This is a genomic window from Polaribacter sp. OB-PA-B3, from assembly GCF_054589375.1.
Map to the genome: position 1 here is coordinate 173,014 of NZ_BAAIIX010000004.1, position 57,671 is coordinate 230,684.

A 57,671-nucleotide genomic window follows, 5' to 3' on the forward strand; every position below is an offset into this window, starting at 1 on the left:
ACGCAATAGTTGTATCTGTAATTTTTTGTAATAAAGAATGTGCTACAACCGGATTTGTAAAACACAATTCTTTGGCTTTATCAAAGTTTTTAGAACCCTGACCTTGTACACAATAGCAAAGAATCGTCCAAGGTGAACCTGCGAAACCAATTAACGGAATTTCGTCATTTAGTTTTTCTTTAGTTGCTTTAATAGCATCCATTACGTAACCCAAAGAATCTTGAATATCTGGAATAATAACAGAGTCTAAATCTTTTTGAGTACGAATAGGATTTGGTAAATAAGGCCCGAAATTTGGTTTCATTTCCACATGAATATTCATTGCCTGCGGAATAACCAAAATATCAGAAAATAAAATAGCAGCGTCCATACCATACCTTCTAATAGGTTGTACAGTAATTTCTGATGCTAATTCTGGAGTTTGACAACGCGTAAAGAAATCGTATTTATGCTTGATTTCCATAAACTCTGGCAAATATCTTCCAGCTTGTCTCATCATCCAAACTGGCGGTCTATCTACAGTTTCTCCTTTTAATGCTCTTAAAAATAAATCGTTTTTTATCATTTTATAGCTTTTGGCTATTAGCTTTTAGCTTTTGGCTTTGGCTTTTAGCTATTCTTTATTTTATTTATTAATCCATTCATCATCTTGCCTTCTTTTTCTATAAGTTCAAAAATGACCTTTAATTCTTCTGATTCTATTAATTCTAATTCTTGAATTATTATAAGTTGAGTTTCAACCTCAAAAAGTGAACCTGTTGCAATTTCTAAAAATCGTTTAAATTCAACTTCACTATTTCTACTAGAACCTTCGGCTATATTTTATGGAATTGAAACGGCAGCTCTAGTAATTTGACTTTTCAATCCAAACTTTTCATCAGAAGGTAATTTTTGAGCTATTTTATAAATTTCTTTGACAATAACAATTCCTTGTTCCCAAATCTTTAATTTTCTAAAATTTCCCATAAATTCTCTACTAAAAGCAAATAGCTAAAAGCTAACGGCTACTTTTTTCATTGCCTTGTCAGTTGCATTTGCTATTATTTTTATATCCTTATCTTTTAATGCTGATGATAAAAACCAAGCTTCAAATTGACTTGGTGGTAAAAACACACCGTTTTTTATCATTTCCCAAAAGAAAACACCAAACTTTTCTGTATCTGAAGTTTGCGCTTCTTCAAAATTTGTAACTTTAGTTTTTGTAAAGAACGGATTTAACATAGAACCAAATCTATTTACTGTTAAATCTACATTGTATTTTTTAGCGGTTTCTAATAAAATTACTTCTATTATTGCACCAACCTCTTCGAATTTTTTATACGGATTTTGTTTTTTTAACTCGGTTAAAGTTGCAATTCCACCAGCCATAGCTATTGGGTTTCCAGACAATGTACCTGCTTGATACATTCCTCCTAATGGCGCAACATTTTCCATAATTTCGTTTCGTGCTCCGTAAGCTCCAACAGGAAAACCTCCACCAATTACTTTACCTAAACACGTAATATCTGCTGTAACACCTAATAATTCTTGTGCTCCACCAAATTTAGAACGAAAACCTGTCATTACTTCATCAGCAATTAATAAGGCTCCTTTAGTTTCTAAAAACTCTTTTAAGTCTTTTAAGAAATTATTTTGCGGAATTACAACACCCATATTACCACCGATTGGCTCTATAATTACACCAGCAATATCATCGTGTTCTTCAAAGTGTTTTTTAACACTTTCTAAATTATTGTATTCTGCAATTAACGTGTTTTTTACTGCGCCTTCTGGCACACCTTTAGAACCAGGTAAACTTAAAGTTGCCAATCCAGAACCTGCTGCAACCAATAACGCATCTTGATGCCCGTGATAACAACCAGAAAACTTAATAATTTTGTCTTTACCTGTAAATGCTCTAGCTAATCTAATTCCGCTTAAAACAGCTTCTGTACCAGAGTTTACAAAACGAACTTTATCCATTTCTGGAAAAGCGTCACAAACAATTTTTGCTAATTTTATTTCTGCTTCTGTAGATGCACCAAAAGAATAACCATTCTTTAAAGCTTTATCAACACCTTTTTGTACTTTTTTATGTCTGTGACCTAATATCATTGGCCCGTAAGAAAGTACTAAATCTACATATTCATTTCCGTCAACATCTGTAATTTTAGTTCCTTTTGCTTTTTTAATAAACAACGGATTTCCGCCAACAGAAGAAAATGCTCTTACCGGAGAATTTACTGCACCTACAAGATTTTTTAATCCTTTTTTGTATAATTTTTGTGATTTTATAAAGCTCATACTTTACTAGTTATTAGTCTTTAGTTGTTAGTCTTTAATACCCTTGCTGCTTCTTTAGCAAAATAAGTAATTATTATATCTGCTCCTGCTCTTTTCATAGATAACAGACTTTCCATCATCACTTTTTCTCCATCAATCCAACCTTTTTCTGCTGCTGCTTTAACCATTGCATATTCTCCGCTTACATTATAGCATGCAATTGGTCTATCGAAATTATTTTTTAAATCTCTAATAATATCTAAATAAGAAAGAGCTGGTTTTACCATTAAAATATCTGCTCCTTCTTGGTCATCAAAAGTAGCTTCACGCATTCCTTCATCTCTATTTGACGGATCCATTTGATAGGTTCTTCTGTCTCCAAATGTTGGTGCAGAATCTGCCGCATCTCTAAAAGGACCGTAAAAAGCGGATGCGTATTTTACAGAATATGCCATTATTGGTAAGTTCGGGAAACCTGTATTATCTAAAGACTGACGAATCATATCTATAGTTCCGTCCATCATGCCAGAGGGTGCAACCATATCTACACCTGCTTTTGCATGAGAAATTACTTGTTTTGCAAGATTTACTAAAGTTGCATCATTATCTACATCATTTTCATGTATAATTCCGCAGTGTCCATGAGATGTATATTCGCAAAAACAAACATCTGTAATTACATATAAACTAGGATAATTTTTCTTGATATAACGAATCGCTTTTTGCATAATTCCATCGTCATTCCACGTCTCTGTGCCTTCATCGTCTTTTTCTGATGGAATACCGAATAAAAGAATCGCAGGAATATTTAAAGAAACTACCTCATCTAATTCTTTCGAAATTCGATCTAAAGAAAAACGCTTAATCCCAGGCATAGAAACAATTTCTGTTTCGATGTTTTCTCCTTCTTCTATAAAAAGCGGATAAATAAGATCGTCTACAGACAGTTTAGTTTCTTTAACTAATCTTCTTATACCTTCTGTTTTTCTTAATCTTCTAGTTCTAAACATGTATGCTAACTTTAGTTATTTCGGAGAAAACTGACGAAATAATTATTTTTAAATACTCTTTGTCATTAATTAATTTGAAGAAAATTCTTCCCCGGAATAATAACTATTTATCAATTCTAAAACACTATCTACACTTGGTAAATTAGCAACTTCTACGTTTGCAAAGTGTTTTCTAGCTTCTACCGCAGTGGTTTCTCCTATACAAAATGCTGTTTTATCTTTAGAATTTACTTCTAAATAACTATTTATTCCAGAAGGACTATAAAACAAAACACCCGAAAATTCATCAGAAATTTTAACCGGACTTAACATTGTCTTGTAAGCTTCTATTTCGTTTACAACAATTTCATGGGCTTGTAAATACGTAGGAAAAACATCTAATCTTACATCGCTACAGAAATAAGTAATTTCTTTTACTTCTGTTTCTTTAGAGATGTACTCTGCAAGTTTTAAAGCATTTTTAGCAACGTAGGTTACTTTTCCTATTCTTTTTTCTATTAATTTCTTAGTTCTTCTACCAACACAATAAATATTTTTAAAATCTAATTCTTCTTTGGTAAAAGAGTTTAAGATAGCTTCTACACCATTTTGACTAGTAATTGCAACGTTTTCATGCGTGTGCTTTACTACTTTTGGCGAAATTCTATTAAATCTTATTTTTATAAAATCACTATCTTCTATACCTATCGCAGAAGAAAGATTTTCTTTTTGTAATTCTGATAACTTTTTAGTTGAATAAACTTTCGCAATCGAATCATCTTTACCTTCATCTTCTTGCATTAATTCTTTACCACCTCTATTTATCACATAATCAGCGCAATCTTTTGCTAAAAATTTATGGCTTCCAATTTTTGCAGTTTTGGTTACTGTAATTTTTTTAGAACCGTCTCTTTTTAATAAAATTCCTTTAAAGTTAATTTCACCTGTTTTATCATCAACATAAGCTAAAGCACCAATTGGGGCTGTACAACCACCTTCTAGCAATTTTAAAAACTCGCGCTCTATACCAACACAAACCTTAGTTTCATGATGATTTAATTGCTCGCAAGCATCAATAACAAACGTATCATTTTCTAATGCAGCAATCATAATTGCGCCTTGTGCTGGTGCAGGAATCATCCAAGTTAAAGGTATTGCACCTTTATCTCTTAACCCTAATCGTTCTAAACCTGCTGCTGCAAATACAGCTCCGTTCCAAGTCTCGCTAGTTCTAAGCTTCTCTAAACGCGTATTTACATTTCCTCTTAAATCTTCTACAGAATGCGTAGGGTAACGGTTTAACCATTGTGCTTTTCTACGTAAACTTCCTGTTGCAATTACTCCGTTTGGTTGACCAAAAAATTCTTCAGTATCTTTTAAAACCAAGATATCTGTATAATTTGCACGCTTTAAAACTGCAGCTTGCACAATACCTTCGGGCAGTGCGGTAGGCACATCTTTTAGAGAGTGTACAGCTATATCAATATCACCGTTTAACATGGCAATATCTAAGTTTTTAGTAAAAATACCTGTGATTCCTAATTCGTACAAAGGTTTGTCTAAAACAATATCACCTGTAGATTTAATTGGAACCAAAACAGCTTCATAACCTAATTCCTCTAATTCTTTGCGTACTTTATTTGCTTGCCAAAGCGCTAATTGGCTATCGCGAGTACCTATTCTTATTATTTTTTGCATGGAGTTTTAATTATGATTGAAACACTTTTTGAATAACTTCTATACTTTCTGAAACAGAAGTCTCTTCATCTTTTAAATGCTTAACAAACTGTGTAGTAATTTTTTGTATAAATCTTGAAGTTAAGATTTCTGCTTGATTTTCATCAAAATTTATTATCTTCTTTTTCTGAAAATTAATTTCATCTTTCTTTATTACTTCTAAAGATTCTTTTAAAGCCGCAATTGCTGGGGTAAATCTTCTATGGTTTAACCAACTATTAAACTCTGCCTTATGAGTCTCTATAATTTCTTTTGCAAACGGAATTTCTTGTTGACGAACAGCTAAAGTTTCATCTGTAATTTTAGAAAGCTCATCTACGTTTACCAAAGAAACACCTTCAACTTCTAAAACATCTTTTGCCACATTTTCTGGCATCGATAAATCTAAAATTAAAGTTTCTTTTTTATTTACAACGTGTTCTTTTGTAATTGTAGGCTTATCTGCACCTGTAGACACAATAATTACATCTGCATTTGCCACCTCTTCTGTTAAATTTTCGATAACAGATTTACGAATAGAAGCATGCTCTTTTACGAAAACATCTGTTTTTTCTTCGGTTCTATTGATTAAACTAACCTGTTTATTCTGCGTATATTCTGCTAAATTTTTACAAGTATGTTTTCCCATTTTACCTAAACCAAAAACTAAAATATTTTTAGAATTGTAATCTGGTAAATTCTTAATGATATATTGCACTGCAGCATAAGAAACTGAAGTTGTACCAGAACTTAATTTAGTATCGTTTTTAACACGTTTACTTGCTTGCAAAACACAGTTTACAAGTCTTTCAATATAAGCATCTGTAGTTCTTAATTGTTTTGCCAATTTAAAAGATTGTCTTAATTGACCAACAATTTCATAATCTCCTAAAATCTGACTTTCTAAACCTGTACCAATTCTAAACAAGTGACTAATTGCATCTTGATCTTTATTAATACTACAAATAGCATTAAATTCTTTAACTGTACCTTCAGAAAAATCACAAAGCAACTCTATAAGTAAACAAGGTCTATTGGCAAAACCAAAAATTTCTGTTCTATTACATGTAGAAATTATAAAGATAGATTTTATACCTCTTTCTTTAGCTGCAGTTAAAAGTGCGGCTTGATTTTCTTTGGATACAGAAAACTTACCACGCATTTCTGCATCTGCCTTTTTATAACTTACACCAATATTGTAAAAATGTTCTTGCCCTTGTTCCTTCATAAATCGTAAAAGATGATGCAAAAATAAAAAGAGGAATCAAAAAAAAGTATCGCTTAAAGAACTTTTAATAACGTTCTGTGTTTTTTAATGCTTTTATTATTAAAAAACATTCAAAAATCCTTATTTTTGTAGTGTTAACAAGTAATTAAACATTTTTTATATAGAATGATTCTAAATAAAAGAAGTTTCAATATTTAAGAAAATTATGTTTAAAAATGTCGGAGAAAGTTCTTTTGATGAAATAAACCTAGAAAAAGGGTTTTATGTTCTTCATTTTCAGAACGAAAGCAAAAAAGCCATCAATTTCGAAAGAGATATTGATAGTACATTTATACAAATGCACTTTTGTTTACGCGGTAATTCTAAATTTTTATTTAATTCTGGCGATTACACTTTTGACGTTTTAGACAACCGATCTATTCTATTGTACAATCCGCAGAGAACATTACCAATTAATCTAGAGATTCAACCAAAAACAACATTGGTTTCGCTTTTAATTTCTATTGAAAAATTCCATTCTTTATTTTCTAAAGAATCGGGTTATATACCTTTTTTAAGTGACGAAAATAGCAATCGAAAATTTTATGACGACACAGAAATCAAACCAACGGTTTCTATTGTTTTGCAACAAATCATCAACTCGAATATAAACAGTTCTATTAGACAGTTGTACGTTAAAGGTAAAATTTATGAGCTACTAAGTCTTCATTTTCAAAAAGAAGAAAGTGCAGATGCAGAATACTGCCCATTTTTAGTTGACGAACAAAATGTTATTAAAATTAGAAAAGCAAAAGATATTATAATTTCTAGAATGGCCGAACCACCAAGTTTGCAAGAATTAGCAACTGAAATAGGTTTGAACTTAAAAAAGCTAAAAGAAGGATTCAAGCAAATTTATGGCGATACAGTATATAGTTTTTTATTCGACTATAAAATGGAACACGCTAGAAAATTATTAGAATCTAATAAATATAATGTAAATGAAGTTGGCACACAAGTTGGCTATAGCACCGCAAGCCATTTTATTGCAGCTTTTAAAAAGAAATTTGGTACAACACCAAAAAAATATGTAATGAGTTTAAATAAATAATTGCAATTTGGAACAACTTACACATTACGACATCGAAAATAAGCAACAACAATTTCCTATAACAATTGTATGCGACGCTATTAGAACCCCAGAAAATATTGGAATGTGTTTTCGTATTTCTGAAAGTTTTGGTGTAGAAAAAATATATTTTCATGAAAACTCACCAACTACAGAAAATAGAATCGTAAAAAAAACTGCTAGAAACACTCTTAATCAAATAAAACACGAAGCCTACTCTAATTTCGATAAATTAATTACCGATTTAAAAGAAGCTGGCAATACAATTATTGGTATAGAAATTACTGATAAAAGTATCGATATTCAAGATTTTGATTTTAAAAATCATGAAAAAATCGTCTTACTTTTGGGAAGCGAAAGAAACGGTATCGAAAATATAAATTTAGTAGACAAAACCGTTGCAATACCAATGTTTGGAAGAAACTCTAGCATGAATGTAATACATAGTTTAGCGATAACTTTATATGAAGTTACCAACCAAATATCAAAAAAATAAGTAAACAACCACTTTTGAAGCATATATAAATGAAAGGTATTTTATTAAACAATTTAGGGTCTCCAGATTCTACAGATACAAAAGATGTAAAAAAATATTTAGGAGAATTTTTAATGGACGAGCGTGTAATTGATATTCCTTTTTGGAAACGCTGGATTCTTATTAAAGGTATCATCTTAAAAATTAGACCTAAAAAATCGGGTGCTGCTTACAAAAAGATTTGGTGGAAAGAAGGCTCTCCGTTAGTTGTAATTTCTGAAAGGTTTACTAAAAAAGTTGCCAAAAAAGTAGATATTCCTGTTGAGTTGGCAATGCGCTATGGTTCTATGTCTATGGAAAAAGGAATTAAAAATTTGGTTGACAAAGGCGTTACAGAAATTATGTTAGTTCCTTTATACCCACATTACGCAATGTCTTCTTATGAAACCGTTGTTGTTCTAGCAGAAGAAATTATTGCAGAAAAATATCCGCAGGTAAAATTAGATACTTTACCACCGTTTTATAACAAACCAGATTATATTAAAGTAATGAGCAACAACATTGCTAATCATTTAAAAGGTTTTGATTACGATCATGTTCTATTTTCTTATCACGGAATTCCAGAGCGTCACATCAAAAAATCTGACCCAACAAACAGTCATTGTAAAATAGATGGTTCTTGTTGCGATCGAAATTCCGTAGCACATCATACTTGTTATAGACATCAATGTTTTGAAACTACCAAAGCAATTGCTAAAGAATTAGGTTTCGATGAAACAAATCATAGCAATTCATTTCAATCTCGATTGTTAAAAGATCCTTGGTTAAAACCTTATACAGATTTTGAACTAGAAAAATTTCCAACAATTGGTAAAAAGAAGCTTGCTGTAATAACACCTGCGTTTGTTGCTGATTGTTTAGAAACTTTAGAAGAAATTGCCATGGAAGGTAAAGAAGAATTCTTAGAAGCAGGCGGAACAGATTACAAACATATACCATGTATGAATGATAATGATGATTGGGTAGATGTTATGGTTTCTTGGATAAATGATTGGAAAAACAAATAATTAATATGGATTTTCTTTACGTTAAAGCATTACACATTATTTTTGTAGTAACTTGGTTTGCAGGTTTATTTTATATTCCGAGATTGTTTATTTACCAAACTGAAGCTGAAAATAAATTAGAACCTGCAAAATCTATTTTGCAAACACAGTACAAATTAATGACAAAAAGGTTATGGTATATAATTACCTGGCCTTCTGCTATTTTAGCAAGTACTTTTGCTTTTTGGATGCTTATCGAAAATCCTACTTATTTATCAGAACCTTGGATGTTAGTAAAACTAGCATTTGTTTTAGCTTTGTATTTCTACCACGGATTTTGTCATTCAATATTTAAAAAACTTCAAAAAGATATTGTAAAATATTCTGCCTTTAGATTGCGAATATTTAACGAAATATCGACTATAATTCTATTTGCAGTTGTCTTTTTAGTAACTGTAAAAAGCGCAATAAATTGGATTTGGGGCGTTGTAGGAATTATACTTTTCGGAATTTTAATGATGCTTGGTATTAAACTCTACAAAAAAATTAGAGAAAAAAAATCTTGGGAAAAAGCAGAAAAAGAGGTTTTAGACAAAGACTAATTTAACCTCTTATGCTTTGTTCAAAAGGTATTCTATTTAAAATAGATCTTCCTAATGTAACTTCATCTGCGTATTCTAATTCGTCGCCTACAGAAATTCCTCGTGCAATAGTACTTGTTGTAATTTCAAATTTTTCTATTTGCTTAAAAATATAAAAGTTGGTTGTATCACCTTCCATAGTAGAACTTAAAGCAAAAATTAATTCTTTAATTTCACCACTACTTACTTTATTAATTAAAGACTCTATTTTTAAATTCTGAGGCCCAATACCTTCGATAGGAGATATTTTTCCACCTAAAACATGGTACAATCCTTTAAACTGAGCTGTACTTTCTATTGCCATTACATCTCTTATATCTTCTACAACACAAACAATTTCTGGGTTTCTCTTCGGATTTTGGCAAATATCACACAAAATAGTATCAGAAATATTATGACATTTTTCGCAAGTTTTTACATCATTTCTTAAATGCAAAAGAGCTTCAGATAAATATTTTGTATTTTCTGATGGTTGTTTTAATAAATGTAACACTAAACGCAATGCAGTTCTTTTACCAATACCCGGTAATCTAGAAACTTCATTCACCGCATTTTCTAGTAATTTTGAAGAAAAATCCATAACTGCAAATTTAACTCTTTCAAGAGAAAAGAATCAATAAAAAAGAAAAAAGACTCTTAAAAAACATATATTCGTAACCAAATAAAAACTAAAATGAAACCCGAATATATCATCTTATTAATAGTTGCATATTTTACTGTTTTGATACTTATTTCTTATATCACAGGTAAATCTGCAGACAATAAAACGTTTTTTAAAGCAAATAATTCGTCGCCTTGGTATTTAGTAGCTTTTGGTATGATTGGTGCATCACTTTCTGGTGTAACATTTATTTCTGTACCAGGTTGGGTAGAAGGTCAAAACATGAGTTATTTTCAAATGGTTTTGGGTTATATTGTTGGTTACACAGTTATTGGTTTGGTTTTATTACCGCTGTATTACAAATTGAATCTAACATCAATTTACACCTATTTAGAAGATAGATTTGGTAAAAATTCTTACAAAACCGGAGCTAGTTTTTTCTTATTATCTAGAACCATTGGTGCCGCTTTTAGACTCTTTTTAGTTGCCAATGTATTGCAATTATTATTATTTGATAGTTATGGTGTTCCGTTTTGGGTAACTGTTTCAATTACAATACTTTTAATATGGTTATATACTTTTAAAGGAGGTATAAAAACCATTGTTTGGACAGATACTTTGCAAACTTTATTTATGCTGATTGCAGTTGGCGTTTGTATTTATACGATTTCTGATGAAATGGGAATAAGTAATCTTTTTACATATGTTGCAGACAACGAACTATCTAAAACATTCTTTTTTGAAGATGTAAATGCTGGTAACTATTTCTGGAAACGATTTCTTGCGGGTGCTTTCATCTCTATAGTTATGACTGGTTTAGACCAAGATATGATGCAGAAAAACTTAACCTGCAGAAACCTAAAAGATGCTCAGAAAAACATGTTTTGGTTTACAATTGTACTTGTTATTGTTAACTTTTTCTTTTTAGCATTGGGTGTTTTACTTACAGATTATGCCAAATCTAACGGAATAGACGCACACAAAGACGAACTTTTTCCTATAATTGCAACAAAAGGCACTTTAGGTTTGGCAACTGCCATCTTTTTCCTATTAGGATTAATTGCTGCGGCATACTCTAGTGCAGATTCTGCACTAACATCTTTAACAACTTCTTTTAGCATTGATATTTTAGAGATTGACAAACAAAAAGACAAAGCAAAACAAGAGAAAACGAGAAAAAAAATACACGTTCTTTTTTCTTTAATTTTAATAGCAACCATTTTAGTATTTAAATATTTTATTGCTGATGCAAGTGTTATTGCTAAAATATTTACGTTTGCAAACTATACTTATGGTCCATTATTAGGTTTATATGCCTTTGGTCTTTTTACAAACATTAAAGTAAAAGACAAAATGGTACCGCTTATTTGTTTAGCCTCTCCCTTTCTAACCTATTTAGTAAATTTTTTGTCTTTAGAGTATTTTAATTTTGATTTTGATTTTTCTCTATTAATCTTAAACGGATTTATTACTTTCTTAGGATTGTATTTTTTTAAGAAAAAATAACATGAAAAAGGAGATTTCTATAATTGGTAGCGGACCATCAGCTTTATTTTTAGCTGCTTTTTTAGATCTTGAAAAATACAACGTTACTATTTTCGAAAAAAATAAAACTGCTGGTAGAAAGTTTTTAGTTGCTGGTAAGGGCGGTTTCAATTTAACACATTCAGAATCTATAGCCGAACTTATAGATAAATATACACCAACAACTTTTTTAAAAAAATCAATTACAAGTTTTACAAACCAAAACTTTAGAGATTGGTTATTAAAAATAGGAATTCCAACTTATATCGGAAGTAGCAAAAGAGTCTATCCAAAAGAAGGAATTAAACCGATAGAAGTACTAAACACTATTTTGAAATATCTAGAAGATAAAGGAGTTCAATTTAAGTTTAACCATCTCTTTTCGACTTGGGACAATGAAAACAACATCATAATTAATGATAAAATAATAAAATCTGATTTTACGGTTTTTGCCTTAGGAGGCGCAAGTTGGAAGGTTACAGGCTCTGATGGAAATTGGCTTGATACTTTTACATCCAAAGGGATAAAAACAACACCTTTTGAAGCCTCTAATTGTGCTTTTAAAATTAATTGGAAATCAGATTTTTTGAAAAAAAACGAAGGAAAACCGCTTAAAAATATTGCAATTTATTGCGACTCAAAACAACAAAAAGGAGAAGTAGTAATTACAAAATTTGGCTTAGAAGGAAACGGTATTTATGGCTTAAGTCCGCAAATTAGACATCAATTAAACTTAGCAAATAAAGCCAAAATTTATATTGATTTTAAACCCGCTTTTAATTTAGAAAAAGTAACGCTTAAAATTAAGAATGCATATTCTAAAAACACTACCCAAATCTTAAAAAAAGAATTAAAATTGAGCAGTTCTGTAATTGATTTATTAAAAGATTATTTAATTAAAGAGGAGTATTTAAATCTAGATATCCTTTCAAAAAAAATTAAAAAATTTCCATTAGAGATAATAGCTGTAAATTCTTTAGACAAAGCTATTTCTTCTGTTGGCGGTGTAAGTTTAACCGCTGTTGACAATCACGGACAATTAAATGTCTTAAAAAATCAATTTTGTATTGGCGAAATGTTAAATTGGGATGCACCAACCGGAGGTTATTTAATTCAAGGTTGTGTTAGCTCTGGATTTTCTTTGGCAAATTACCTCAACAAATTGAGCTAATAATTTAAGATTGTACTTAAATTATTCAGTATTTTTACATAATTAAACTTTTTTAAATGTCTAAAGACTTATCAAATTACCGAAAATCATACGAAAAGGAAGAGTTATTAGAAAGTAATTGTCCTGAAAATCCAATGGAATTATTTCAAACTTGGTTTAAAAATGCAGATGAATCTAATACTGTAGAAGAAACAAATGCTATGAATGTTTCTACGATTGGTAAAGATGGTTTTCCTAAAAACAGAATTGTTTTATTAAAGAAATTTACTTGGGAAGGTTTTGTTTTTTATACAAATTATACATCAGAAAAAGGAAAAGCAATAGAAGCTAACAATAACATTTGTTTGTCTTTTTTTTGGCCAGCATTAGAGCAACAAATTATAATTAAAGGGATTGCAGAAAAACAAATCGAAAACTTGTCTGATGGTTATTTCGAGTCGAGACCAGAGGGCAGTAAACTTGGTGCTTGGGCATCTAACCAAAGTAGCGTTGTTGCTTCAAGAAAAACTTTAGAAGACAATTTAAAATCTTTCGAAAAGAAATTTGAAGGTAAAGAAATAAATAGACCAAAACATTGGGGCGGATTTTTGGTAAAACCCATCTCTATAGAATTTTGGCAAGGTAGACCAAATAGGCTCCATGACAGAATAAGATATAGTCTAGAAAAAGATTTTTCTTGGAAAATTGAACGATTAGCTCCATAAATTTTTATATTTACCCTTATCAATTAAAATTTAGATGAAAACACTTTATATAGTAAGACACGCAAAATCTTCTTGGGAATACTCTGGTATTGAAGATATTGACAGACCCTTAAAAAAGCGTGGTATTAAAGACGCTCATTTAATGTCTAAGTTTTTAACAAAAAAAATAGAAAAACCAGATGCTTTTATTACGAGTAGTGCCAACAGAGCATTGCATACAGCTGTAATATTTTGCGAAAATTTTGGCTTTCCTCATGCCAATCTTCAAATAAAAAGACAACTTTATAGTTTTAGCGATGGCTATCTAGTAAAAACCGTTAATGCATTAGATGATGGTTTCAACTCGGCAATAATATTTAGTCACGATCATGGTATAAATACTTTTGTTAATGAATTTGGAAATAAGCCAATTGCACATGTTACAACTTGTGGTGTAATAGGCATTCAATTTGAAGAAAAACACTGGAAAAATATTAGAAGAGGTAAAACAATTTTAGTAGAGTTTCCTAAAAATCTTAAATAAAGTACTTTGTTAGAAATAAAAAAATTCGCAGCAATAGACATTGGTTCAAATGCCATTAGATTATTAATTTCAAACGTAATAATCTCTGATGATAGAGAACCTCAATTTAAAAAATCATCTTTAGTACGTGTGCCTATTAGATTAGGTGCAGATGTATTTGTTAATGAAGGCATTATTAGTGATGCAAACATTAGCAGAATGATTAATGCTATGGAGGCTTTTAAATTACTAATGAATATACATGGCGTAGAAAAATATAAAGCGTGTGCAACTTCTGCTATGAGAGAAGCTTCTAACGGAGAAGTTGTAGTAGAAGAGATTTTTAATAAAACCGGAGTAAAAATTGACATTATTGGTGGTAAAGAAGAAGCAGCAATTATATCGTCTACAGATTTAAATGAATTAATAGAAGGAGACAATTCTTATTTATATGTAGATGTTGGTGGAGGAAGTACAGAATTTACTGTTTTCTCTAAAGGAAAAATTGTTAATTCTAAATCATTTAAAATGGGTACAGTTCGTTTATTAAATAATAAAAAATCTGTAAACAAAGAAATGTTTGCCAACGTAGAAAAATGGATTAAGAAAAATACAAAAGATTTAAAAAGAATTTCTTTAATAGGTTCTGGTGGAAACATCAACAAACTATTTAAAATGTCTGGTAGAACAGAAGGAAAACCAATCTCTTTTATCTACTTAAATGCTCAATATCAGTTCTTAAAAAACATGAGCTATGATGAAAGAATTTCTGAACTTAGTTTGAATCCTGATAGAGCAGATGTTATTATTCCTGCAACAAAAATATACTTATCTGCCATGAAATGGAGTGGCGCTAGAAAAATTTATGTGCCAAAAATCGGTTTATCAGACGGTATAATTAAAAGCCTGCATAACAACACCTTAACCTAAAAATAACATTAACTTTTCTTTCACCTTTCTTTAACTTTTCATTAACATTTAATAATATTTTGTATCTTTATAGTGACTTTTATACAACAATAGAGTCTTAATAGTGAACATTAATATTAAAACAATTACAATGAAAAAAGTATTACTTAGTGGTTTTTTCTTAATGATTGGAGCTGTAGCTTTCGGTCAAGATTTACCAACAAACCCAGAACCTGGAAAATGTTATGTACGTTGTAAAACTCCAGAAGTATGGAAAAATGAAGACGTAACAATTGAAGTAGCACCAGCTTACAAAAAAATAGTTACGTATCCTGCAACTTATAAAACTGTTACAGAAAGAGTATTAATTAAAGAAGCAGACCAACGTTTAGTTGTTGTACCAAGTGTTTGGGAAACTAAAACAGTAACGTATACAGGTAAAGAAGATGCAAATAGCTTAAGAGTTATTAATGCTACTTTTAGTCCAGATTCTCAAGTAATAGAAACTAAAGCTGCATCTGCAGTTTGGGAAATGAGCGAAAAAGCACCTGATTGTGAGTCTAGTGACCCTAACGATTGTAGATACTGGTGTTATAAACCAATTCCTGCAAAGTTTGTTACTGTATCTCAAACTGTATTAAAATCAGATGCTTCTACAACTAAAACTGTTGTACCTGGTTACGAAAAAACGTACACTAAAAAAGTTATGGTTTCTGGTCCTACAACTAAAACTATCGATATACCTGCTGTTTATGGTTCTATCAAGAAAATTGTTTTAGTAAAAGACGCTTACCAAGAAGAAGTAACTGTTCCTGCTAAATACAAGACTGTAACTAAAGAAGTTTTAGTTAACAAAGGTGGTTTAACTACTTGGAAAGAAGTTGAATGTGAATTAGTAAACAACACTCCATTACCAATTAACTGGAACTTAGGAAGTGCTACTTTAACTAGTGCTGCTAAAAGAATTATTGATGCAAGATTATTACCAATCTTAAAAGACGGTGTAGCTGTAGCAATTGAGTCTCATACAGATTCTAGAGGAACTAAAGCTAACAACCAAAATTTATCTGAAAGAAGAGCGCAAGCAGTAACAAACTACTTAATCTCTAAAGGAGTTAATCCTAGCCAATTAACTGGTAACGGTCTTGGTGAATCTAAATTAACTAACAGGTGTGCTGATGGAGTTTCTTGCACAGAAGCAGAACACAGAGCAAACAGAAGAACAACTTTTAGAGTTGTAAATCAAAAATAATTAATAGTAATTAATACTATATTAAAACCGAAGCAATATGCTTCGGTTTTTTTGTTTTTGTAAGTTTTTTAGTCACTTAATTTATAGACCACAAAGAACTCTAAGCGTATTAAAAATAATAAAACCATTATCTCTAGTCCAAAATAGAGCAATCCTAATTTTGTAATTAAATTGTAATTACAAAGAACTATTGCAATTGATAAGAAGCAATAAAATAAATTTAAAACCGCTATTATCCTTAAAAAAGCAAGAACTTTAATAGGGGTTCTAAAATAACAGTATACGTTATAAACAAAAAAAATAGATGGAAAAACAGCTAAAAAAACTAAAGTAGTTTTAGATAAACCTATAAAAGGTTGAAACTTTACCAATACAAAACCTATAAAAAATGCAGAAAACAAAGCACCTAAGCCGTCAATGACAAAAAGCACCCTTGGTTTACTTTTTATGTTCTTAAAAATAGAAATTAACATAAATTAAAAGTCGCAAAATTCACCAGAATTTACTTAAGATAATTTAGTAATTCTCAATCACAGAATTGATAAAAGGATAATAATATTCAGTTAGAATCAACCCCTTTTTGTAACCAATTATTTTACCTTTATGATTCACAAAAACCAATGTTGGGTAAGATTTAACGTGATATTTACGAATTAAATTATACGTTTCTTCCAATCTTTTTGCTTCAACTAAATCTTTATTTCTAGGATTATCCGCCTCGTATAATATCAACTCTTTATCTGCGATATTTACAAACTTTTCTGAATGAAATAATTTTTTATCTAAAACCTTACACGGTCCACACCAATCTGATCCCGTAAAGTAAATTAAAACAGGTTTTTTTTCTTTTTTAGATTTATTTAAAGCATTTTTATACGAAGATTCCCAGGTTGCAGTGGGTAAAGCTTGTTCGATTTTGTTTACTACAACATCTTCTAAAGGTAAATCATCTATATCTTCTTGAGCAACGAACATCGTTGTAAATAAAAATGCAAACGATAATAAAAATATTTTTTTCATTCTAAGGTTTTAATTTAAAATATCAATTATAATACCAAATTTATACTTTTTCTTTTAAATGACTGTTTATTAAGACATCAAACTTATTTTTAGATTCATTTAAAAACAATGTTTCTATTGGTAAATAACTTAAATCACTTAATTTATTATGCAATCTCACGTAGTCTTTTTCGGTAGTTAAAAGAAGTTTATTACTTGGTAAGTCATCAAAATTAGTCTTAATATCATTAATTTCTTTATTACTAAAATGATGATGATCTGCAAACTCTAAGTGTTTAAAATTTACATTAAAGTTTAATAAAAAATCTAAAAGCGGTTTCGGGTTTGCAATACCGGTAATCAACAAAACTTCATAATTCACAATATCTTTAGTAAAGATTTCTTTAGAACCCAAAACTTTATTTCCGTAAGAAATTGTAGTAAAAAAAACTTCTTTATCAAACTTTTTAAGTTTTTCTAAAACTTTGGTTTTTGTATCTTGATCTAAATCGTATGGGCATTTTGTAACCAATATTACATCTGCTCTGTTTGCACCTGTTTTACTTTCGCGTAAGTTTCCTGTTGGCAGCAAAAAATCATCTACAAACAAATCGTTAAATTTTGTAAGCAAAATATTAAAACTTCCTTTAACTTTTCTATGCTGAAAAGCGTCATCTAACAACACAACTTCAGCATTATGTTCGTTTATCAATTTTGTAACTCCCGCTACTCTATTTGCATCAACAGCTATAACAACATCTTTAAACTTTTTAAAATATTGTAAGGGTTCATCCCCAACATCAATTGCTTTATGATTGTCTTTTACCAACACAAAACCTTTTGTTTCTCTTTTATAACCTCTACTTAAAACTGCTGTCTTATATTGATTTTGAAGTAATCTAATAAGATATTCTATCTGCGGAGTTTTACCTGTACCGCCAACACTTAAATTGCCAACAACTATTACTGGCGTCTTAAAACTTGTTTCCTTAAAAACCCCAACATCAAAAAATAAATTCCTAATTTTTGTTACAAAATCGTACAAAATAGCAAACGGAAATAGAAAAAATCTAAGTACTTTCATTGTGGTAAAAATACATTAAAAATGTTAACTTTGGTTTTAGAAAAAAACACCCAATGAAGATAAAAGAAGTAACAAATTATTTAGAAGAATTGGCGCCTTTAAATTATGCTGAAGATTTTGATAATGTTGGCTTACTTGTAGGCAACTATAATACAGAAGTAAACGGTGTTTTAGTTACATTAGACACTTTAGAAGAAACTGTAGACGAAGCAATTGCTAAAAACTGTAATTTGATTCTTAGTTTTCATCCTATAATTTTTGGTGGATTAAAAAAGCTTAACGGAAATTCTTACGTAGAAAAGGTTGTTTTAAAAGCAATAAAAAATGATATCGCAATTTATGCTACTCATACAGCTTTAGACAATTCTAATAATGGTGTATCTGCAAAAATGTGTGAAATTTTAGGATTAGAAAATCAGAAAATATTAATTCCTAAAAAAGGAATTATAAAAAAACTAACAACTTTTGTACCTGTTAAAGATGCAAAAGAATTGCAAAAACACCTTTTTGATGCAGGTGCAGGAAACATTGGTAATTATAGCGAATGTTCTTTTAGTGTAAATGGTACCGGAACTTTTATGGGCAATGAAAATTCGAATCCGGTTATTGGAGAAAAAGGTAAAAGACATTCAGAAAACGAAACTCAAATAAGTATTCTTTTTGAAAGTAAGAATGAAAATGCCATTCTAAATACTTTAAAAAATAAACATCCGTACGAAGAAGTTGCTTATGAAATAATTACTTTAGAGAACACACATCAAAACATAGGAATGGGAATGATTGGTGAATTACCAACTGCTATGGATGAAAAAGATTTTTTAGTATATTTAAAGAATAAAATGAAAACAGCATGTGTTAGACATTCTGAATTGATTCATAAAAAAATAAAAACAGTTGCAGTATTAGGCGGATCGGGTAGTTTTGCTATTTCTAATGCTAAAAGAGCTGGTGCAGATGCTTATGTGAGTGCAGATTTTAAATATCATGAGTTTTTTAAAGCTGAAAAAAGCATTTTATTGGCAGATATTGGTCATTATGAGAGCGAACAGTTTACAAAAAACCTTTTGGTTGACTATCTTACGAAAAAATTTAGTAATTTTGCAATCGTTTTATCAGAAAAAAGTACAAATCCAATTTATTACATATAAACATGGCAAAGAAGAAAGAAATTTCAGTAGAGCAAAAATTAAGAGCATTGTATGACTTACAATTAATAGACTCTAGAATTGACGAAATTAGAAACGTAAGAGGTGAATTGCCTTTAGAAGTTGAAGATTTAGAAGATGAAGTTGCCGGATTGAATAAGCGTATTTCTAACTTAGCAGAAGATGCATCTAACTTAGAAACAGAAATCAACAATAAGAAACAAGCTATAGAAGATTCTAAAGCGTTGATGGCTAAATATGAAGAGCAACAAAAAAATGTTAGAAATAACAGAGAGTTTGATTCTTTATCAAAAGAAATTGAGTATCAGGATTTAGAAATTCAATTAGCAGAAAAAAGAATTAACGAATACAAAGCTAAAATTGCTCAAAAAAATGAAGTAATTGATGCTACTAAAGAAAAGTTAGCGAAACAAGAAAAGCACTTAAGCCACAAAAAGGCAGAATTAGACGCAATCTTAAAAGAAACAGAAAAAGAAGAAAAACTTTTAGGAGAAAAATCTGAAGAGTTTTCTAAATCTTTAGATGCTCACTTATTTTCTGCTTACACAAGAATTAGAAATAAAGTAAAAAATGGTTTAGCTGTTGTTGCTATTGAAAGAGGAGCTTCTGGAGGTTCTTACTTTACAATACCACCACAAGTGCAATTAGAAATTGCCAACAGAAAGAAAATTACAATTGATGAGCATAGTGGACGTATCTTAGTAGATGCTGCATTAGCAAACGAAGAGAAAGAGAAAATGGATAAGTTATTTTCTTAATCATCAAATTAATATCATAAAAAAAACTCGAAGCTTAGCTTCGAGTTTTTTTATTTTATAGATACATTAAATTAATAATCTAAACTTTTAATGTAATTTAACTTTTCTTTCCAAATAGCTAAGTCTTCTTTAAACTCTCCTATCCTATTCTTTACATTTATAACTAAAGGATTATCATCTTTCGCATTCGAAAAGAATCCTAAATTATTTTCTAATTGCTGCATTTCTCTTACTACTTCATCAATCTTTTTTCTTACAAACAATTGTTCAGAATCTAATTTTCTAAAGTCATTATTAGCCATAAAACCATCTACAACATTTGTAAATTTTAACATAGCCACTTCTTTTTTATCTAAAGATAAACTTTCTAATAATTTATCTATTTGCTTGTTAAATTTACCCTCTAGATGTCTTACATTTCTTGGTAAAGCACCTAAATCTTTCCAAGCTTGTATTGCCTCTAAAACACTTTCTTTAGTTTGTTCTTTGTCTTCTTTTAAAGATTCTAAAAATACTTTTTTGGCATTTACAACTTCTTGTTGCTCTTCACTCACAGAATTTTTATGCTTATGAAATCTATCAAAATACGTATTACAAGCTGTTTTAAACTTATTCCAGATATCATCAGAAAACTTTCTAGGTACGTGACCTATTTTTTTCCAATCAGACTGAATTTTCTTTAAAGTATCTGTTGCTGCTGCCCAATCTTCGCTATCTTTTAAAGATTCTGCAACTTCAATTAAAGCTAACTTCTTTTTTAAATTATCTTGTTGTTCTTTCTTTTCCTCTTTATAGAATTGATTTTTAGAGCTATTAAACTTTTTTGTAGCAGCTTTAAACTTTTGCCAAACTTCTTCACTTTTAGCATACGGTAATTTACCAGCGTTAAAATACTCTTGCCTTAATTTCTCTATATCGTTAATGCTATTTTGCCAATCTTTATGAGTTTTATTACCAGAAGTTTCATAAGCATCTAACTTTTCTATTACTAATAATTTCTGATTAATAATTTCTTGATATTTAGATTTCATATCACGAAAATATTCATGACGCTTATCGTGAATTTTTTTAGTAGCAGCACTAAACTTTTGCCAAACCTCTTCTCTTACTTCTTTTGCTACTGGCCCAATATCTTCTTTCCATATTTTATGAAGCTCTTGCAACTCTTTAAAAGCTGTATTAACGTCGTTAGAGTTTGCTAGTTCTTCTGCCTTAGCTACTATTTTTAATTTTTCTTCTAAATTATTTTTAAAGTCTAAATCTCTAAAATCGTTACTTAAATGTAATAAATCATAAAAACGCTCTACATGATGATGATAGGTTTTCCAAGTATCGTTGTATCTATTTTTAGAAACAGGCCCAATAGAACGCCAAGTATCTTGCAAAGCTCTAAACTCGTTATACATAGTTTTAGAGTCGGCATTTTCTATCAGATTTTTTAACCCCTCAATAACCTCTTCTCTTTTAGCTAAGTTAGCATTCATTTGCTTTTCTAAAGCATTATAGTGTGCGTCTCTTTGCTTTTTATATTCAGACAATAAGCTATTATACTCTCCTTTTACAGGACTCGAAAATTGAAAATCAATAGAATTACCGCCTTCATCTAAAAAAGCTTTCTTCTTATTAGCTAGTAACTCACCAAACTTTGCATTAAAAGCTGTTTTAATACTTTCAACTTCGTTTTTAATTTTATTTACAGCATTGTTAGATAATGTATCTTGTAACTCTTTAACAAGTTCTTCTAAAGAAAGAATACTATAGTCTTTTTCTTCTTTAACTACAGATTCTTCAGAATCTTCTGCTTTTTCTGCTACAGAATTCTCTACTTCTTCTACAGCTTTTAGAATCGCATCATCTTCTGCTGACGAAGCTTCTGTATTTTTTTGTTCTAGATTAGAAGTCTCATTAACCACTTCTACTTTTTTATCCTCGTTATCATTATTGTTATCTAACATATCTACAATGTTTAAGTTCGTTTAATAATACATTAGTATTATAGTTTATAAATATAAGTACAACTTACTAGTTATACAAAATGTTCGGTTAAAATATACTATTTGTTTTCATTCCAGATGCGCCAAGACTCTTCTGCTTGTAATTCTAGCATTTCATAACCATTTTTAATAGCCGCACCTTTCTCTTTTCCATTAGCTAAAAAACTAGATATTTCTGGATTGTAAATTAAATCGAATAATAAGTGCTTTTCAGTTAAATATTGATACGGAATATTTGGGCATAAATGCGTGTTTGGCGAAGTACCAAGCGGAGTACAATTAATTATCACCGTAAAATCTTTTATTATTTCTTCGGATAAATCATTGTAAGAGACTTCTTTTTTTCCTGAAGGATTTCTAGAAACGAATTTAAATTTGATATTATTTTTCTTTAAAGCATAGGCAATTGCTTTTGATGCCCCACCAGTACCTAAAATTAAAGCTTTGGTATGATGCTTTTTTAGAAAGGGTTTAATTGATTTTTCAAAACCAACAACATCTGTGTTATAACCTTTTAAATTTCCTCTTTTGGTAAATTTAATTGTATTAACTGCACCAATTTCTTCCGCAGTTTTATCTAACTTGTCTAAATATTTAATTACGTCTTCTTTATACGGAATTGTAATATTTATGCCGCTCACAAATTCTTCACTATCAATAACTGCAGGCAATTCTTTTATATCTTGTAGATCAAAATTTTTGTAATTATAATTAGATAAACCCAATTTTTTAAATTTATCTGCAAAATATCCTCTAGAAAAAGAGTAAGAAATATCTTTACCTAAAAGACCAAAAACTTTATTTTTTTGTTTTTCCATAAAAATCAATTATTAAAATTAATGCAATACCTAAAATAATATAAAATATAGCGAACCATGTTTCTGATGATAAAAAATCTGGCATAAATCTACTATAATTTTCTACGATTCTATTTCCTTTTTTATCAAGTAAAAACTCGTTATTTACCGATAAATAAACAGCTTTTTTAAACGGCCAAACAATACCTAAAGATCCCGTTATAAAACCTATTATAACCGCAGTAACTATTGCATTGTATCTTTTTAAAACATACCCTAAAACATGACTTATAGAAACTAAACCAAAAGCAGAACCTGCCGTAAAAACTGTTATAATTTTTAAATATCTTATTTTTTCTGGATCAGATAACACATCAAAATTACCAATTAGTAGATTGGTTACTACAAAGAATAATTCGTTTACCGCATCTACTAAAAGTAAAACGTAATTCCCCATCAAAATTAAGATGAAGGAACCCGAAAGTCCGGGTAAAGTCATACCAGAAACACCAACAATTCCGCAGAAAAAAACAAACCATAAATTGTCATTTTCTCCAGCAGGTTTTAAAAAACTAATTCCTAAACCAATAGTAGCTCCAATTATTAATGAAATTACATTTTTACGATTCCATTCTCCGAAATCTTTACCAATATAATAGACAGAGCCAATTATCATTCCAAAAAACCAACTCCAAACATAAAGCTCGTAATGCTCTAAAAAGTAATCTAAAACTAAAGAAATACTGAAGTAACTAAAAATACTTCCGCCCATTATCAGTAATAAAAACTGACCATTCACATATGTATAAAAACTCGAAAATCTACCGCGTATTAACAATTTAAATGCGGTAATATTAACTTTTTTAAAAGACTGAATTAACTCTTCATAAAAACCAAATACAAAAGAAACTGTTCCGCCAGAAACACCAGGCACTTTGTTAGCAGCACCCATTGCTAAACCTTTTAAAAAAAGATATAATTTTTGTAAGAAAGTTCTTTCGACTTGCATTATGCTTTTTTAACCGCCAATTTTTCCATTAATAAAATAAGCGCAAAACCTAATACAGCTAAAACAACTGCCATTAATAACTTCGGATCACCATCAAAAGAATTCGGAGAAATACTAACTTGTTTTAACGGCACCTCGATTCCGTGAGAATTTATACGTGTAGTAATTGTTTCTTTCCAAGGCCAAATTTTGTTTAAAGAACCAATTATAAAACCTGTTAAGACTGCTAGAGTATAATTTTTATAATTTGCAAACATCCATTTTAAAATCTTAGAAAAAGATAACAAACCTACAATTGCCCCCAAACCAACCGCTGCTATTGTTTTGATATCTCTATCATTTACAGCAGATAAAATTGGTTTATACGCACCTAATAGAACTAAAATAAATGCTCCTGAAACACCTGGCAAAATCATAGCACAAATTGCAATTGCGCCTGCTAAAAACATAAATAATAAAGAAGAACTTTCTGTAACTAACGGATTAAGTGTTGTGATAAAATATGCTACAAAAGCACCTACTATTAAAATTGCATAAGTAATAAAATTCCATTTTGTAATTTGTTTACCAATGTAAATAATACTTGCTAAAACTAATCCGAAGAAAAAAGACCATAATAAAACTGGCTCATTTTCTAACAACCACTTAATCGTTTTGGCTAAAGAAATTATACTTATAAAAATTCCGATAAAAAGAGCCAATAAAAAAGAGCCGTTTACTTGTTTCCAAGCAGCTTTAATTCCGTCTGACTTTAAAGTTTTTAACAAGCCTAAATTCACATTAGCAATAGAACCTAGAAGCTCTTCGTAAATACCAGAAATAAACGCAATTGTTCCTCCAGAAACACCAGGCACAACATCAGCAGCGCCCATCGCCATTCCTTTTAAACCTATAACCAAATAGTCTTTTATACCTCTTACCATTTTATTTTGTTATTTTTGTAAAAAACGAAGATAATAGAATTTAAAGAGAAAATAGAACCTTTATTTTATTTGTAACTTTTTATTGACATAGAAAAATGCCCAAAAAAGGAAAAGAAAAAAACACGGCTAATAAAGCAAAACATACTAAGTTAATGAATAGAAAAATTAACAAAGTAAAGTTAGAAAAACAGTTACATAAAGAACGTTTAAAAGCAATTATTAAAAAAGCCAACGAAGCCAAAAATAATGAAGCATAGTTTAAAATACAATTTAGGCATATTTACCTCTTTACCCCTTTTACCTTTGTTATACTTTCAAGGAAAAAATATTAGAAAAAATGTACCAACATTGCCAGAAGCTAAAGAAACTACAGGTTTTGTAAATAATAATTTTTCTTCGGATTTACACATTCTTACCATTGGAGAAAGTACAATTGCAGGCGTTGGTGTAGATTACCATAAAAACGGTTTTACTGGTGCTTTAGCAAAAAAGCTTTCTACTAAATTACAAAAAAACATACATTGGCGTGTTTATGCAAGAAGCGGATATACAGTAGCAAAAGTTACTACGAAAATAATACCTAAAATTAAAGAAACTAAAATTGATTTAATTGTAATTGGAATGGGAGGAAACGATGCTTTTACTTTAAATTCTCCAAAAAAATGGTTGAGAGATATCGAAAATTTAATTGTATCTATTCAAGACAAATTTCCTGAAGCACCTATTTATTTTACAAACATGCCACCTATTAAAGAGTTTCCGGCATTTACTAAAACAATAAAATTTGTAATCGGAAATTTAGTTGAAATCTTTGGTTCGGAACTTAAAAATAAACTTCAATCTAAAAAAAATGTTTTTTATTATGATGAAATTATCACGCTAAAAAACTGGAGCGAAAGAAATAATTTATCTCATGAAAACTCGAGTATTTATTTTAGTGATGGTGTTCATCCTTCAGAATTAACTTACAAAATATGGGCTAACGAAATGGCTACATTTATAAGTTCTAAATTTAAGGCATAAAAAAACCTCAAGCTTCTACTTAAGGTCTAATTTTATAAATAGATTATTTATCTATTGAGCCTAATACTCGTTTCATAAAAGTGTTTAAGGCCTCTTTTTTAGGAGCACCCTCTTTTACCATTTTATCAACTTCAATTGCTCCGTACATATTAGAAATCAATTCACCAATTACATCTAATTCTTCATCTTTTAAAGAAGGAACTTCTGTTAAAGCTTCTAGAGTTTCTATGGTTTCTAAAACATAATCTTGATCGTTTTCTTCGATAAAATTTGTTAGGTGTTTAATTACTGGTAACTTCATAATTAAATAATTTCGCTTGCTAAGTCTTTTAAAACATCAAACTTATTTGTTTGTGCTTGATTTTTAAAACTTCCGCTTTCAAAAGTTGCAAAAGTTGGTAAATTACTAACATCTGCTAATTTTCTACTTTCTGGAAATTTTTCTGCATCTGCAATAACAAAAGCAATATTTTCATTTTCTAAAGCCAATTTTTTAAACTTTGGCTTCATTATTCTACAATTACCACACCAAGTAGCAGAATATTGTACAATTACTTTATCATTACTATTTACAATTTCTTGTAAATTATCTTCTGTTAATTCTTGTAACATAGTTGTAGTTTTTTAAATATTGGTGTTTAGTAAATTTCTAAACACCAATATTATCAATAATTTATTAGTGAGAAGCTAAATATTCTGCAGTTCCTTTTGCATTAGGTGACATTGCGTCTTTACCTTCTTCCCAGTTTGCTGGACAAACTTCTCCATTTTTCTGAACGTGAGCGTAAGCATCAATTAAACGTAAAAATTCATTTACATTTCTACCAACTGGCATATGGTTTATTCCTTCATGAAAAACTGTACCTTCTTCATCAATTAAATAAGTAGCTCTATAAGTAACGTTATCTCCTTCTACTTGTATTGTTTGAGTCGCTTCGTCAAAAGTTTCATTAGTAATATCTAAAATACCTAAAATAGAAGATAAGTTTCTGTTGCTGTCTGCTAAAATTGGGTATGTTACTCCTTCTATTCCTCCGTTATCTTTAGAAGTACTTAACCAAGCAAAGTGTACCTCTGGCGTATCACAAGAAGCACCAATAACAACTGTATTTCTTTTTTCAAACTCTGCTAAAGCAGCTTGAAAAGCATGTAATTCTGTAGGACAAACAAATGTAAAATCTTTAGGGTACCAGAATAACAAAACTTTCTTTTTGTTATTAACCGCTTCTTCTAATACATTTAGCTTAAATGTATCTCCCATTTCATTCATTGCGTCTACATTTAAATCTGGAAATTTTTTACCAACTGCTGTTGCCATTTTTTATAAATTTTAAGTAATTATTAATTCGTTATTTGAGACTACAAAGATATAAATGAGCATAGATTATTTGTTAAAATTTAATGTTAAGTTTTTATTATACTATAAATTAAATTTATTAAAAATATTAATAAAAATAGATTAAAATTATTCCGTAATTTTTTATAAAATAATTTGTAAATTTAAAGAGAAAACATTTTTAATAGTTTTTAATTATTTTAAAATAAAAACTATAGATAATAATTATTAATAAAAAACCTGTAGGTTTGCATTGTCAAATTAAATATTATAAAAAATGAAAAACAATCCTCACGCAAATAGTCAACCAAACGGAAAGAATTTTGATTTAAATGATGACATATCTAAATGTCCTTTTTTAAGTGGAACAACCAAACAAACATCCGGACAAGGTGTAAAAAATAGAGATTGGTGGCCGAACGAATTAAAATTAAATATTTTACGCCAAAACGCCACAAAATCGAACCCAATGGGTGAAGATTTTGATTATGCAGAAGCATTTAAGAGTTTAGACTATGATGCTCTTAAAAAAGATTTAAAAGAGTTTATGACAGATTCTCAAGACTGGTGGCCAGCAGATTATGGCCATTATGGAGGATTGATGATACGTATGGCATGGCACAGTGCCGGTACATACAGAGTTGGCGATGGACGTGGAGGTGCAGGTGCAGGAAATCAACGTTTTGCACCTATAAATAGTTGGCCAGATAATGGAAATTTAGACAAAGCTAGACTATTACTTTGGCCCATAAAACAAAAATATGGGAACAAAATATCTTGGGCAGATTTAATGATATTGGCAGGAAACTGTGCTTTAGAATCAATGGGGTTTCCAACTTTTGGTTTTGCCGGTGGACGTGAAGACGTTTGGGAACCTGAGCAAGATATTTATTGGGGAAGTGAAACCGAATGGGGTGCAAATGATAAAAGATATGAAGATGGTGACTTAGAAGATCCTTTAGCTGCTGTAATGATGGGGTGGATTTATGTAAATCCGGAAGGACCAAACGGAAATCCAGACCCGATGGGTTCTGCTCAAAATGTTAGAGAAACTTTTGGTAGAATGGCTATGGATGATGAAGAAACCGTTGCTTTAGTTGCAGGCGGACATACTTTTGGAAAAGCTCATGGTGCTGCAGATCCTAATAAATATGTTGGTAAAGAACCACATGGTGCTTCAATAGAAGAAATGAGTACTGGTTGGAAAAACAGTTTTGGTACCGGTGTTTTAGATGATACAATTACAAGTGGTATTGAAGGTGCTTGGACTCCAAACCCTACTCGCTGGGATGCAGATTATTTCGATGTGTTATTAAACTACGAATGGGAATTAACAAAAAGTCCTGCCGGTGCACATCAATGGAAACCAACCGCAGCGTCAAATGCTAAAATGGCACCCAAAGCTGGTGACGCCAATGGAAGGCAAGATTTAATGATGACTACTGCTGATATTGCATTAAAAGTAGATCCAAAATATTTAGAAATTTCAAAAAAATTCCATGCAGACCATAAGGCGTTCGAAGATGCATTTGCTCGTGCTTGGTACAAACTAACTCATCGTGATTTAGGCCCTACTTCTCGTTATTTAGGTCCAGAAGTTCCTCAAGAAGAATTGTTATGGCAAGATCCAATTCCTACAGTAAATTATACATTAAGTGATGCTGATATTGCAAATTTAAAAGTTATGATTATTGATAGCGGATTAACAATATCTCAATTGATAACAACAGCTTGGGCTTCTGCATCTACATTTAGAGGTTCAGACAACAGAGGTGGTGCTAACGGAGCTAGAATTGCTTTAGAACCACAACGTAGTTGGGAAGTTAACAACCCAAAAGAATTGGCCAAAGTTCTAGAAACTCTAAAAGATGTAAAAAACAAATTTGAAGGCGAAGTTTCTTTAGCTGATTTAATTGTTTTAGGAGGAAATGTAGGATTGGAAAAAGCTTTAAAAAACGCAGGTTATAATGAAATTGTAAGTTTTACTCAAGGAAGAGGCGATGCTACCCAAGAACAAACTGATGTAGAACAATTTGGTTATTTAGAACCTTTAGCTGATGGTTTTAGAAACTACATTAAAAAAGATTTAACAATAGCTGCAGAAGACCTGTTGATTGATAAAGCTAATTTATTAACACTTTCTGTACCAGAATTAACTGTCTTAGTAGGCGGATTAAGAGTTTTAGGAGCTAATTATGACGGTTCTGATTACGGTGTTTTTACTGACAATGTTGGTACTTTAACAAACGACTTCTTTAAAAATATTTTAGATTTTACTTACACTTGGAAAGCAACTTCTGAAGACGATAGATATTTTGAAGGAAGCAATCGAAATACTGGAGAAGTAAAATATAAAGGCACAAGAGCAGATTTAATTTTTGGATCAAATACAGAACTGAGAGCAATTGCTGAAGTTTATGGTGCAAATGACGGTCAAGATCGTTTTGTAAAAGATTTTATTGCTGCTTGGACTAAAGTGATGAATCTAGACAGGTTTGATGTAAAATAATCTCTATAAATCTAAAAAGGATAGGTTTATTAAAACCTATCCTTTCTTATAAACTTTTAAATTATGAATATTTTAAACACTTTTTTTAACGCAATTCAATCTGTAAATATCAATATGATTGAAACCTTATTAAAGAAATTTCCTAATCTAGCGAATGCAAAAGATAAAAGAGGTTTTAGTCCTTTAGTTTTTGCTACTTATTTTGATAAAAAAGAAATTGCAGAAACTTTAATTAGACACAACGCAAATGTAAATCATCAAGATGCAAAAGGAAACACGGCTTTGTTAGGGGTAGCATTTAAAGGCAATTTAGAAATCGCAGAATTACTACTTAAAAATAATGCAAATATTAACATACAAAACAACCAAGGTTATTCTGCTTTAATTTTTGCAACAATTTACAATCAAGAAAAAATGGTTGCGTTTTTACTTAACAAAAATGCAGATTTTAACCTAAAAGATTTAGAAGGTAAAACTGCATTAGATCATGCCAAACTTCAAAATTTTGATACAATAATTACATTATTGGAAAACAAAAAAACTACTTATTTGCAAACAACTTAATATCGTTTGCAGAGACTTCTTTTTCTCCTAAAATCAACAACCTTTCTACTACATTCCTAAGTTCTCTAATATTTCCTGTCCAATCATATTCTTGTAGAAGTGCGATGGCATCATTAGAAAATTCTTTTTTTGGAGAACCTTGTTCTTTAGAAATTTTATCAGCAAAAAATTCTACCAATAAAGGTATATCTTCCCTTCTATCGTTTAAAGCAGGAACTTTAATTAAAATTACTGCCAATCTATGATATAAATCTTCTCTAAACCTTCCTTCGGCAATTTCTTTTTTCAAATTTTTATTGGTTGCTGCTACAATTCTAACGTTTACTTTAATGTCTTTATCAGAACCAACTCTTTGAATTTTATTTTCTTGCAAAGCTCTTAAGACTTTTGCTTGCGCAGACAAACTCATATCTCCTATTTCATCTAAGAAAATAGTACCACCATTTGCTGCCTCAAACTTACCAGCTCTATCTTTATTTGCACCGGTAAAAGATCCTTTTACATGACCAAATAGTTCACTTTCTATTAATTCTGAAGGAATTGCAGCACAATTTACCTCTATCATAGGTGCTTTAACTCTATCTGATTTTTCATGCAACCAATGCGCTACCAACTCTTTTCCTGTTCCGTTTGGTCCAGTAATTAAAACTCTTGCATCTGTTGCTGCTACTTTTTCAATAATTTCTTTAATATGAGAAATAGCATCACTTTCACCAATCATTTCATAGTTTTTGCTAACTTTTTTCTTCAGCCTTTTATTCTCTACAATTAAAACTTTTTTATCTAAAGCATTTCTAACTGTGTTTAATAATCTATTTAAATCTGGCGGCTTAGAAATATAATCGAAAGCGCCTAAACGCATTGTATTTACAGCCGTATCAAGGTCTCCGTGACCAGAAATCATTACAATTGGTACTTCTGGTTTTATTTTTTTGGCTTTTTCTAATACCTCAACACCATCCATTTTTGGCATTTTAATATCACATAAAACCAAATCATAATCATTATTTTTTATCATTTCTATACCTAACAATCCGTCCTCAGCTTCCTCTACATTGTAGGCTTCGTTTTCTTCAGAAATAATTTTCTTTAAAACCCTTCTAATTGCTGCTTCATCTTCGATAATTAATATCTTGCTCATAAATTTTTATTTGAAACGTAATTTAAATAAATTTAATTCAAAACTATGTTTAAACGTCTAATTCTTTTTATTGATTTTGGAATAAATGTACATCTCTTTGTGGAAAAGGGATAGAAATATTGTGTTCTCTAAAAGCTTTATCGATACCAAATCTTAAATCGCTTTGAACAAACCTAGTTTCGAAACTATTATTTAAAGAAAACACAAGTTTAAAATTTAAAGAACTGTCTGCAAAATCTGTAAATAGCACTTTTGGTTCTGGTATTTTTAATATTTTTTCGTTCTTTTTTGCAGTTTCTAATAAAACCTTTTTCACCAATTCTACATCGCTACCGTAGGCAACACCAACAGCTACAGATTCTCTTGTTTCTGTTCCGTTTTCTGTCCAGTTAAAAAGAATATTAGTTAGATATAAATGATTAGGAATTACCAACACTTTATTGTCTATAGTAACTGCCCTAGTTGTTCTTAAACGAATATCTAAAACTCTACCTACTTTACCTTCTAATTCAATAATATCACCAACATGCACAGATTTATCTACTAAAATAAAAATACCAGAAATAATGTCTTGAAACAATGTTTGCAATGCCAAACCAACACCAATTAAAAGTACTGCAGAAGCGGCAAAAACAGCGGTAACATTAACACCAGAAGCATCCATAGCAATTAAAAAGATTACCAAAAACACCAACCATCTTATATAACTAAAAACGCTTACAAATTTAACTTTATCATTCTCTGGCATTTTTCTAGTTATAAACCTTCTTACTAACTTTAATATAAAAGCTGTTAAAAGTAAAGCTACAGCAACAAATATTAGCCCTTTAACAGTAATGCTAATTTCATCACTAAACTTAAAAGTATAATCTAATATAGATGTTGTTTCATCTAAAATAGCATCTTTAACCTTATCTAAACCGTCTTGCATTTATCCTTTATATTTTAACCATTTATACAAATCTTTATAAGTTGGTTTTTTACCATACATTAAAATACCAACTCTATAAATTTTAGCTGCTAACCAAACCATAAATACAAATGTAACTAATAATAATGCCATAGAAATTAACAATTCGTACCATGAAACGCCAAAAGGAACTCGCATTAACATAACTATAGGTGCTGTAAATGGAATATGAGAAAATAACACTGCAATAGAACCATGCGGATCATTCATTACAGTTGCAAACCCAACATAAACACCTAGAATTAATGGCAACATTATCGGCAACATAAATTGTTGCGTGTCTGTTTCATTATCTACTGCTGCACCAACTGCTGCAAACAAAGAACTATACAGCATAAAACCTCCTAAAAAATAAAAGATAAACAACACAAATAACTTTAAGATTGGTAGTTTTAATATTTCTTGAACAACCATTTGACCTTTATCGCCTTCCGTTGCTTGCTTAACAGCATCCATTTGTTCTGCCGGCACTCTTGCAGATTGCATTTCTACCACATCAACACCAAATATCGAAGAAACAACCGTAAGAATTACAAATAATAAAACTCCCCAAATAAAAAATTGTAATAACCCTGCTGATGCATTACCAAGGATTTTACCAAGCATTAATTGAAACGGTTTTACCGACGACACAATTATTTCTATAATTCTACTAGTTTTTTCTTCGATAACACTTCTCATCACAGAAGTACCATAAATCATTACAAACATCATTAACAAATAACCCGCAATTGCACCAACACCAATTTTTAACCCGTTTATTAATTTTGATGATTGCTCACCAGAAAAATTAAACATTTTAATATCAGTATTAATTTTAGATGCCTTAATTTTATCTAAATCGATACCAAAATCTGTTAGTTTTATATTTCTAATTTTTTGTTCAATTTTATTTTCTAGAGAATTCATCACAGACATTCCTGGAGATTCTTTAGAATAGAATTCTATTGATTTTGCTAAAATTTCTAAACTATCTTGTTTCGGAATTAATAAAGCTCCGTAAAAATCACCTTCTTCTACCTTCTTTTTTGTTTCTTCAACCCCAAGCTCTGTGTAATCTAAATAGTGAATTGTTTTTGTGTCTTTAAAATCTGCTTTAGAAAATAACTCAGAATTATCCACATAAACTATCTTTTTAATTTTTTCATCATTTTTTTGCATCAGAAAAAATACTAATGCTCCCATACCTACCATAATTAGCGGACTCAAAAAAGTCATAATTATAAATGATTTATTGCGAACTTTTGCAATAAACTCTCTTTGTATGATTAACCTTAACTTGCTCATCTTCTTAATTATTTTTGTTTATTGCTTGAATAAAAATATCGTTTGCACTTGGTATAAGCTCTACAAAATGTTGAACTTCACCTCTATTTGTTAAAAAGGATAACAATTCATTTGCCGTTTTACCTGTTGGAATTTTTACATTTAACGTTAAACTATCATTCAATAATTTAAAATCTGATGGATACACTTTAAAACTCTCTTTTAAAATACGCTCTACTTCTAAAGGGTTTTGGGTGTTTAAACCCACTTGAAAGGTATTTGTTCTAAACTGGCGTTTAATATCGTCTAACTTACCGTCTAATATTTTATTTGATTTGTCTATCAGAGCAATTTCATCGCACATTTCTTCTACCGACTCCATTCTGTGAGTAGAAAAAATTATTGTTGCACCTTCATCTCTTAACTGTAAAATTTCTTTGGCTATTAATTGCGCATTGATAGGATCGAAACCAGAAAAGGGTTCATCAAAAATTAATAATTTAGGATTGTGCATTACAGTAACAATAAATTGTACTTTTTGCGCCATTCCTTTAGAAAGTTCTTCAATTTTTTTATTCCACCAAGCAGAAATATCAAACTTTTCGAACCAATACTTTAATCTTTTTTTTGCTTCTGATTTACTTAATCCTTTTAATTGTGCCAAATACAAAGCTTGCTCACCAACCTTCATAGACTTATACAAACCACGTTCTTCTGGCAAATAACCAATTTGGGCTGTATGATGTGGTGCTAATTTTTCTCCGTCTAATATAACAGAACCACTATCTGCCATTGTTATTTGGTTTATAATTCTAATTAAAGAAGTTTTACCTGCGCCGTTTGGCCCTAATAAACCATATACACTTCCTTTAGGAATTGCAAGTGAAACATTATTTAACGCAGTATAATCTCCGTATCTTTTAACTACATTATTAATTTCTAATAAATTCTTCATTGATTATAGTAGATTTTCAAATTAGGTAAAAACCCTAACAAAATTACATATTTTATAACTATTAGTATAGCATCAACTAAAAACGTTACAGTTTAATTTTATGTTAAATTTACTATGCATGCATAACTTTTTTAAAATTTACTATGCACGCATAATAAATTTTATTATATTTGAACCAATGAATAAAAATAAATCAATAGATCATCAATTAAGAGCAACATGGCAAGCCGTTGCAAAATTGTATAACGAACAAGCGTTAACACATAATAGCACAATGGCTACAGCTTTTGTTTTGTTAAATATTGATAAACAAAACGGAACGCCATCTACAGCGTTAGGACCGTTAATGGGTATGGAACCTACAAGTCTTTCTAGAATATTAAAAAACATGGAAGATAAAGGGGCTATTTGTAGAGAAAAAAATCCTGACGATGGTAGAAGTGTAATTGTTAAATTAACAGAATACGGTAAAGAAATGCGTAAAATTTCTAAAGGCCATGTTATTCAATTTAATGAAACAGTAATAAATAATGTTACTGCAAATGATTTAGAAGGTTTTTTTAAAGTTACTTCTACTATAAACAAATTAATAGCAGATAAAGAAATTTATAAAGAAATCAACAATAAAGCAGTATAAAAATCAAACAAATGACTAGAAGAATTAAAAAAGTAGCAATTATTGGTTCCGGAATTATGGGAAGCGGTATTGCTTGTCATTTTGCAAATATTGGTGTAGAAGTTCTTTTATTGGACATAGTTCCAAGAGAACTAACCGATAAAGAAAAAGCAAAAGGACTAACGTTAGAAGACAAAGTTGTTAGAAACCGATTGGTTAATGATGCACTAACAGCATCTTTAAAATCGAAACCTTCTCCAATATACAATCAAAAATTTGCAAAAAGAATTACTACTGGTAATTTAGAAGATGACATTGCAAAGGTTGCAGACGTAGATTGGATTATGGAAGTTGTTGTAGAAAGACTAGACATAAAAAAGATAGTTTTCGAAAAATTAGAAAAATACAGAACTCCGGGTACAATAATTTCTTCTAATACTTCTGGTATTCCTATCAAGTTTATGAATGAAGGAAGAAGTGAAGATTTTCAAAAGCATTTTGCTGTAACACACTTTTTTAATCCGCCAAGATATTTAAAACTTTTTGAAGTTGTTCCTGGACCAGATTGTAAACAAGAAGTTACAGACTTTTTAATGATGTATGGCGAGAAGTTTTTAGGTAAAACATCTGTTTTAGCCAAAGATACGCCAGCTTTTATTGGAAATAGAATTGGTATTTTCGGAATCCAATCTTTATTTCATCAAGTTAAAGAATTAGGTTTAACAGTAGAAGAAGTAGATAAATTAACAGGTCCGGTAATAGGTAGGCCTAAATCGGCTACTTTTAGAACTGTAGATGTTGTTGGTTTAGACACTTTAGTTCATGTTGCTAATGGTATTTACGAAAACTGTCCTAATGACGAAGCTCATGAGCTTTTTAAACTTCCTGGTTTCATCAATACAATGATGGAAAACAAGTGGTTGGGTAGCAAAACCGGACAAGGTTTCTACAAAAAAGCTGTTGTAGATGGTAAAAAAGAAATTTTAACGTTAGATTTAGATACGATGGAGTATCGTTCTAAAAAAAGAGCAAAATTTGCAACGTTAGAATTAACTAAAACAATAGATAAACCAATCGACAGATTTAAAGTATTAGTTGGTGGTAAAGATAAAGCTGGTGAGTTTTACAGAAAAAACTTTTCAGCAATGTTTGCATACGTTCAAAATAGAATTCCAGAAATTTCTGATGAATTGTATAAAATTGACGATGCAATGAAAGCTGGTTTTGGTTGGGAAAACGGACCTTTTGAAATTTGGGATGCTGTTGGTGTAGAAAAAGGTATCGAATTAATGAAAGCTGAAGGATATGAACCTGCTGCATGGGTAACAGAAATGTTAGCTGCTGGTTCTAAATCTTTTTATTCTGTTAAAGATGGCGCAACTTATTTTTATGATGTTGCTTCTAAAGCTCAAACAAAAAAACCTGGTCAAGAATCATTTATTATTTTAGATAACATCAGAAAATCAAATCAAGTATTTAAAAATTCTGGTGTAGTTATCGAAGATATAGGAGACGGAATTTTAAATATAGAATTTCAATCTAAAATGAACACCATTGGTGGAGATGTTTTAGCAGGAATTAATAAAGGTATCGACTTAGCTGAAAAAGATTTTCAAGGTTTAGTTGTTGGTAATCAAGCGGCAAATTTCTCTGTTGGTGCAAATATTGGTATGATTTTTATGATGGCTGTAGAGCAAGAATATGATGAATTAAATTATGCTATCAAATATTTTCAAGATACAATGATGCGCATGCGTTACTCATCAATACCAACTATTTCTGCGCCTCATGGTATGGCTTTAGGTGGTGGTTGTGAAATATCTTTACATGCAGATAAAGTTGTTGCAGCCGCAGAAACATACATGGGACTAGTAGAGTTTGGTGTTGGTGTTATTCCTGGTGGTGGTGGTTCTAAAGAAATGGCTTTAAGAGCTTCAGATTCTTTTCAAAAAGGAGATGTTGAATTAAACATTTTACAAGAAAACTTTTTAACTATTGGTATGGCAAAAGTATCTACTTCTGCACACGAAGCTTTCGATTTAGGCTTACTTCAAAAAGGAAAAGATATAGTTGTTGTTAATAAAGACAGACAAATTGCGACTGCGAAAGCTCATGCTAAATTAATGGCAGAAAGCGGTTATACACAACCAGCAACAAGAAAAGATGTAAAAGTATTAGGTAAACAAGCATTAGGTATGTTTTTAGTTGGAACAGATTCTATGGAACATTCTAATTACATTTCACAACACGACATGAAAATAGCCAATAAGTTAGCTTATGTTATGGCAGGTGGAGATTTATCTGAACCAACATTGGTTACAGAGCAGTATTTATTAGACTTAGAGCGTGAAGCATTTTTATCGTTATGTACAGAACGTAAAACGTTAGAAAGAATTCAAGCAATGTTAAAAACTGGTAAACCTTTAAGAAACTAAAATTTTATGAAAACAGCATATATAGTAAAAGCATATAGAACTGCAGTTGCAAAGGCTCCAAAAGGTGTTTTTCGATTTAAACGTGCAGACGAGTTGGGTGCAGAAACAATCCAACACATGATGAAAGAATTACCAAATTTAGACGTAAAACGTATAGATGATGTAATTGTTGGTAACGCAATGCCAGAAGGTTCGCAAGGATTAAACATGGCTCGTTTTATCTCTTTAATAGGATTAAACTCTGTTGATGTACCAGGAGTTACAGTAAATCGTTTTTGTTCTTCAGGATTAGAAACAATTGCAATGGCAGCTGCAAAAATTCAAGCTGGTATGGCAGATTGTATAATTGCTGGTGGAGCGGAAAGCATGAGTTCTGTACCAATGACTGGATTTAAGCCAGAATTAAATTACGATACTATTAAAGATGGTCATGCCGATTATTATTGGGGAATGGGAAATACTGCAGAAGCAGTTGCAAATCAATTTAAAGTATCGAGAGAAGATCAAGATGAATTTGCTTATAATTCTCATATGAAAGCGTTAAGAGCTCAAGCAGAAAATCGTTTTCAAGATCAAATTGTACCTATAGAAGTTGAAGAAACTTATTTAGATGCAAACGGTAAAAAAGCAACTAGAAAATATACTGTAAATAAAGATGAAGGACCAAGAAAAGGAACTTCTACTGCAGTACTAAATAAATTAAGACCAGTTTTTGCTGCTGGAGGAAGTGTTACCGCTGGTAATTCATCTCAAATGAGTGATGGTGCAGCATTTGCTATGGTAATGAGCGAAGAAATGGTTAAAGAATTAAACTTAGAACCAATTGCAAGAGTAGTAAATTATGCTGCTGCAGGTGTAGAACCTAGAATAATGGGAATTGGTCCTGTAGCTGCAATACCGAAGGTATTAAAACAAGCAGGTTTACAGCAAAATGATATCGAATTAATCGAATTAAACGAAGCTTTCGCCTCGCAATCTTTAGCAGTAATGCGAGAGCTAAATTTAAACCCAGATATTGTTAATGTAAATGGTGGTGCAATCGCTTTAGGTCATCCTTTAGGTTGTACAGGCGCAAAATTATCGGTACAATTATTCGATGAAATGCGTAAAAGAGATATGAAAAATAAATACGGAATGGTGACCATGTGTGTTGGAACAGGGCAAGGTGCTGCTGGTGTATTCGAATTCCTTAGTTAATAACAAATTAAACAAACAAGAAAATGTCAGAATTATTAAGAGGCGGACAGTTTTTAGTAAAAGAAACTAACTGCGAAAACGTATTTACTCCAGAAGACTTTACAGAGGAGCAACAAATGATGAAGGAAGCTGTGATGGAATTTAATGATAGAGAAATTATTCCTCATAAAGCTCGTTTCGAAGCTAAAGATTATGCATTAACAGAAGAAGTTATGCGTAAAGCTGGTGAATTAGGATTTTTAGGTGTTGCAGTACCCGAAGAATTTGGTGGTTTGGGTATGGGATTTGTATCTACAATGTTAACTTGTGATTACATATCTTCTGGAACTGGATCTTTTAGTACAGCTTTTGGTGCACACACAGGTATTGGTACAATGCCAATTACTTTATATGGTACACAAGAACAGAAAGAAAAATATGTTCCTAAATTAGCTACCGGAGAATGGTTTGGGGCTTATTGTTTAACGGAACCTGGTGCAGGTTCTGATGCAAACTCTGGAAAAACAACAGCAGAACTTTCGGAAGACGGAAAGTCTTACAAGATTAACGGGCAAAAAATGTGGATTTCAAACGCAGGTTTTTGTAGTTTAATGATTGTTTTTGCTCGTATAGAAAATGATAAAAACATTACTGGCTTTATTGTAGAATATGATCCAGAAAATGCAAACGGAATTACTTTAGGTGAAGAAGAACACAAATTGGGTATTCGTGCAAGTTCAACTCGTCAAGTATTTTTTAACGATACAGTAGTACCTGTAGAAAATATGTTAGCAGGTCGTGGTGAAGGTTTTAAAATTGCCATGAATGCTTTAAATGTTGGTCGTATTAAATTAGCTGCAGCATGTTTAGATTCTCAAAGAAGAGTTATTACATATGCAACACAATACGCTACAGAGCGTAAGCAATTTAAAACTCCTATTGCAGATTTTGGTGCAATTAAGGTAAAATTAGCAGAAATGTCTACAAATGCATATGTTGGCGAATCTGCTTCTTATAGAGCTGCGAAAGACATCGAAGATAGAATCGCTTTAAGAGTTGCTGCGGGTAATACACACCAAGAAGCAGAACTTAAAGGTGTAGAAGAATATGCAATAGAATGTTCAATCTTAAAAGTTGCCGTATCAGAAGACGTACAAAGTTGCGCAGATGAAGGTATTCAAATTTTTGGTGGAATGGGGTTCTCTGAGGAAACTCCTATGGAATCTGCTTGGAGAGACGCTAGAATTGCTAGAATTTACGAAGGTACAAACGAAATTAACAGAATGCTTTCTGTTGGAATGCTTATTAAAAAAGCAATGAAAGGTCATGTAGACTTGTTAGGACCTGCAACAGAAGTAGCTAATAGTTTAATGGGAATTCCTTCTTTTGAAACTCCAGATTATTCTGAGTTATTTTCAGAAGAAAAACACATGATTGCCAAGTTAAAGAAAACATTTTTAATGGTTGCTGGTGCAGCACTTCAAAAATATGGGCAAGAAATCGAGTCTCATCAACAATTATTAATCGCTGCTTCAGACATATTAATTGAAATTTATATGGCAGAATCTGCAATTTTAAGAACAGAGAAAAACGCAAAACGTTTTGGAGAAGAGTCTCAATCTGTACAAATTGCAATGTCTAAATTATATTTATATCACGCAGTAGACATTATCGAAGAAAAAGGTAAAGAAAGTATTATTTCTTTTGCTGAAGGTGATGAACAGCGTATGATGTTAATGGGGTTAAAGCGTTTTACTAAATATACAAACTACCCAGATATTGTAGATTTACGTAACGAAATCGCAGAAAAAGTGAAAGCAGAAAATAAATACTGCTTCTAAAATATTTATAAAATTTTCTTAAACTTATCCAAGGTTTTTGAATTTAGTTGTTTGTTTGAGAGACCATCTGTTAAAGGATGGTCTTTTTTTATACGAGTAATAATTGTAACTTAGTTGGTAAATTATTACTGATGAAACTTGTTATGAAAATCTCTGTCTCTATAATAACTAGCATTCTTTTTATTTTTTGCACTTCGGAAAAGAATAAAATTAAAGCCCAAAATCAAAAAAAAAATTTTAAAGATTATTGGTATCAAGGTAAAGCAGAAATAACGTCCTATAAATTAAAACAATCTCGTTATGGCGAGGTTTATGAAGGAACTGCGGTAAATATTTATGTTACTGAAGATTTTCTACCAGAAAAACAAGTAAAAGCCGATGTTAAGAGTAAATCTACAATACCTGTATTAAAGTTAAATAGCACAAAAAAATTTGTCACTGGCATATACCCTTATTCCTTAATGACAAGCACCTTCTCTCCTATTAATAGCGATAAAAAGACAATAAAAATTTCTTTTTCATCACAAGAATGGTGTGGTAATACATTTGCACAATTAAATAATCGAGAAAAATTTGAAATTGATTTTCACTCTTATTTTGAAAATAATACTGATAGAAAAATAGGATTAAAAAAGGATATATTAGAAAATGAATTATGGAATCAATTAAGATTAAACCCAAAAAATATTACGATTGGTCGTATGAAGATTATTCCGTCTTTCGAATATTTAGCATTAAATCACAAACGAATTATGGCATATGATGCCGAAACATCATTGAAGGAAATTAAGGGGTTTCTATATTTTTCTATTTTTTATCCAACTTTAAAAAGAAAACTTACCATTAAATTGACTAAAGAATTTCCTTACACCATAGAATATTGGGAAGAATTTTTAACTATAAATAACACAAAACACACAACTACAGCAACAAAAATTAAAACAATTCTTTCACCTTATTGGCGTAAAAACAAAAAAGGAAATACTGAAGAAAGAAAAGCTTTAGGTTTGTAAACTCTAATAATTAAACTTAAAAATAATGAAAATAAACAACCTTCTAGTAATTGTCTTATCAGTAATAACACTAAGTTGTAATAAATCTGAAAAAGAAAAATCTATAAACAAGAAATTATTGATAGACGGAATAAAGTATTTATCTAGTGACGATCTAGAAGGTAGAGGATTTTCTAAACCCGGAAATTATAAAGCTCAAAAATATATCGCAACTAAATTTAAAGAAATTGGTTTAGAAACTGAAGAATCGACTAACTATATTCATAAATTTCCGTACACTTTTTCTGGCAAAAGAAGACAAAGAATGTATCCTATTGAAAATATAGATTCAAATGTTTCTAAAATAAAAGATACAACTGTATTTGGCGGAAATGTTATAGGTAAAATTACTGGAAGCATCGACAAAACCATAGTTATAACTGGTCATTTAGATCATTTAGGCATTAAAAATGGTAAAATTTATAATGGTGCAGATGATGATGCTTCTGGTACAGCTGCATTAATTGCAATTGCCGATTATTTTAAAAATACCAAACCAAAACACACATTAATTTTTGCGGCAGTAGATGCCGAGGAAATTGGTTCTTTAGGCGCAGATTATTGGCTTAAAAATTATAAAAAGAAAAATAAAATTGTACTAAATATTAATATGGATATGATTGCTCACAATGACTCTTTACAGCTTTATGCAGCAGGTATACATCATTATCCTAAACTTCTAAAAAGTTTAGAAAACATAGAGTCACCAATTAATTTATTGTTTGGTCATGACAATGCAGATGATAAAAATCTAGATAATTGGACCTATTCTTCGGACCACAGAGTATTTCATAAAGAAAAAATTCCTTTTATTTATTTTGGTGTAGAAGATCATAAAGATTATCATAAAGACACAGATACATTCGAAAACATTAATCAAGATTTTTACATAGAAGCAGTAAAATTAATTATAAAATCTATCGAAAATTTCGATTCAAATTTAACATATGAATAATTTTATCAAAAAAGGATTTATTATTGCCGGTTGTACAAATGTTTTTGCAATTTTAATTTTATCTAGACTTTTTACAAACCAAACAATAAATAAGTATGACACTGCAGTAATGTCTAATTTTGGTTTATTGATGATTATAGTTTGGGGTTTAGCTTATCTTTCTGTTTCTAAAAACTATTACAAAGTAAAATGGTTAATTGCTGTTTTTGCGATTGAAAAATTAATTTATGGCATCATCTGGATTCAATGGAGATTATCTAATAATGTAACAGTAATCTTTGAAGAAGATAAAATGGCAGGCGTTTTTTATGCTATTTACGGTATTAACGACCTCTTATTTTTCGTGTTTTTTTCTTATGTATTCGTAAAATTATTAAAATAAAGCATTTTAAAAATAGCTAATCTCTTTTTTATCAATACTTTTGCACGCAATTTGAAAACAAAGCAATGAAACGTATTAAAGAATATAAAAAACTTTTTAAAGTAGAAGGCCCTATAGATTTAAAAGAATTGAAAAAATCTTATAGAGGATTGGTTAAAGAGTGGCATCCTGATAAATTTCAAGATGAAGCAGATAAAGAAGAAGCTGAAATTAAAAGTACACAAATTATTGACGGATATCACTTCTTGGTTAGTATTGCTCCAGAGACTAAAGCTGCTAACTTAGAGGCTTATAAAAAAACGATTACAGAATTTCAAGTAGCAGATTGGCATCATAAAAGTATGCTATTAGAAGTAACATTTACAGATGGTAATAAGTACGAATATTTTGGTGTTAGTAAAGTTCTATTTGGAAAATTTGTAAATGCAAAATCTATGAATAATTTTGGTAGAAGAAATATCTTTAACAAATTTACCTACAGAAAATCTATGAAAGCATCTGCAACAGTTTAAATAACATTGTATTTCACATACAAAAAAAAGAGATTACTTAAATTGTAATCTCTTTTTTTATGGGAATAAATCAATATTATTCTAAAGCACCTAAATAACGCTCTGCGTCTAATGCTGCCATACAACCAGAACCTGCAGCAGTAACGGCTTGTCTGTATTCTTTATCTTGAATATCTCCAGCAGCAAATACACCTGGTAAATTAGTTTTTGTAGATTTTCCTTTTGTTATTAAATAACCTGTTTCATCCATATCTAAAACTCCTTTAAATAAATCTGAATTTGGTTTGTGCCCGATTGCAATAAAGACACCAGTTACAGAAATATCATGAGTTTCTTTAGTTTGATTATTTATTGCTCTAACTCCTTCAACTACATTATCACCTAAAACTTCATCGATTTCTGTATTAAATAAAACCTCAATATTTGCAGTTTTATTAACTCTATGTTGCATTGCTTTAGATGCTCTCATGTAATCTTTACGCACTAATAAAGTTACTTTATTACAAATATTAGCCAAATAAGTAGCTTCCTCTGCTGCAGTATCCCCTGCTCCAACAACAACCACATCTTGTCCTTTATAAAAGAATCCGTCGCAAGTTGCACATGCAGAAACACCTCCGCCAATTAAGCGTTGTTCGCTTTCTAGTCCTAAATACTTTGCTGTTGCACCTGTAGAAATAATTATTGTTTCTGCTTCAATCTCTTTAGTTTCATCAACAATAACTTTATGTATACCACCAACTTTATCACTAAGATTTACTTTAGTTACAAGACCAAAACGAACTTCTGTACCAAAACGTTCTGCTTGCTTTTTTAAATCTTCCATCATTGCAGTACCATCTGTACCATCTGCATACCCAGGAAAATTATCAACTTCTGTTGTTGTTGTTAATTGCCCGCCCATTTGCATACCTGTATACATTACAGGTTTCATATCTGCTCTTGCTGCATAAATTGCCGCTGTGTAACCCGCAGGACCTGAACCTATGATTAAACATTTTATTTTTTCTACTGTATCTGACATAATAAATTTGTATCGAATTTTGTAATGTAAAAATATACCTTTTTACAAGTTATTAGAACGAATGTTTATAAATTTTAATAATGAAAATATAATTAATTTTAATTCTTTAAAAATCACTAATATTTTAATGAAAAAGGTTTTAGTTTCTAAATATTATTATATATTTGCAATCCTTAAATGAGAAATCATTTTCGGGGTGTAGCGTAGCCCGGTCATCGCGCCTCGTTTGGGACGAGGAGGTCGCAGGTTCGAATCCTGCCACCCCGACAAAAAGCTTAAAAATCTAACGATTTTTAAGCTTTTTTATTTTTCTAACATTTCTTTAGTAACTACTGTTCTAAAACCTATATGATCTGAACTAGAACTTGGCTCCATTCCCATTCTTGCCGATATTCTAAAACTTGCGCAGTAAGATTCATGACATAAAAATGAACCACCTTTCATCACATATTCTAATTGATAAGGATTAGCAGGTGAATATGATTTTTCTGCTCCTTTAGGATTATTTAAGACTTCATTTGTATTTAAAGTACTATAATAATTCACATTAAATAAGTCTGAAGTCATTTCCCAAACATTTCCTGCCATATCGTAAAGACCAATATTATTAGCTGGATATGAACCTACAGGAGAAATATATTCAAAACCATCTACCGAGTTATTTTCTGTAGGAAAAGTTCCTTGCCAAGTATTGGCACTACTATTTAAAGCCTCTTTATTATTACCCCAAACAAAAATATTATCTTTATTTGCACCTTGAGCTGCAGCTTCCCACTCTGCTTCTGTTGGCAATCTTCTGTTTGCCCATTTGCAATATGCTAATGCATCACTATAACTTACATGCACTACAGGGTAATTGTCTTTACCTTCGATAGAACTTCCTGGTCCTTCTGGATGCTTCCAATTTGCACCAATTTTCCAACTCCACCATTGTTGATAGTTATTCATCGAAATAATTTTACCTGCACTTTTATTAAAAATTAAACTTCCTGGTTGTAAAATAGAATCTGCAGGCTTTGGCGTATTTGGAGGTAAATCTTTTTTTATTTCATCCCAATCAATTGGTTTTTCTGCAGTTGTAATATAATTAGTAGCCTCTACAAATTTTTTAAACTGAAGGTTGGTAACTTCATTTTTATCAATATAAAATCCATCTACATAAACTTTATGTGCTGGCTTTTCTCTCATCATCGCAAACTGATCACCTGGTTTTGCGCCCATTAAAAAAGTTTTAGAAGCAACCCAAACCATTTCGTTAGGTGCATCAGTTTTAGTCTTTTTTAATGATGTAGATTTTTTTGAGGTAGTTTTCTCTTGCTCTTTCCTAAAGTTACAGCTTACCAGAAAAAACAAATTAAACGCTGTTAGAGAGACAATTACATGTTTGTTCATATTCATTTAATAATATAATTAAATAGTTTATAGTTTAATAATTTCGTATCTTATACATCAGAAATATCTATTGTAAATATATGTTTTTAAAGGAAAACACTTGAATAAAAAATTCTTAAAAAATAAAATTAGTATTAACAAAATATTATTGTTTAACTAAATTGAAATATTGTTAAACATTTGTATCTTTACATAAAATTTAATCTATATGGCTCGTAAGAAAAACATCACAAAAGACAACTTAATTTCTTGGTACATGGAGTTTGTACTAGAAAACAATCATGACCCAAAAACTGTTTTTAGTTTTGCTAAAGAAAATAATTTTGAGGAAGCAGATTTTTATAAATTTTATGGTTCTTTTGAAGCAATTAAGGAATCTATTTTTAGTGAATTCTTTAACCATACTATAAAAGTATTAGCTAAAAGTGAAGATTATCCAACTTATGACGCTAGAAATAAATTGTTAAGTTTTTACTTTACTTTTTTTGAAATTTTAACTGCAAACAGAAGCTATGTAGTTTATGCGTTAAAAGAAAATAAAGATTTAAAAAGTTTAAGCTATTTAAAACAGTTACGCGAAGATTATAAAATTTTCGTTAGCAACATTGGTATCGAAAAAATTGATTTAAAACAAGAAAAATTAGAAAAAATTCAAGACAAAACAATACAAGAATCTTCTTGGTTACAGTTAATTGTTACTATGAAATTTTGGCTGGATGACACGTCTCCTTCTTTTGAAAAGACGGATATTTTTATTGAAAAATCTATTAATGCAAGGTTTGATTTAATTGATGTGAAACCTTTAAAAAGCATTATTGATTTTGGAAAATTTATACTTAAAGAAAAAATTAACTTTAATTAATACCTATGAAAACAATAGACTCTATACCCACTTCTAAAATTCAAAGAGCTTCTAAATTAGTTACCACAGGTGCTAAGATTGGGGTTAATTATCTTAAATATTATGGTGATAAAATCACTAAATCAGAAGATGAAGCTAAAGCAAAACTAAACGAAAACAATGCCGAAGATATTTATGATGGCTTAAAGCAATTAAAAGGAAGTGCACTAAAAGTAGCGCAAATGCTTAGTATGGAAAAAAGTATTCTGCCACAAGCTTACGTAGAGAAGTTTTCTTTATCACAATTTTCTGTGCCGCCACTTTCTCCTGCTTTAGTAACAAAGACCTTTAAACGCTATTTTGGTAAAAACCCGAGTGAGATTTATGACAAATTTGATGCTGTATCTATAAATGCCGCAAGTATTGGACAAGTACATAAAGCAGAAAAAAATGGTAAAAAATTAGCTGTAAAAATCCAATATCCGGGTGTTGCAGATAGTATTGCTTCAGATTTATCTTTGGTAAAACCAATTGCTATTAAAATGTTTAATATTAGAGGTAAAGATTCTGATAAATATTTTAAAGAAGTAGAAAACAAATTGGTAGAAGAAACCAATTACATTTTAGAAGTGGCACAAAGTAAAGAAATTGTTGCCGCATGTAAACACATACCAAATCTTAATTTTCCAGAATATTATGCAGATTTATCTTCGGATAGAATAATTACTATGGATTGGATGAATGGTGTGCATTTATCAGAATTTTCTACAAATGATGCAGAGACTGCAACAAAAATTGGACAAGCCCTATGGGATTTTTACATGTTTCAAATTCATAAGTTAAAAAAAGTACATGCAGATCCGCATCCTGGAAACTTCTTAATCTCTCCAGAAAACGAACTAATTGTGATTGATTTTGGTTGTATGAAGACAATACCAAATGATTTTTATATACCATATTTTGAATTGGCAAAAAAGGAAAACATTTCAAATCCTGTTTATTTTGAAGAAAAATTATTCGAATTAGAAATTTTAAGAAAAGACGATTCTAAAGAAGAACTAGATTTCTTTAGAGCTATGTTTCATGAAATGCTAAGTTTATTTACTCAACCTTTTCATGAAGAAAATTTCGACTTCTCTGATGAAAATTTCTTTGGTAAAATTTCTGATTTAGGACAAAAATATGCAAAAAGCACTGAGTTAAAGAACATGAATGGCAATAGAGGCTCTAAACATTTTATATATATCAATAGAACATTTTTTGGTTTGTATAATTTAATGCATGATTTAAAAGCGACCAACATCAAAATAAACAATTTTAAAAATTTATAATGGCTTTTTTCAATTTTGAAGACATACAATCCTTAGAAAAAATTTATAAAATTAATTTAATAAATAGTTGTTCTGGCTTTAAATCTGCCAACTTACTGGGTTCTATTTCTAAAGAAGGTGTTAGCAATGTGGCAGTTTTTAGTTCTGTAACACATTTGGGTTCTAATCCGCCAACATTGGGTTTTATTTTAAGACCAACAACAGTGCCAAGAAATACATACAAAAACATAAAAGAAAATGGTTACTTTACAATTAACCATATTTATGAAGATATTATAGAAGATGCACATCATACCTCTGCAAAATATCCAGAAAATGTATCTGAATTTGATAAAACTGATTTAGAAGAAGAATTTAAAGGAAACCATAAAGCTCCTTTTGTGAAAAATTCTCCAGTACAAATGTGTATGAAATTTGTAGAAGAAGTGTATGTTTCTTCGAATGACGTTATGCTTATTGTTGCGCAAATTGAAGAGCTCTATATAAAAGACACTCTTTTACAAGAAGATGGATTGGTAAATTTATCTTTAGGTAACGTTGCTACTATTAATGGTTTAGACAGTTATGCTATTCCAAAATTTAAAAAGCAATTAAGCTACCAAAGACCAAAAAAATAAAAAACGTATGAAAATTCTTGTTACAGGTGCAACGGGTTATATTGGTAAAAGATTAATTCCGTTATTAATTAACGATGGCCACACTATAATTTGCCCTGTAAGAGATAAAAAAAGAGCTCAAAATTATTACAAAAATCAAAAAAACATTGAGTTAATTGAAGCTGATTTTTTAAATGCACACACATTAGAATTAATTCCTAAAGATATAGATATTGCCTACTATTTAATTCATTCTATGTCTAATTCTGCCAAAGAATTTCATACTTTAGAAGAGAAATGTGCATTTAATTTTAAAAATTTTGCAGAAAAATCTAGCTTAAAGCAAGTGATTTATTTAAGCGGAATTACAAACGACACAAACCTCTCTAAACATTTATTATCTAGAAAAAATGTAGAAAACACATTGGCTTCAGATACGTATGCTTTAACAACTTTTAAAGCAGGTATAATTGTAGGTTCTGGTAGTTCTTCTTTTGAAATTATTAGAGATATTGTAGAAAAATTACCAGCTATGATTGCCCCTAAATGGTTAAATACAAAAACACAACCATTAGCAATTAGAGATGTTTTGGCTTTTCTACACAAAGCTTTAAATAAAAAGGAATTATTTAATACATCGCATGATATTTTTGGACCAGAAGTACTAACATACAAAGAAATGTTATTACAATTTGCAAAAGTGAGAAAGTTAAAAAGATACATTTTAACCGTGCCAGTTATGACACCAAAATTATCTTCTTATTGGCTGTATTTTGTCACCTCTACATCTTATAAATTGGCTAGTTCACTTGTAAACTCAATGGGTGTAGAAGTGATTGGCAAGAAAAGTGACATCAACAATATCTTAAATGTCAACCCCATGACATATAAAGAAGCCGTTAAGTTGGCTTTTAAAAAGATAGAACAAAATAGCATTATTTCTAGTTGGAAAGACTCTTACGTGAGTAGCGGAAAATTAAAAAATTTTGTACATGAATTTATAAATGTACCCGAATATGGTTGTTTTAAAGATTTTAAAAAGAGAAAAGTAAAAAATAAAGAAAAAGCACTAGACAGAATTTGGGCAATTGGCGGTGAAACAGGATGGTATTACGGTACATTTTTATGGAAGATTAGAGGTTTTGTAGATCAACTTTTTGGGGGCGCGGGATTAAGACGCGGTCGAAGACACCCAACAGAACTAAATGCCGGTGATGCGTTAGATTTTTGGCGCGTAATTTATGCCGATAAAGAAAAAGGAAAACTTCTTTTGTATGCTGAAATGATTTTACCTGGTGAGGCTTGGCTAGAATTTAAAATTGAAGATGGTCACATTTACCAAACCGCAACATTTAGACCACATGGTTTAGCCGGAAGATTGTATTGGTATTCGGTAATGCCTTTTCATTGGTTTGTTTTTAACGGCATGATACAAAACATCAATAAATAATTTTGAAAAAACAACACCTTCCAGAAAAAATTTGCATCGTTTGTAACAGACCGTTTAGCTGGCGCAAAAAATGGGAGAAAAACTGGGAAAATGTAAAATATTGTAGTAAAAAATGCAGCAAAAACAAGAAAACACTGGCTTAATTTGGTTTCGTAATAATTTACGAGTTAATGATAATAATGCTCTTAGAAAAGCTACAGAAAACCACCAAAAAGTAGTTGCAGTATTTTACTTTAATCCGAAGCATTTTGTAAAAGACAGTTTCGGTTTTAAAAAAACAGAGAAATTTAGAGCGCGATTTTTAATAGAAACAGTAGAAAATCTTCAAAAAAACCTTCAAAAATTAAATATTACACTACTCACTTTTTATAATTCACCAGAAAATCATTTAAACAAAGTTTGTAAAAAGTTTAATATTGATGCAATTTACACACAAAAGGAATGGACAAAAGAGGAGGCAGAGTCAAATAAATTGACACAACAAAGCTTCTCTAATAAAATCAAATTCATAGAGGATTACGATCAATTTCTATACAATCCGGAAACAGTTTCTAATGATTTCTCTAACATTCCGAATGTTTTTACTACGTTTAGAAAAAAATTAGAAAAATCAGTTAAAGTATTACAAGAACTTACTCCTACTCCATTAACAAAAGAAAATTTAGTAGAAAACTACACTAGCATTCCTAACTTAAAAGATTTAGGCTTTCATAATTTTGAAATCCACCCAAAAGCTGCATTTAAGTTTTTTGGCGGTGAAGACGCCGCTTTAGATAGATTGAATAATTATTTCTTTGAAACAAAAAAAGTAAATTTTTATAAAAAAACAAGAAACGGATTGATTGGTACAGATTATAGTACCAAATTTTCTCCGTGGCTTGCAAATGGTAGCTTATCAGCAAAAACAATTTATTGGAAAATTAAAGAATTTGAAGCTGAATTTGGGGCTAATCAATCGACGTATTGGGTTATTTTCGAGTTAATTTGGCGTGATTATTTTAAATATATTTCTTTAAAATATGATAATAAAATTTTTAAAATTGGCGGAATCTTAGAAAAAAAATACAGTTGGAATTCTGATGAAAATCAAATTAAGAATTGGATAAACGGCAACACCAAAGACGATTTTGTAAACGCTAACATGATTGAACTTAAAGAAACTGGCTGGATGAGCAACCGAGGCAGACAAAACGTAGCTTCTTACTTTGCCAAAGAACTTCTTTTAGACTGGCGAATTGGCGCTGCTTATTTTGAATCTTTATTAGTTGATTATGACGTTCATAGCAATTACGGTAATTGGATGTATGTTGCCGGAGTTGGTAACGATCCTCGAGACAGAAAATTTAATACGCAACTTCAAGCAGAACGCTATGATACAAATTACAAGTTTAGAAAACTTTGGTTAGAAAAAACATTATTTTAAAATGAAGAAATTAAGACTAATTCTTGGCGATCAACTAAATAGTGAACATTCTTGGTTTAATAAGTCTTGTGAAAACACAATCTACTGCATGTTAGAGATGAGACAAGAAACAGATTACGTTACACATCACATTCAGAAAATAGTTGGATTTTTTGCGGCAATGAGAAATTTTGCGAAAGAATTAGAAACCGCAAATCACCAAGTAATTTATTATAAGATAAATGATGCAAAAAATTCCCAAAATTTAATCGAGAATTTAAAGACATTAATTAAAGAAAATTCTATTGAGAAATTCGAATATATAGCGCCTGATGAATATCGATTAGACAAACAACTTGCAGACTTTACATCATCTTTAAATATAAAACATCAGGTTTTTTCTTCAGAACACTTTTATACCGAAAGAGATGATTTAAAAACATTTTTTAAAGGTAAAAAACAATTCTTAATGGAAAGTTTTTATCGAAATATGCGAAAAAAACATCAGATATTAATTGTTAACGAACAACCTGAAGGTGGAAAATGGAATTTCGATGCTAGCAATCGTAAAAAATGGAAAGGTGATGTTTTAATTCCTACAGAAATAAATTTCGACAATAACTTAGAAAATATAGTATCCGAAATTAAAAAAGCAGGAATTGAAACCATTGGTAAAATAAATGCAAAATATTTTGAGTATCCAATTTCAAGAAAGCAAGCTTTAAAACAATTAGAGTATTTCTGTGAAAATTTATTGGTTCACTTTGGTGATTATCAAGATGCAATGCACACAGATAAATTTTATTTATTTCATAGTAGAATTTCGTTTGCTATGAACACAAAAATGATATCACCTAAAGAAATAATTAATTCGGTTTTAGAAACTTATAGAAACAACATCGACGAAATCGATATTTCTCAAGTAGAAGGTTTTATAAGACAAATTTTAGGTTGGCGAGAATATATGAGAGGCATGTATTGGATGTTGATGCCAAACTATAAAAACGAAAACTTTTTAAACAATAAAAATAAACTTCCAGCCTTTTTCTGGACAGGAAAAACAAAGATGAATTGCTTAAAAAACGCAATTCAAAATTCGTTAAATAACGGCTACGCGCACCACATACAACGTTTAATGATTACGGGTAATTTTGCATTATTAACACAAATTAATCCAGATGAAATCGATGCTTGGTATTTAGGTATTTATGTAGATGCAATTGAATGGGTTCAGTTACCAAATACTCGAGGCATGAGTCAGTTTGCAGACGGAGGCAAAATCGCCACAAAACCTTACGTTTCTAGCGGAAGTTATATTAGTAAAATGAGTAATTACTGCGAGTCTTGCTCGTATAAAAAAACTAAGAAATTAGAAGATGATGCTTGCCCATTTAACTCTTTATATTGGAATTTCTTAGATGAGAAACAAGCAGAACTTTCTTCTAACTTCCGCATGAAGATGATGTACAGTTTACTTAATAAAATGTCTACGGAAGAAAGAATAAGAATTAAAGAAAAAGCAAATCATATAATAGAAAACTTAGATGCATATTAATAGAGAAGTAATTAATGTTGTTTGGTTTAAAAGAGATTTACGTTTAGAAGACAACGAAGCTATTTACAATGCTTTGAATTCTAATAAACGTACACTTTTTTTATATGTTTTAGAACCTACTTTAATTAGTGATAAACATTATAACGAGCGTCATTGGAACTTTATAAAACAATCTATAGTAGATTTAAACGAGAGTTTAAAACAATATAATTCTAAAATCTTGACTGTTGAAACCGAAGTTGTAACTGCTTTTAATCAACTTACTACTAATTACAAGATTAATGCTGTTTTTTCTCATCAAGAAACAGGTTTGCTGTTAACCTTTAATAGAGATAAAGAATTTAAAAGATATTGTAGAAATAACACAATTCAATGGATCGAAAATAACAACAACGGAGTTCTAAGAGGTTTGTTAGACAGAGAAGATTGGTTTGAAAAATGGGATGAATATATGTACACATCTCAAATAAAAAATAATATTACTGCGAATAAATTAATCACTATTGATGAAATTAATGTTATAGAAAAATTATTTAGAACTGTAAATTTAGAAACAAGCAAAAAAACACCGTTTCAAAAAGGAGGTTCTAAACTTGCTTGGAGGTATGCAAATTCCTTTTTTAAAACAAGACATGAAAAATACATGTCTAATATTTCTAAACCCTTATTAGCAAGAGAAAGCTGCAGTAGATTATCTCCTTATATAGCTTGGGGTAACGTATCTATAAGACAAATTTTTCAAGAAGCTGTAAACAGTACTACCGATAGTAATAAAAAACATATTAGTGCATTTATATCTCGATTAAGATGGCAAGCTCATTTCATTCAAAAGTTTGAAATGGAACATAGCATGGAAAACGAAAGCATTAATAAAGGATATTTAAAACTAAAAAAAAGTATTTCAGAAAGATATCAAAAAGCTTGGAGAGATGGCGCCACAGGATTCCCTATAGTAGATGCCTGTATGAGATGTTTAAAAGAAACCGGTTATATCAATTTTAGAATGAGAGCTATGTTGGTTTCTTTTTTTACACATATTTTATGGCAACCATGGCAACATGCATCTCAACATCTATCGCAATTATTTTTAGATTTTGAACCCGGCATTCACTTTCCGCAATTACAAATGAGCGCTGGTGAAACTGGTATAAATCTATTAAGAATTTACAATCCTATAAAAAACAGTTTAAAGCATGACGAAGATGCTACTTTTATAAAAAAATGGGTTCCAGAATTAAAAGAACTACCAATCCCTTTTATACATGAGCCTTATTTAATGACACCTTTAGATCAACAGTTTAATAATTTTGAATTGGGTATTGATTATCCAAAACCAATTGTAGACATAAAAACCGCAAGAAAAAACGCTAGTGATATCTTGTGGAAATTAAAAAAAGACCAAACTGTGCAAGAAGAAAGTCTAAGAATTTTAAAAAAACATACAATTTCTAGTAAGAACAGCCCAATCAACAGAGGCTAATCCACATAATATCAATAAATTAAAATTTATTGTTAAATTTTGTTTAATCATTTTTATATATAGTTAAACATAAATATATTTTTTGTATATTTGAGTAATGATATTTAACACCACATATAAAAATAATGACGCAAAAGCTACCATAGATGACTTACTAGGTGCTCCTTATAGTTTTTTCCAATCACTAAAAATGGGAGGAACAGGTTCTAAAAGGATGATAATTGAAGAAGTTGGCCATGGTTTCTCTAAATACATGAACAAAGTTTCTGATATAAATTATGGTAACATAGAATTAAGAGAAAAAGGAATTATAGTTCACATCAATAAAGGATTAGAAACTTACAGTTGGGCAATTCCTTATTATCAGTTGCATTTATACAGAACCGCTGGCTTTAGTGTACATGCTCAAGGCAACTATGTGCGATTTAAATACAACAAACTATTTAAAGAAAACAAGAAGTTTATCGATAAAATAGTAAACCATAAAATAGAAAATGACAAACAATATCAACTATACTAGATGAAAAAATTAAATGGCACATCTATTGATAGAATAATAGAAATGGCTTGGGAAGATAGAACAACTTTCGAAGCAATAGAATTTCAGTTTGGTTTAAAAGAACAAGAAGTAATTAATTTAATGCGTACAGAAATGAAACTATCAAGTTTTAAAATGTGGCGCAAAAGGGTTCAAGGAAGAAAAACCAAACACGAAAAACTTAGAAACTTCGAAAAAGGGCGTTTTAAATGCTCTAGACAAAAATCTATCTCGAATAACAATATAGCCAAAAGATAAACCGGTGCTTTGCTTTAACAAAAAAGTTTAAGACAGCACATAAAAAAGAAAATTATGATAACAGAATTATTACAAGAAGAAAAAAAGGAATTGTTAAATGGTTTCACCATTGATGATATTGGTGATGATCATTTATTTACCGGCTTAGAAACTCCAATGAAAAAGGATGCGTTTAAGCTTTCTGACGGTGAAAAAAAAGATAAAATTGCGTCTTTATTTTCAGAAATAATGGATGTAATGGGTTTAGATTTAACTGATGATTCTTTAAAAGGAACACCAAAAAGAGTTGCAAAAATGTACATTGATGAGATTTTTTCTGGACTAAATCCTGCAAACAAACCTAAAGTAGCTTTATTTGACAATAAATACCAATACAATCAAATGTTGGTAGAAAAAAATATAACTTTTTATTCTAATTGCGAGCATCATTTTGTACCAATTATTGGTAAAGCACATGTGGCATATATTTCTTCCGGTAAAGTTATAGGTTTATCTAAACTTAATAGAATTGTGCAATATTTTGCCAAAAGACCACAAGTTCAAGAAAGACTTACAAATCAAATAGCAGAAGAATTAAAAGCAATTTTAAATACCGAAGATGTAGCAGTGATAATAGACGCAAAACATTTATGTGTTTCTTCTAGAGGAGTCAAAGACGATGCTTCTGCCACAGTTACCTCTTATTTTGGAGGAAAATTTAACAATCAAGAAAAAATAGTAGAATTACAGAATACCTTAAATTATTAATTATGAAGTTAATCGAAAAAGCATTAGAGTTTGAAACTCGAAAAAAAAGATTTCCTACAACAAGTGACAGAATATTAGCTGCAAGAGAAGCAAAAGAGTTAATCTTAAGCTTAAACGAGGTTTATAAGAAGAATAAAGATGCTAATATTATGGACATAATGAAGCGTTTAACACTTATAAAACAACGAATTGAAAGACGCTTAAAAGGAAAACCACTTACTGCCTAATAATAAATGCACATTTTTATTGCTTATCTAAGTTTTATAATTATATTGGAAAAATTATAAAAAGACAAGATAAGTAGAATGGATTTATTAGAAAGAGCTGTAGAGTTTGAGAACAGAAAGTTCTCTTTTAAAACAACAAGTGATAGAATTTTGGCATCTAGAGAAGTTAAAGCACTTATTTTAGAGCTAAACCAAGTATATAAAGTAGATAAAGATCCAGAAATTATGGATCAAATGAAGCGTTTAACTGCTGTAAAGCAAAAAATTGAAAAGCGCTTGAAAGGAAGACCTTAAAAAGCACATGAAAAAAATAATAGTAGTAGGAGGAAGCAAAGGAATTGGAGAAGCAATTGTTAATGCTCTAGTAGATAATAACAGTATTATAAACATTAGTAGAACAGCACCTTCGCTTTCTCACGCTAACTTAAAACATTACGACTGTGATGTTCTTAATGATGAACTACCAGATATTGAAAATGCAGATACACTAATATACTGCCCTGGAAGCATCAATCTAAAACCAATATCTAGATTAAAACTAGAAGATTTTAGAGAAGATTTTGAAATAAATGTTGTAGGCGCGATTAAAGCCATTCAACGATACCTTCCAAAATTAAAAAACGGAAAAAACCCTTCTATTTTATTATTTAGCACAGTAGCTACAAAATTAGGCATGCCTTTTCATGCTAGTGTTGCTGCAGCAAAATCAGCTGTTGAAGGCATAACCAAGTCTTTAGGTGCAGAACTTGCGCCTACAATTAGAGTAAATGCAATAGCACCTACGGTTACAGATACAGATTTAGCATCAAAATTATTAAGAAATGAAAGAATGATAGAAAATATCACAGAACGTCATCCTCTTAAAAAGTTTTTAAAACCAGAAGAAGTTGCAGATTTAGCTTCGTTTCTAATTTCTGATAAATCCCTATCAATATCCGGTCAAATTTTCGAACTGGATTGTGGTATTGTAAACTTCAAAATATAAAAACATGACTGATATTTATAAAATTAATATCAATAGCTTACAAAATAAAGCTATTGACTTATCCGAGTACAAAAATAAATTTATATTATTTGTTAATGTAGCTTCTAAGTGCGGCTTTACATCACAATACAAAGAGTTAGAAGAATTATATAATACTTATAAAGAAAATCTTATCGTAATTGGTTCTCCTTGTAATCAATTTGGATCACAAGAACCCGGAACTTCAGAAGATATAGAAGCTTTTTGTAAAGTAA

At 30.3% G+C, this 57,671-nt stretch carries 60 protein-coding genes, 1 tRNA gene and 1 pseudogene (2 of these 62 only partly in view); 40 read left to right on the top strand and 22 right to left on the bottom strand.

The window, feature by feature from the left end:
• The 6 genes and pseudogenes from hemE to hemA all read right to left on the bottom strand — a co-directional run.
• A protein-coding gene (hemE, locus tag ACYPV9_RS09420) for a uroporphyrinogen decarboxylase (protein ID WP_299065210.1) crosses the window boundary here: on the bottom strand, window positions 1–565 show its 5' portion. It extends 464 nt beyond the left edge of the window; the window shows 565 of its 1,029 coding nt (coding positions 1–565); the start codon lies at window positions 563–565; its stop codon lies off the left edge, out of view.
• Between the two features lie 44 nt (window positions 566–609).
• Window positions 610–966, bottom strand: a pseudogene (locus ACYPV9_RS09425) (four helix bundle protein).
• A 24-nt stretch (window positions 967–990) separates the two neighbouring features.
• Window positions 991–2,283, bottom strand: a complete 1,293-nt coding sequence (gene hemL / locus ACYPV9_RS09430) for a glutamate-1-semialdehyde 2,1-aminomutase (protein WP_459743250.1) — start codon at window positions 2,281–2,283, stop codon at window positions 991–993.
• Window positions 2,284–2,303: 20 nt separating this feature from the next.
• Window positions 2,304–3,272, bottom strand: a complete 969-nt coding sequence (gene hemB / locus ACYPV9_RS09435; protein ID WP_459743252.1) for a porphobilinogen synthase — start codon at window positions 3,270–3,272, stop codon at window positions 2,304–2,306.
• Between the two features lie 69 nt (window positions 3,273–3,341).
• Entirely contained in the window at window positions 3,342–4,949 is a 1,608-nt protein-coding gene (hemC, locus tag ACYPV9_RS09440; RefSeq protein ID WP_459743254.1) for a hydroxymethylbilane synthase, read from the bottom strand.
• Window positions 4,950–4,959: 10 nt separating this feature from the next.
• Window positions 4,960–6,195: a glutamyl-tRNA reductase gene (gene hemA / locus ACYPV9_RS09445; protein ID WP_459743256.1), complete on the bottom strand. Its 1,236-nt coding sequence runs from the start codon at window positions 6,193–6,195 to the stop codon at window positions 4,960–4,962.
• A 205-nt stretch (window positions 6,196–6,400) separates the two neighbouring features.
• On the opposite strand from hemA, the gene ACYPV9_RS09450 reads away from it, so the two are divergent.
• The 4 genes from ACYPV9_RS09450 to ACYPV9_RS09465 are packed head-to-tail and all read left to right on the top strand — an operon-like array spanning window position 6,401 to window position 9,426.
• Window positions 6,401–7,285, top strand: a complete 885-nt coding sequence (locus ACYPV9_RS09450; protein WP_299065201.1) for a helix-turn-helix domain-containing protein — start codon at window positions 6,401–6,403, stop codon at window positions 7,283–7,285.
• A 7-nt stretch (window positions 7,286–7,292) separates the two neighbouring features.
• Entirely contained in the window at window positions 7,293–7,799 is a 507-nt protein-coding gene (locus ACYPV9_RS09455) for a TrmH family RNA methyltransferase (RefSeq protein WP_459743258.1), read from the top strand.
• Window positions 7,800–7,828: 29 nt separating this feature from the next.
• A complete protein-coding gene (gene hemH, locus ACYPV9_RS09460) occupies window positions 7,829–8,845 on the top strand; it encodes a ferrochelatase (protein ID WP_459743260.1) in 1,017 nt (338 codons plus the stop codon).
• 5 nt (window positions 8,846–8,850) lie between these two features.
• Window positions 8,851–9,426, top strand: coding sequence for a CopD family protein (locus tag ACYPV9_RS09465; protein ID WP_299065195.1), 576 nt, complete (start codon window positions 8,851–8,853; stop codon window positions 9,424–9,426).
• Window position 9,427: 1 nt separating this feature from the next.
• Here ACYPV9_RS09465 and recR read toward each other — a convergent pair whose 3' ends face one another.
• Window positions 9,428–10,045 (bottom strand): recombination mediator RecR, encoded by a 618-nt coding sequence (gene recR, locus ACYPV9_RS09470; RefSeq protein ID WP_299065191.1) that lies wholly within the window; start codon window positions 10,043–10,045, stop codon window positions 9,428–9,430.
• 93 nt (window positions 10,046–10,138) lie between these two features.
• On the opposite strand from recR, the gene ACYPV9_RS09475 reads away from it, so the two are divergent.
• From ACYPV9_RS09475 to ACYPV9_RS09500, 6 genes are all read left to right on the top strand, one after another.
• A complete protein-coding gene (locus ACYPV9_RS09475) occupies window positions 10,139–11,572 on the top strand; it encodes a sodium:solute symporter (RefSeq protein WP_299065189.1) in 1,434 nt (477 codons plus the stop codon).
• A 1-nt stretch (window position 11,573) separates the two neighbouring features.
• Entirely contained in the window at window positions 11,574–12,761 is a 1,188-nt protein-coding gene (locus ACYPV9_RS09480) for a BaiN/RdsA family NAD(P)/FAD-dependent oxidoreductase (RefSeq protein WP_459743264.1), read from the top strand.
• 56 nt (window positions 12,762–12,817) lie between these two features.
• Window positions 12,818–13,465, top strand: coding sequence for a pyridoxamine 5'-phosphate oxidase (gene pdxH, locus ACYPV9_RS09485; protein ID WP_299065185.1), 648 nt, complete (start codon window positions 12,818–12,820; stop codon window positions 13,463–13,465).
• A gap of 34 nt (window positions 13,466–13,499) precedes the next feature.
• Complete coding sequence (locus ACYPV9_RS09490) at window positions 13,500–13,988, top strand: SixA phosphatase family protein (RefSeq protein ID WP_299065183.1); 489 nt, start codon at window positions 13,500–13,502, stop codon at window positions 13,986–13,988.
• Between the two features lie 6 nt (window positions 13,989–13,994).
• Window positions 13,995–14,897 carry a Ppx/GppA phosphatase family protein gene (locus ACYPV9_RS09495; RefSeq protein ID WP_299065181.1) on the top strand — a complete coding sequence of 301 codons (903 nt, stop codon included), beginning with the start codon at window positions 13,995–13,997 and terminating at the stop codon, window positions 14,895–14,897.
• A 130-nt stretch (window positions 14,898–15,027) separates the two neighbouring features.
• A complete protein-coding gene (locus ACYPV9_RS09500; protein ID WP_299065179.1) occupies window positions 15,028–16,128 on the top strand; it encodes an OmpA family protein in 1,101 nt (366 codons plus the stop codon).
• Between the two features lie 516 nt (window positions 16,129–16,644).
• Here the strand turns inward: ACYPV9_RS09500 and ACYPV9_RS09505 are convergent.
• Together ACYPV9_RS09505 and lpxK are read right to left on the bottom strand one after the other, a co-directional pair.
• On the bottom strand, window positions 16,645–17,148 hold the full coding sequence (locus ACYPV9_RS09505; protein WP_459743268.1) for a thioredoxin family protein: 504 nt from the start codon (window positions 17,146–17,148) through the stop codon (window positions 16,645–16,647).
• Between the two features lie 40 nt (window positions 17,149–17,188).
• Complete coding sequence (gene lpxK / locus ACYPV9_RS09510) at window positions 17,189–18,211, bottom strand: tetraacyldisaccharide 4'-kinase (RefSeq protein ID WP_459743270.1); 1,023 nt, start codon at window positions 18,209–18,211, stop codon at window positions 17,189–17,191.
• 53 nt (window positions 18,212–18,264) lie between these two features.
• Here lpxK and ACYPV9_RS09515 point away from each other — a divergent pair, with 53 nt between their 5' ends.
• Window positions 18,265–19,359 carry a Nif3-like dinuclear metal center hexameric protein gene (locus tag ACYPV9_RS09515; protein ID WP_459743272.1) on the top strand — a complete coding sequence of 365 codons (1,095 nt, stop codon included), beginning with the start codon at window positions 18,265–18,267 and terminating at the stop codon, window positions 19,357–19,359.
• A gap of 2 nt (window positions 19,360–19,361) precedes the next feature.
• The gene (locus tag ACYPV9_RS09520; RefSeq protein WP_299065173.1) at window positions 19,362–20,135 is read left to right on the top strand and encodes a zinc ribbon domain-containing protein; all 774 of its coding nucleotides are present in this window, start codon (window positions 19,362–19,364) and stop codon (window positions 20,133–20,135) included.
• Between the two features lie 71 nt (window positions 20,136–20,206).
• Here the strand turns inward: ACYPV9_RS09520 and ACYPV9_RS09525 are convergent, their stop codons facing one another.
• The 4 genes from ACYPV9_RS09525 to ACYPV9_RS09540 all read right to left on the bottom strand — a co-directional run bounded on the left by ACYPV9_RS09525 (window position 20,207) and on the right by ACYPV9_RS09540 (window position 24,858).
• A complete protein-coding gene (locus tag ACYPV9_RS09525; protein WP_459743275.1) occupies window positions 20,207–22,090 on the bottom strand; it encodes a DUF349 domain-containing protein in 1,884 nt (627 codons plus the stop codon).
• Window positions 22,091–22,188: 98 nt separating this feature from the next.
• Window positions 22,189–22,947, bottom strand: a complete 759-nt coding sequence (locus ACYPV9_RS09530; RefSeq protein WP_459743277.1) for a shikimate dehydrogenase family protein — start codon at window positions 22,945–22,947, stop codon at window positions 22,189–22,191.
• Window positions 22,928–23,935: a DUF368 domain-containing protein gene (locus tag ACYPV9_RS09535; protein ID WP_459743279.1), complete on the bottom strand. Its 1,008-nt coding sequence runs from the start codon at window positions 23,933–23,935 to the stop codon at window positions 22,928–22,930. The genes ACYPV9_RS09530 and ACYPV9_RS09535 overlap by 20 nt, the downstream gene beginning before the upstream one ends.
• The gene (locus ACYPV9_RS09540) at window positions 23,935–24,858 is read right to left on the bottom strand and encodes a polyprenyl-phosphate transporter (protein WP_459743281.1); all 924 of its coding nucleotides are present in this window, start codon (window positions 24,856–24,858) and stop codon (window positions 23,935–23,937) included. Before ACYPV9_RS09540 ends, ACYPV9_RS09535 begins: the two co-directional genes overlap by 1 nt.
• 95 nt (window positions 24,859–24,953) lie before the next feature.
• Here ACYPV9_RS09540 and ACYPV9_RS09545 point away from each other — a divergent pair, with 95 nt between their 5' ends.
• Window positions 24,954–25,115, top strand: a complete 162-nt coding sequence (locus ACYPV9_RS09545; RefSeq protein WP_172830879.1) for a hypothetical protein — start codon at window positions 24,954–24,956, stop codon at window positions 25,113–25,115.
• Window positions 25,105–25,881, top strand: coding sequence for an SGNH/GDSL hydrolase family protein (locus ACYPV9_RS09550; protein WP_459743284.1), 777 nt, complete (start codon window positions 25,105–25,107; stop codon window positions 25,879–25,881). The genes ACYPV9_RS09545 and ACYPV9_RS09550 overlap by 11 nt, the downstream gene beginning before the upstream one ends.
• Before the next feature lie 43 nt (window positions 25,882–25,924).
• Here the strand turns inward: ACYPV9_RS09550 and ACYPV9_RS09555 are convergent, their stop codons facing one another.
• The 3 genes from ACYPV9_RS09555 to ACYPV9_RS09565 all read right to left on the bottom strand — a co-directional run bounded on the left by ACYPV9_RS09555 (window position 25,925) and on the right by ACYPV9_RS09565 (window position 27,199).
• A complete protein-coding gene (locus tag ACYPV9_RS09555) occupies window positions 25,925–26,182 on the bottom strand; it encodes a DUF6952 family protein (protein ID WP_299065162.1) in 258 nt (85 codons plus the stop codon).
• Between the two features lie 2 nt (window positions 26,183–26,184).
• Window positions 26,185–26,493, bottom strand: coding sequence for a thioredoxin family protein (locus ACYPV9_RS09560; protein WP_459743287.1), 309 nt, complete (start codon window positions 26,491–26,493; stop codon window positions 26,185–26,187).
• Window positions 26,494–26,557: 64 nt separating this feature from the next.
• Complete coding sequence (locus ACYPV9_RS09565) at window positions 26,558–27,199, bottom strand: redoxin domain-containing protein (RefSeq protein WP_459743289.1); 642 nt, start codon at window positions 27,197–27,199, stop codon at window positions 26,558–26,560.
• 295 nt (window positions 27,200–27,494) lie between these two features.
• Between ACYPV9_RS09565 and katG the strand changes: the two genes are divergently transcribed.
• Window positions 27,495–29,726 (top strand): catalase/peroxidase HPI, encoded by a 2,232-nt coding sequence (katG, locus tag ACYPV9_RS09570; protein WP_459743291.1) that lies wholly within the window; start codon window positions 27,495–27,497, stop codon window positions 29,724–29,726.
• Window positions 29,727–29,789: 63 nt separating this feature from the next.
• The gene (locus ACYPV9_RS09575; protein ID WP_299065155.1) at window positions 29,790–30,290 is read left to right on the top strand and encodes an ankyrin repeat domain-containing protein; all 501 of its coding nucleotides are present in this window, start codon (window positions 29,790–29,792) and stop codon (window positions 30,288–30,290) included.
• Here ACYPV9_RS09575 and ACYPV9_RS09580 read toward each other — a convergent pair.
• The 4 genes from ACYPV9_RS09580 to ACYPV9_RS09595 all read right to left on the bottom strand — a co-directional run bounded on the left by ACYPV9_RS09580 (window position 30,268) and on the right by ACYPV9_RS09595 (window position 34,622).
• Window positions 30,268–31,431 (bottom strand): sigma-54-dependent transcriptional regulator, encoded by a 1,164-nt coding sequence (locus ACYPV9_RS09580; RefSeq protein WP_299065153.1) that lies wholly within the window; start codon window positions 31,429–31,431, stop codon window positions 30,268–30,270. The two genes, ACYPV9_RS09575 and ACYPV9_RS09580, sit on opposite strands and share 23 nt — an antisense overlap.
• A gap of 67 nt (window positions 31,432–31,498) precedes the next feature.
• A complete protein-coding gene (locus ACYPV9_RS09585; protein WP_459743294.1) occupies window positions 31,499–32,362 on the bottom strand; it encodes a mechanosensitive ion channel family protein in 864 nt (287 codons plus the stop codon).
• The gene (locus ACYPV9_RS09590; protein WP_459743296.1) at window positions 32,363–33,688 is read right to left on the bottom strand and encodes an ABC transporter permease; all 1,326 of its coding nucleotides are present in this window, start codon (window positions 33,686–33,688) and stop codon (window positions 32,363–32,365) included.
• 4 nt (window positions 33,689–33,692) lie between these two features.
• On the bottom strand, window positions 33,693–34,622 hold the full coding sequence (locus ACYPV9_RS09595) for an ABC transporter ATP-binding protein (RefSeq protein ID WP_459743298.1): 930 nt from the start codon (window positions 34,620–34,622) through the stop codon (window positions 33,693–33,695).
• A gap of 178 nt (window positions 34,623–34,800) precedes the next feature.
• Between ACYPV9_RS09595 and ACYPV9_RS09600 the strand changes: the two genes are divergently transcribed.
• The 8 genes from ACYPV9_RS09600 to ACYPV9_RS09635 all read left to right on the top strand — a co-directional run bounded on the left by ACYPV9_RS09600 (window position 34,801) and on the right by ACYPV9_RS09635 (window position 43,591).
• Entirely contained in the window at window positions 34,801–35,259 is a 459-nt protein-coding gene (locus tag ACYPV9_RS09600; RefSeq protein ID WP_299065146.1) for a MarR family winged helix-turn-helix transcriptional regulator, read from the top strand.
• Window positions 35,260–35,270: 11 nt separating this feature from the next.
• Complete coding sequence (locus ACYPV9_RS09605) at window positions 35,271–37,673, top strand: 3-hydroxyacyl-CoA dehydrogenase/enoyl-CoA hydratase family protein (RefSeq protein ID WP_459743301.1); 2,403 nt, start codon at window positions 35,271–35,273, stop codon at window positions 37,671–37,673.
• Between the two features lie 6 nt (window positions 37,674–37,679).
• Window positions 37,680–38,870 (top strand): acetyl-CoA C-acyltransferase, encoded by a 1,191-nt coding sequence (locus tag ACYPV9_RS09610; RefSeq protein WP_079738307.1) that lies wholly within the window; start codon window positions 37,680–37,682, stop codon window positions 38,868–38,870.
• A gap of 23 nt (window positions 38,871–38,893) precedes the next feature.
• The gene (locus ACYPV9_RS09615) at window positions 38,894–40,690 is read left to right on the top strand and encodes an acyl-CoA dehydrogenase family protein (protein WP_299065140.1); all 1,797 of its coding nucleotides are present in this window, start codon (window positions 38,894–38,896) and stop codon (window positions 40,688–40,690) included.
• 143 nt (window positions 40,691–40,833) lie between these two features.
• A complete protein-coding gene (locus ACYPV9_RS09620; RefSeq protein ID WP_459743303.1) occupies window positions 40,834–41,703 on the top strand; it encodes a septum formation inhibitor Maf in 870 nt (289 codons plus the stop codon).
• 25 nt (window positions 41,704–41,728) lie between these two features.
• Window positions 41,729–42,697 carry a M20/M25/M40 family metallo-hydrolase gene (locus tag ACYPV9_RS09625; protein ID WP_459743305.1) on the top strand — a complete coding sequence of 323 codons (969 nt, stop codon included), beginning with the start codon at window positions 41,729–41,731 and terminating at the stop codon, window positions 42,695–42,697.
• Window positions 42,690–43,079 (top strand): hypothetical protein, encoded by a 390-nt coding sequence (locus ACYPV9_RS09630; protein ID WP_299065135.1) that lies wholly within the window; start codon window positions 42,690–42,692, stop codon window positions 43,077–43,079. The genes ACYPV9_RS09625 and ACYPV9_RS09630 overlap by 8 nt, the downstream gene beginning before the upstream one ends.
• A gap of 65 nt (window positions 43,080–43,144) precedes the next feature.
• Window positions 43,145–43,591 (top strand): KTSC domain-containing protein, encoded by a 447-nt coding sequence (locus ACYPV9_RS09635; protein ID WP_299065133.1) that lies wholly within the window; start codon window positions 43,145–43,147, stop codon window positions 43,589–43,591.
• Between the two features lie 76 nt (window positions 43,592–43,667).
• Here the strand turns inward: ACYPV9_RS09635 and trxB are convergent, their stop codons facing one another.
• On the bottom strand, window positions 43,668–44,615 hold the full coding sequence (gene trxB, locus ACYPV9_RS09640) for a thioredoxin-disulfide reductase (protein ID WP_459743308.1): 948 nt from the start codon (window positions 44,613–44,615) through the stop codon (window positions 43,668–43,670).
• 192 nt (window positions 44,616–44,807) lie between these two features.
• Between trxB and ACYPV9_RS09645 the strand changes: the two genes are divergently transcribed.
• A tRNA-Pro gene (locus tag ACYPV9_RS09645) sits at window positions 44,808–44,882 on the top strand.
• A gap of 36 nt (window positions 44,883–44,918) precedes the next feature.
• Here the strand turns inward: ACYPV9_RS09645 and ACYPV9_RS09650 are convergent.
• Window positions 44,919–46,013, bottom strand: coding sequence for a formylglycine-generating enzyme family protein (locus ACYPV9_RS09650; protein ID WP_459743310.1), 1,095 nt, complete (start codon window positions 46,011–46,013; stop codon window positions 44,919–44,921).
• Between the two features lie 202 nt (window positions 46,014–46,215).
• On the opposite strand from ACYPV9_RS09650, the gene ACYPV9_RS09655 reads away from it, so the two are divergent.
• From ACYPV9_RS09655 to ACYPV9_RS09725, 15 genes are all read left to right on the top strand, one after another.
• Window positions 46,216–46,869 carry a TetR family transcriptional regulator C-terminal domain-containing protein gene (locus ACYPV9_RS09655; RefSeq protein ID WP_299065128.1) on the top strand — a complete coding sequence of 218 codons (654 nt, stop codon included), beginning with the start codon at window positions 46,216–46,218 and terminating at the stop codon, window positions 46,867–46,869.
• A 5-nt stretch (window positions 46,870–46,874) separates the two neighbouring features.
• Window positions 46,875–48,179 carry an ABC1 kinase family protein gene (locus tag ACYPV9_RS09660; RefSeq protein ID WP_299065126.1) on the top strand — a complete coding sequence of 435 codons (1,305 nt, stop codon included), beginning with the start codon at window positions 46,875–46,877 and terminating at the stop codon, window positions 48,177–48,179.
• Window positions 48,179–48,796 carry a flavin reductase family protein gene (locus ACYPV9_RS09665; protein ID WP_299065124.1) on the top strand — a complete coding sequence of 206 codons (618 nt, stop codon included), beginning with the start codon at window positions 48,179–48,181 and terminating at the stop codon, window positions 48,794–48,796. Before ACYPV9_RS09660 ends, ACYPV9_RS09665 begins: the two co-directional genes overlap by 1 nt.
• 7 nt (window positions 48,797–48,803) lie before the next feature.
• On the top strand, window positions 48,804–50,225 hold the full coding sequence (locus ACYPV9_RS09670) for an SDR family oxidoreductase (protein WP_459743313.1): 1,422 nt from the start codon (window positions 48,804–48,806) through the stop codon (window positions 50,223–50,225).
• A gap of 2 nt (window positions 50,226–50,227) precedes the next feature.
• Entirely contained in the window at window positions 50,228–50,368 is a 141-nt protein-coding gene (locus ACYPV9_RS09675; protein WP_299065120.1) for a DUF2256 domain-containing protein, read from the top strand.
• Window positions 50,338–51,648 (top strand): DASH family cryptochrome, encoded by a 1,311-nt coding sequence (locus ACYPV9_RS09680; protein ID WP_459743316.1) that lies wholly within the window; start codon window positions 50,338–50,340, stop codon window positions 51,646–51,648. Before ACYPV9_RS09675 ends, ACYPV9_RS09680 begins: the two co-directional genes overlap by 31 nt.
• A gap of 1 nt (window position 51,649) precedes the next feature.
• Window positions 51,650–53,182: a cryptochrome/photolyase family protein gene (locus tag ACYPV9_RS09685; protein ID WP_459743318.1), complete on the top strand. Its 1,533-nt coding sequence runs from the start codon at window positions 51,650–51,652 to the stop codon at window positions 53,180–53,182.
• Window positions 53,172–54,662, top strand: coding sequence for a cryptochrome/deoxyribodipyrimidine photo-lyase family protein (locus ACYPV9_RS09690; protein WP_459743320.1), 1,491 nt, complete (start codon window positions 53,172–53,174; stop codon window positions 54,660–54,662). The genes ACYPV9_RS09685 and ACYPV9_RS09690 overlap by 11 nt, the downstream gene beginning before the upstream one ends.
• A gap of 97 nt (window positions 54,663–54,759) precedes the next feature.
• Window positions 54,760–55,182: a hypothetical protein gene (locus ACYPV9_RS09695; protein ID WP_459743322.1), complete on the top strand. Its 423-nt coding sequence runs from the start codon at window positions 54,760–54,762 to the stop codon at window positions 55,180–55,182.
• Complete coding sequence (locus ACYPV9_RS09700; RefSeq protein WP_299065110.1) at window positions 55,183–55,458, top strand: TIGR03643 family protein; 276 nt, start codon at window positions 55,183–55,185, stop codon at window positions 55,456–55,458.
• 54 nt (window positions 55,459–55,512) lie between these two features.
• On the top strand, window positions 55,513–56,205 hold the full coding sequence (folE, locus tag ACYPV9_RS09705; protein WP_299065108.1) for a GTP cyclohydrolase I FolE: 693 nt from the start codon (window positions 55,513–55,515) through the stop codon (window positions 56,203–56,205).
• A gap of 2 nt (window positions 56,206–56,207) precedes the next feature.
• Entirely contained in the window at window positions 56,208–56,432 is a 225-nt protein-coding gene (locus ACYPV9_RS09710) for a hypothetical protein (protein WP_299065106.1), read from the top strand.
• Window positions 56,433–56,510: 78 nt separating this feature from the next.
• The gene (locus ACYPV9_RS09715; RefSeq protein ID WP_077811281.1) at window positions 56,511–56,726 is read left to right on the top strand and encodes a hypothetical protein; all 216 of its coding nucleotides are present in this window, start codon (window positions 56,511–56,513) and stop codon (window positions 56,724–56,726) included.
• A gap of 7 nt (window positions 56,727–56,733) precedes the next feature.
• Window positions 56,734–57,417 carry an SDR family NAD(P)-dependent oxidoreductase gene (locus tag ACYPV9_RS09720; RefSeq protein WP_299065102.1) on the top strand — a complete coding sequence of 228 codons (684 nt, stop codon included), beginning with the start codon at window positions 56,734–56,736 and terminating at the stop codon, window positions 57,415–57,417.
• 4 nt (window positions 57,418–57,421) lie between these two features.
• On the top strand, window positions 57,422–57,671 hold the 5' portion of the coding sequence (locus ACYPV9_RS09725; RefSeq protein ID WP_299065101.1) for a glutathione peroxidase. Its footprint extends 224 nt past the window's final position; 250 of the gene's 474 nt are visible here — the first part of the coding sequence; it begins with the start codon at window positions 57,422–57,424; its stop codon lies beyond the right edge, outside the window.

Excerpts from the sequence above, each read along its gene's own strand:
- hemL (WP_459743250.1), bottom strand. The coding sequence starts at position 2,283 with ATGAGCTTTATAAAATCACAAAAATTATACAAAAAAGGATTAAAAAAT.
- hemB (WP_459743252.1), bottom strand. The coding sequence starts at position 3,272 with ATGTTTAGAACTAGAAGATTAAGAAAAACAGAAGGTATAAGAAGATTA.
- hemC (WP_459743254.1), bottom strand. The coding sequence starts at position 4,949 with ATGCAAAAAATAATAAGAATAGGTACTCGCGATAGCCAATTAGCGCTT.
- hemA (WP_459743256.1), bottom strand. The coding sequence starts at position 6,195 with ATGAAGGAACAAGGGCAAGAACATTTTTACAATATTGGTGTAAGTTAT.
- ACYPV9_RS09450 (WP_299065201.1), top strand. The coding sequence starts at position 6,401 with ATGTTTAAAAATGTCGGAGAAAGTTCTTTTGATGAAATAAACCTAGAA.
- hemH (WP_459743260.1), top strand. The coding sequence starts at position 7,829 with ATGAAAGGTATTTTATTAAACAATTTAGGGTCTCCAGATTCTACAGAT.
- ACYPV9_RS09465 (WP_299065195.1), top strand. The coding sequence starts at position 8,851 with ATGGATTTTCTTTACGTTAAAGCATTACACATTATTTTTGTAGTAACT.
- recR (WP_299065191.1), bottom strand. The coding sequence starts at position 10,045 with ATGGATTTTTCTTCAAAATTACTAGAAAATGCGGTGAATGAAGTTTCT.
- ACYPV9_RS09475 (WP_299065189.1), top strand. The coding sequence starts at position 10,139 with ATGAAACCCGAATATATCATCTTATTAATAGTTGCATATTTTACTGTT.
- ACYPV9_RS09480 (WP_459743264.1), top strand. The coding sequence starts at position 11,574 with ATGAAAAAGGAGATTTCTATAATTGGTAGCGGACCATCAGCTTTATTT.
- pdxH (WP_299065185.1), top strand. The coding sequence starts at position 12,818 with ATGTCTAAAGACTTATCAAATTACCGAAAATCATACGAAAAGGAAGAG.
- ACYPV9_RS09490 (WP_299065183.1), top strand. The coding sequence starts at position 13,500 with ATGAAAACACTTTATATAGTAAGACACGCAAAATCTTCTTGGGAATAC.
- ACYPV9_RS09500 (WP_299065179.1), top strand. The coding sequence starts at position 15,028 with ATGAAAAAAGTATTACTTAGTGGTTTTTTCTTAATGATTGGAGCTGTA.
- ACYPV9_RS09505 (WP_459743268.1), bottom strand. The coding sequence starts at position 17,148 with ATGAAAAAAATATTTTTATTATCGTTTGCATTTTTATTTACAACGATG.
- lpxK (WP_459743270.1), bottom strand. The coding sequence starts at position 18,211 with ATGAAAGTACTTAGATTTTTTCTATTTCCGTTTGCTATTTTGTACGAT.
- ACYPV9_RS09515 (WP_459743272.1), top strand. The coding sequence starts at position 18,265 with ATGAAGATAAAAGAAGTAACAAATTATTTAGAAGAATTGGCGCCTTTA.
- ACYPV9_RS09520 (WP_299065173.1), top strand. The coding sequence starts at position 19,362 with ATGGCAAAGAAGAAAGAAATTTCAGTAGAGCAAAAATTAAGAGCATTG.
- ACYPV9_RS09525 (WP_459743275.1), bottom strand. The coding sequence starts at position 22,090 with ATGTTAGATAACAATAATGATAACGAGGATAAAAAAGTAGAAGTGGTT.
- ACYPV9_RS09530 (WP_459743277.1), bottom strand. The coding sequence starts at position 22,947 with ATGGAAAAACAAAAAAATAAAGTTTTTGGTCTTTTAGGTAAAGATATT.
- ACYPV9_RS09535 (WP_459743279.1), bottom strand. The coding sequence starts at position 23,935 with ATGCAAGTCGAAAGAACTTTCTTACAAAAATTATATCTTTTTTTAAAA.
- ACYPV9_RS09540 (WP_459743281.1), bottom strand. The coding sequence starts at position 24,858 with ATGGTAAGAGGTATAAAAGACTATTTGGTTATAGGTTTAAAAGGAATG.
- ACYPV9_RS09545 (WP_172830879.1), top strand. The coding sequence starts at position 24,954 with ATGCCCAAAAAAGGAAAAGAAAAAAACACGGCTAATAAAGCAAAACAT.
- ACYPV9_RS09550 (WP_459743284.1), top strand. The coding sequence starts at position 25,105 with ATGAAGCATAGTTTAAAATACAATTTAGGCATATTTACCTCTTTACCC.
- ACYPV9_RS09555 (WP_299065162.1), bottom strand. The coding sequence starts at position 26,182 with ATGAAGTTACCAGTAATTAAACACCTAACAAATTTTATCGAAGAAAAC.
- ACYPV9_RS09560 (WP_459743287.1), bottom strand. The coding sequence starts at position 26,493 with ATGTTACAAGAATTAACAGAAGATAATTTACAAGAAATTGTAAATAGT.
- ACYPV9_RS09565 (WP_459743289.1), bottom strand. The coding sequence starts at position 27,199 with ATGGCAACAGCAGTTGGTAAAAAATTTCCAGATTTAAATGTAGACGCA.
- katG (WP_459743291.1), top strand. The coding sequence starts at position 27,495 with ATGAAAAACAATCCTCACGCAAATAGTCAACCAAACGGAAAGAATTTT.
- ACYPV9_RS09575 (WP_299065155.1), top strand. The coding sequence starts at position 29,790 with ATGAATATTTTAAACACTTTTTTTAACGCAATTCAATCTGTAAATATC.
- ACYPV9_RS09580 (WP_299065153.1), bottom strand. The coding sequence starts at position 31,431 with ATGAGCAAGATATTAATTATCGAAGATGAAGCAGCAATTAGAAGGGTT.
- ACYPV9_RS09585 (WP_459743294.1), bottom strand. The coding sequence starts at position 32,362 with ATGCAAGACGGTTTAGATAAGGTTAAAGATGCTATTTTAGATGAAACA.
- ACYPV9_RS09590 (WP_459743296.1), bottom strand. The coding sequence starts at position 33,688 with ATGAGCAAGTTAAGGTTAATCATACAAAGAGAGTTTATTGCAAAAGTT.
- ACYPV9_RS09595 (WP_459743298.1), bottom strand. The coding sequence starts at position 34,622 with ATGAAGAATTTATTAGAAATTAATAATGTAGTTAAAAGATACGGAGAT.
- ACYPV9_RS09600 (WP_299065146.1), top strand. The coding sequence starts at position 34,801 with ATGAATAAAAATAAATCAATAGATCATCAATTAAGAGCAACATGGCAA.
- ACYPV9_RS09605 (WP_459743301.1), top strand. The coding sequence starts at position 35,271 with ATGACTAGAAGAATTAAAAAAGTAGCAATTATTGGTTCCGGAATTATG.
- ACYPV9_RS09610 (WP_079738307.1), top strand. The coding sequence starts at position 37,680 with ATGAAAACAGCATATATAGTAAAAGCATATAGAACTGCAGTTGCAAAG.
- ACYPV9_RS09615 (WP_299065140.1), top strand. The coding sequence starts at position 38,894 with ATGTCAGAATTATTAAGAGGCGGACAGTTTTTAGTAAAAGAAACTAAC.
- ACYPV9_RS09620 (WP_459743303.1), top strand. The coding sequence starts at position 40,834 with ATGAAAATCTCTGTCTCTATAATAACTAGCATTCTTTTTATTTTTTGC.
- ACYPV9_RS09625 (WP_459743305.1), top strand. The coding sequence starts at position 41,729 with ATGAAAATAAACAACCTTCTAGTAATTGTCTTATCAGTAATAACACTA.
- ACYPV9_RS09630 (WP_299065135.1), top strand. The coding sequence starts at position 42,690 with ATGAATAATTTTATCAAAAAAGGATTTATTATTGCCGGTTGTACAAAT.
- ACYPV9_RS09635 (WP_299065133.1), top strand. The coding sequence starts at position 43,145 with ATGAAACGTATTAAAGAATATAAAAAACTTTTTAAAGTAGAAGGCCCT.
- trxB (WP_459743308.1), bottom strand. The coding sequence starts at position 44,615 with ATGTCAGATACAGTAGAAAAAATAAAATGTTTAATCATAGGTTCAGGT.
- ACYPV9_RS09650 (WP_459743310.1), bottom strand. The coding sequence starts at position 46,013 with ATGAATATGAACAAACATGTAATTGTCTCTCTAACAGCGTTTAATTTG.
- ACYPV9_RS09655 (WP_299065128.1), top strand. The coding sequence starts at position 46,216 with ATGGCTCGTAAGAAAAACATCACAAAAGACAACTTAATTTCTTGGTAC.
- ACYPV9_RS09660 (WP_299065126.1), top strand. The coding sequence starts at position 46,875 with ATGAAAACAATAGACTCTATACCCACTTCTAAAATTCAAAGAGCTTCT.
- ACYPV9_RS09665 (WP_299065124.1), top strand. The coding sequence starts at position 48,179 with ATGGCTTTTTTCAATTTTGAAGACATACAATCCTTAGAAAAAATTTAT.
- ACYPV9_RS09670 (WP_459743313.1), top strand. The coding sequence starts at position 48,804 with ATGAAAATTCTTGTTACAGGTGCAACGGGTTATATTGGTAAAAGATTA.
- ACYPV9_RS09680 (WP_459743316.1), top strand. The coding sequence starts at position 50,338 with ATGCAGCAAAAACAAGAAAACACTGGCTTAATTTGGTTTCGTAATAAT.
- ACYPV9_RS09685 (WP_459743318.1), top strand. The coding sequence starts at position 51,650 with ATGAAGAAATTAAGACTAATTCTTGGCGATCAACTAAATAGTGAACAT.
- ACYPV9_RS09690 (WP_459743320.1), top strand. The coding sequence starts at position 53,172 with ATGCATATTAATAGAGAAGTAATTAATGTTGTTTGGTTTAAAAGAGAT.
- ACYPV9_RS09695 (WP_459743322.1), top strand. The coding sequence starts at position 54,760 with ATGATATTTAACACCACATATAAAAATAATGACGCAAAAGCTACCATA.
- ACYPV9_RS09700 (WP_299065110.1), top strand. The coding sequence starts at position 55,183 with ATGAAAAAATTAAATGGCACATCTATTGATAGAATAATAGAAATGGCT.
- folE (WP_299065108.1), top strand. The coding sequence starts at position 55,513 with ATGATAACAGAATTATTACAAGAAGAAAAAAAGGAATTGTTAAATGGT.
- ACYPV9_RS09710 (WP_299065106.1), top strand. The coding sequence starts at position 56,208 with ATGAAGTTAATCGAAAAAGCATTAGAGTTTGAAACTCGAAAAAAAAGA.
- ACYPV9_RS09715 (WP_077811281.1), top strand. The coding sequence starts at position 56,511 with ATGGATTTATTAGAAAGAGCTGTAGAGTTTGAGAACAGAAAGTTCTCT.
- ACYPV9_RS09720 (WP_299065102.1), top strand. The coding sequence starts at position 56,734 with ATGAAAAAAATAATAGTAGTAGGAGGAAGCAAAGGAATTGGAGAAGCA.